Annotated in this window: 38 protein-coding genes and 2 tRNA genes; 18 read left to right on the forward strand and 22 right to left on the reverse strand. The window is 59.2% G+C overall.

Annotation, left to right across the window (positions count from 1 at the left end; genetic code table 11):
- Positions 1-1,656 (forward strand): AAA family ATPase (locus tag ACN0SD_RS16120; protein WP_417809251.1); only part of this gene is annotated, 1,656 nt, incomplete at its 5' end.
- A gap of 154 nt (positions 1,657-1,810) precedes the next feature.
- Here ACN0SD_RS16120 and ACN0SD_RS16125 read toward each other — a convergent pair.
- A tRNA-Ser gene (locus tag ACN0SD_RS16125) sits at positions 1,811-1,900 on the reverse strand.
- 202 nt (positions 1,901-2,102) lie between these two features.
- On the opposite strand from ACN0SD_RS16125, the gene ACN0SD_RS16130 reads away from it, so the two are divergent.
- The gene (locus ACN0SD_RS16130; RefSeq protein WP_417809252.1) at positions 2,103-3,203 is read left to right on the forward strand and encodes an AI-2E family transporter; all 1,101 of its coding nucleotides are present in this window, start codon (positions 2,103-2,105) and stop codon (positions 3,201-3,203) included.
- A 3-nt stretch (positions 3,204-3,206) separates the two neighbouring features.
- Here the strand turns inward: ACN0SD_RS16130 and ACN0SD_RS16135 are convergent, their stop codons facing one another.
- From ACN0SD_RS16135 to ACN0SD_RS16155, 5 genes are all read right to left on the reverse strand, one after another.
- On the reverse strand, positions 3,207-4,661 hold the full coding sequence (locus tag ACN0SD_RS16135; RefSeq protein ID WP_417809253.1) for an MFS transporter: 1,455 nt from the start codon (positions 4,659-4,661) through the stop codon (positions 3,207-3,209).
- 61 nt (positions 4,662-4,722) lie between these two features.
- Positions 4,723-4,893, reverse strand: coding sequence for a DUF3096 domain-containing protein (locus tag ACN0SD_RS16140; RefSeq protein WP_417809254.1), 171 nt, complete (start codon positions 4,891-4,893; stop codon positions 4,723-4,725).
- Between the two features lie 36 nt (positions 4,894-4,929).
- Complete coding sequence (locus ACN0SD_RS16145; protein ID WP_417809255.1) at positions 4,930-5,718, reverse strand: 3-hydroxybutyrate dehydrogenase; 789 nt, start codon at positions 5,716-5,718, stop codon at positions 4,930-4,932.
- 130 nt (positions 5,719-5,848) lie between these two features.
- Positions 5,849-7,078 carry a patatin-like phospholipase family protein gene (locus ACN0SD_RS16150; RefSeq protein ID WP_417809256.1) on the reverse strand — a complete coding sequence of 410 codons (1,230 nt, stop codon included), beginning with the start codon at positions 7,076-7,078 and terminating at the stop codon, positions 5,849-5,851.
- Positions 7,079-7,364: 286 nt separating this feature from the next.
- A complete protein-coding gene (locus ACN0SD_RS16155; RefSeq protein WP_417809257.1) occupies positions 7,365-8,654 on the reverse strand; it encodes an NAD(P)/FAD-dependent oxidoreductase in 1,290 nt (429 codons plus the stop codon).
- A gap of 228 nt (positions 8,655-8,882) precedes the next feature.
- Between ACN0SD_RS16155 and ACN0SD_RS16160 the strand changes: the two genes are divergently transcribed.
- Positions 8,883-9,305, forward strand: a complete 423-nt coding sequence (locus tag ACN0SD_RS16160) for a phasin family protein (RefSeq protein ID WP_417809258.1) — start codon at positions 8,883-8,885, stop codon at positions 9,303-9,305.
- A 54-nt stretch (positions 9,306-9,359) separates the two neighbouring features.
- On the opposite strand, the gene ACN0SD_RS16165 is transcribed toward ACN0SD_RS16160, so the two are convergent.
- Both ACN0SD_RS16165 and mnmA read right to left on the reverse strand, forming a co-directional pair.
- Entirely contained in the window at positions 9,360-9,908 is a 549-nt protein-coding gene (locus ACN0SD_RS16165) for a DUF2059 domain-containing protein (RefSeq protein WP_417809259.1), read from the reverse strand.
- A 113-nt stretch (positions 9,909-10,021) separates the two neighbouring features.
- Complete coding sequence (gene mnmA / locus ACN0SD_RS16170) at positions 10,022-11,158, reverse strand: tRNA 2-thiouridine(34) synthase MnmA (RefSeq protein ID WP_417809260.1); 1,137 nt, start codon at positions 11,156-11,158, stop codon at positions 10,022-10,024.
- A 128-nt stretch (positions 11,159-11,286) separates the two neighbouring features.
- Between mnmA and ACN0SD_RS16175 the strand changes: the two genes are divergently transcribed.
- The 5 genes from ACN0SD_RS16175 to ACN0SD_RS16195 all read left to right on the forward strand — a co-directional run bounded on the left by ACN0SD_RS16175 (position 11,287) and on the right by ACN0SD_RS16195 (position 16,900).
- Positions 11,287-11,565, forward strand: a complete 279-nt coding sequence (locus ACN0SD_RS16175) for a DUF1153 domain-containing protein (protein WP_417809287.1) — start codon at positions 11,287-11,289, stop codon at positions 11,563-11,565.
- Between the two features lie 95 nt (positions 11,566-11,660).
- Positions 11,661-12,374 carry a response regulator transcription factor CtrA gene (gene ctrA / locus ACN0SD_RS16180; RefSeq protein WP_417809261.1) on the forward strand — a complete coding sequence of 238 codons (714 nt, stop codon included), beginning with the start codon at positions 11,661-11,663 and terminating at the stop codon, positions 12,372-12,374.
- Between the two features lie 86 nt (positions 12,375-12,460).
- Positions 12,461-14,584 carry an NAD-dependent DNA ligase LigA gene (gene ligA, locus ACN0SD_RS16185; protein WP_417809262.1) on the forward strand — a complete coding sequence of 708 codons (2,124 nt, stop codon included), beginning with the start codon at positions 12,461-12,463 and terminating at the stop codon, positions 14,582-14,584.
- Positions 14,581-16,671: an ATP-dependent DNA helicase RecG gene (gene recG / locus ACN0SD_RS16190; RefSeq protein ID WP_417809263.1), complete on the forward strand. Its 2,091-nt coding sequence runs from the start codon at positions 14,581-14,583 to the stop codon at positions 16,669-16,671. Before ligA ends, recG begins: the two co-directional genes overlap by 4 nt.
- A 106-nt stretch (positions 16,672-16,777) precedes the next feature.
- Complete coding sequence (locus ACN0SD_RS16195) at positions 16,778-16,900, forward strand: hypothetical protein (protein ID WP_417809264.1); 123 nt, start codon at positions 16,778-16,780, stop codon at positions 16,898-16,900.
- A 170-nt stretch (positions 16,901-17,070) separates the two neighbouring features.
- Here the strand turns inward: ACN0SD_RS16195 and ACN0SD_RS16200 are convergent, their stop codons facing one another.
- Positions 17,071-17,508 (reverse strand): iron-sulfur cluster assembly scaffold protein, encoded by a 438-nt coding sequence (locus ACN0SD_RS16200; protein ID WP_417809265.1) that lies wholly within the window; start codon positions 17,506-17,508, stop codon positions 17,071-17,073.
- 61 nt (positions 17,509-17,569) lie between these two features.
- Here ACN0SD_RS16200 and hisI point away from each other — a divergent pair, with 61 nt between their 5' ends.
- Complete coding sequence (gene hisI, locus ACN0SD_RS16205) at positions 17,570-17,932, forward strand: phosphoribosyl-AMP cyclohydrolase (RefSeq protein WP_417809266.1); 363 nt, start codon at positions 17,570-17,572, stop codon at positions 17,930-17,932.
- 3 nt (positions 17,933-17,935) lie between these two features.
- On the opposite strand, the gene gluQRS is transcribed toward hisI, so the two are convergent.
- The 6 genes from gluQRS to ACN0SD_RS16235 form a co-directional block, all read right to left on the reverse strand.
- Positions 17,936-18,772: a tRNA glutamyl-Q(34) synthetase GluQRS gene (gene gluQRS / locus ACN0SD_RS16210; protein ID WP_417809267.1), complete on the reverse strand. Its 837-nt coding sequence runs from the start codon at positions 18,770-18,772 to the stop codon at positions 17,936-17,938.
- A gap of 1 nt (position 18,773) precedes the next feature.
- Entirely contained in the window at positions 18,774-20,114 is a 1,341-nt protein-coding gene (gene trmFO / locus ACN0SD_RS16215; protein ID WP_417809268.1) for a methylenetetrahydrofolate--tRNA-(uracil(54)-C(5))-methyltransferase (FADH(2)-oxidizing) TrmFO, read from the reverse strand.
- A gap of 80 nt (positions 20,115-20,194) precedes the next feature.
- Positions 20,195-20,905 carry a hypothetical protein gene (locus tag ACN0SD_RS16220; protein WP_417809269.1) on the reverse strand — a complete coding sequence of 237 codons (711 nt, stop codon included), beginning with the start codon at positions 20,903-20,905 and terminating at the stop codon, positions 20,195-20,197.
- 49 nt (positions 20,906-20,954) lie between these two features.
- Positions 20,955-23,729, reverse strand: coding sequence for a DNA gyrase subunit A (gyrA, locus tag ACN0SD_RS16225; protein ID WP_417809270.1), 2,775 nt, complete (start codon positions 23,727-23,729; stop codon positions 20,955-20,957).
- Positions 23,730-23,925: 196 nt separating this feature from the next.
- Positions 23,926-24,411: a disulfide bond formation protein B gene (locus ACN0SD_RS16230; protein ID WP_417809271.1), complete on the reverse strand. Its 486-nt coding sequence runs from the start codon at positions 24,409-24,411 to the stop codon at positions 23,926-23,928.
- Positions 24,411-24,989 (reverse strand): YqaA family protein, encoded by a 579-nt coding sequence (locus tag ACN0SD_RS16235; RefSeq protein WP_295533695.1) that lies wholly within the window; start codon positions 24,987-24,989, stop codon positions 24,411-24,413. Before ACN0SD_RS16235 ends, ACN0SD_RS16230 begins: the two co-directional genes overlap by 1 nt.
- Before the next feature lie 133 nt (positions 24,990-25,122).
- On the opposite strand from ACN0SD_RS16235, the gene ACN0SD_RS16240 reads away from it, so the two are divergent.
- From ACN0SD_RS16240 to ACN0SD_RS16255, 4 genes are all read left to right on the forward strand, one after another.
- Complete coding sequence (locus ACN0SD_RS16240) at positions 25,123-25,986, forward strand: neutral zinc metallopeptidase (protein ID WP_417809272.1); 864 nt, start codon at positions 25,123-25,125, stop codon at positions 25,984-25,986.
- Positions 25,987-26,035: 49 nt separating this feature from the next.
- A tRNA-Leu gene (locus ACN0SD_RS16245) sits at positions 26,036-26,119 on the forward strand.
- Positions 26,120-26,928: 809 nt separating this feature from the next.
- Positions 26,929-30,450 carry a Hint domain-containing protein gene (locus tag ACN0SD_RS16250; RefSeq protein ID WP_417809273.1) on the forward strand — a complete coding sequence of 1,174 codons (3,522 nt, stop codon included), beginning with the start codon at positions 26,929-26,931 and terminating at the stop codon, positions 30,448-30,450.
- A gap of 308 nt (positions 30,451-30,758) precedes the next feature.
- A complete protein-coding gene (locus tag ACN0SD_RS16255; protein WP_417809274.1) occupies positions 30,759-31,433 on the forward strand; it encodes a Hint domain-containing protein in 675 nt (224 codons plus the stop codon).
- 142 nt (positions 31,434-31,575) lie between these two features.
- On the opposite strand, the gene ACN0SD_RS16260 is transcribed toward ACN0SD_RS16255, so the two are convergent.
- Complete coding sequence (locus ACN0SD_RS16260; protein ID WP_417809275.1) at positions 31,576-31,764, reverse strand: DUF1127 domain-containing protein; 189 nt, start codon at positions 31,762-31,764, stop codon at positions 31,576-31,578.
- Between the two features lie 88 nt (positions 31,765-31,852).
- Here ACN0SD_RS16260 and ACN0SD_RS16265 point away from each other — a divergent pair, with 88 nt between their 5' ends.
- Complete coding sequence (locus ACN0SD_RS16265; protein WP_417809276.1) at positions 31,853-33,265, forward strand: PLP-dependent aminotransferase family protein; 1,413 nt, start codon at positions 31,853-31,855, stop codon at positions 33,263-33,265.
- Positions 33,266-33,317: 52 nt separating this feature from the next.
- On the opposite strand, the gene ACN0SD_RS16270 is transcribed toward ACN0SD_RS16265, so the two are convergent.
- Both ACN0SD_RS16270 and ACN0SD_RS16275 read right to left on the reverse strand, forming a co-directional pair.
- Positions 33,318-33,986 (reverse strand): acyl-homoserine-lactone synthase, encoded by a 669-nt coding sequence (locus ACN0SD_RS16270; protein ID WP_417809277.1) that lies wholly within the window; start codon positions 33,984-33,986, stop codon positions 33,318-33,320.
- Positions 33,987-34,058: 72 nt separating this feature from the next.
- Positions 34,059-34,571: an autoinducer binding domain-containing protein gene (locus ACN0SD_RS16275; protein WP_417809278.1), complete on the reverse strand. Its 513-nt coding sequence runs from the start codon at positions 34,569-34,571 to the stop codon at positions 34,059-34,061.
- A 197-nt stretch (positions 34,572-34,768) separates the two neighbouring features.
- Here ACN0SD_RS16275 and ACN0SD_RS16280 point away from each other — a divergent pair, with 197 nt between their 5' ends.
- Entirely contained in the window at positions 34,769-35,194 is a 426-nt protein-coding gene (locus tag ACN0SD_RS16280; RefSeq protein ID WP_417809279.1) for an autoinducer binding domain-containing protein, read from the forward strand.
- 67 nt (positions 35,195-35,261) lie between these two features.
- Here the strand turns inward: ACN0SD_RS16280 and ACN0SD_RS16285 are convergent, their stop codons facing one another.
- The 3 genes from ACN0SD_RS16285 to ACN0SD_RS16295 are packed head-to-tail and all read right to left on the reverse strand — an operon-like array spanning position 35,262 to position 37,693.
- The gene (locus tag ACN0SD_RS16285; RefSeq protein ID WP_417809280.1) at positions 35,262-36,305 is read right to left on the reverse strand and encodes a succinylglutamate desuccinylase/aspartoacylase family protein; all 1,044 of its coding nucleotides are present in this window, start codon (positions 36,303-36,305) and stop codon (positions 35,262-35,264) included.
- Positions 36,305-37,210, reverse strand: a complete 906-nt coding sequence (rimK, locus tag ACN0SD_RS16290) for a 30S ribosomal protein S6--L-glutamate ligase (protein ID WP_417809281.1) — start codon at positions 37,208-37,210, stop codon at positions 36,305-36,307. The genes ACN0SD_RS16285 and rimK overlap by 1 nt, the downstream gene beginning before the upstream one ends.
- A 27-nt stretch (positions 37,211-37,237) precedes the next feature.
- Positions 37,238-37,693, reverse strand: a complete 456-nt coding sequence (locus ACN0SD_RS16295; protein WP_417809282.1) for an ATP-dependent zinc protease — start codon at positions 37,691-37,693, stop codon at positions 37,238-37,240.
- A 148-nt stretch (positions 37,694-37,841) separates the two neighbouring features.
- Here ACN0SD_RS16295 and ACN0SD_RS16300 point away from each other — a divergent pair, with 148 nt between their 5' ends.
- The 3 genes from ACN0SD_RS16300 to ACN0SD_RS16310 all read left to right on the forward strand — a co-directional run bounded on the left by ACN0SD_RS16300 (position 37,842) and on the right by ACN0SD_RS16310 (position 40,930).
- Positions 37,842-38,129: a hypothetical protein gene (locus tag ACN0SD_RS16300; protein WP_417809283.1), complete on the forward strand. Its 288-nt coding sequence runs from the start codon at positions 37,842-37,844 to the stop codon at positions 38,127-38,129.
- Positions 38,130-38,437: 308 nt separating this feature from the next.
- Positions 38,438-39,181: an OB-fold-containig protein gene (locus ACN0SD_RS16305; RefSeq protein WP_417809284.1), complete on the forward strand. Its 744-nt coding sequence runs from the start codon at positions 38,438-38,440 to the stop codon at positions 39,179-39,181.
- A 60-nt stretch (positions 39,182-39,241) separates the two neighbouring features.
- Positions 39,242-40,930, forward strand: coding sequence for a flotillin family protein (locus ACN0SD_RS16310; protein WP_417809285.1), 1,689 nt, complete (start codon positions 39,242-39,244; stop codon positions 40,928-40,930).
- A gap of 122 nt (positions 40,931-41,052) precedes the next feature.
- Here the strand turns inward: ACN0SD_RS16310 and ACN0SD_RS16315 are convergent.
- The coding region (locus tag ACN0SD_RS16315) for a cation diffusion facilitator family transporter (RefSeq protein ID WP_417809286.1) at positions 41,053-41,676 on the reverse strand (624 nt) is incomplete at its 5' end.

Here is a 41,676-nt window from a genome sequence, read left to right on the forward strand (position 1 = left end):
AGTGCTTCGGAGCAAGCGCGCTCTCATGAGCGCTTTTGCCAAGAGCAGGACGAGACGATCAGCTATGGCGGCCCGCTTCTCGCGGTCGCGTCAGATCCGGGGGCTTTCACGCCTGCCGCCCGCGCGCTTTGTCCCGAGCCGCGCATGCTGCCTCAGCTCACGCGCGCGCTGATGCTGCGGCTGCTCTGCGTCACGCATTCCGCCAGAGGCGAGATCGACACGCCCGCGCTTCTGGCGGCGCTGCCCACCGACGAAGATCTGCGCCGTCTCGAAGGGCCGCTACTTAGCCCGGCGTTTCAAGAGCAAACGGCGCTAGGAGCCGCCATCCGGCTCAAAGAGCTGGTAGATGCGTCACGGGTTCCGGTCCAAGACGGCCTCAATCGCGTGCATGGGCTCACACCGATCCGACCCCAAATCGAGCGTCTCTTGGCCGGACTAATTGCCTGGCAGGCTGGCAAGGCCGATTGGTGCGATCTGCTCACCAGCGCGCTGATCTCGGGGCCGACGGGCTGTGGCAAGACGATGCTGGCCCGCGCCTTCGCGGCCCAAGTCTGCGTGCCCCTCGTAACCACGAGCTACGCGGAGTGCCAAAAGGCGGGCCATCTCGGGCAAATGCTCGCAGCGCTCGACACCGTGGTTAGTGAGGCCATCGCAAAAGCGCCCTGCGTGTTCTTTATCGATGAGATCGACAGCTTCGCCGATCGCACGATCCAGCATCGCAACAGCGAATATCAGCGCCACGTCGTCAACGCGATGCTGGTGCATCTCACACGGTTGGCGCAGGTGCCGGGGGTGATTGTGCTGGCGGCGACGAACCATCCAGAGCATGTCGATCCAGCGCTGCGACGGGCGGGGCGCCTCGATCTGCACCTGCGGATGCGTTATCCGGATCGGGCCGGGATCTCGGCAATCCTGCGCGATGCGCTCGGTCCGTCCGCGCCGGATCTTGGCACCGCAGCGGATTTACTGATCGGGGCCAGCGGCGCGACAGTTGACGGGGTGGCGCGCGCAGCCCTCGCAATCGCCCGGCAGCACGCTCGCCCGGCGACACCGGACGATCTCGTCGCAGCAGCGCAGGAGGTCGTTCCGGCGATGGCTCCCGGGCAGATCAAGCGCATGGCGGTTCACGAGGCCGGACACCTGCTCGCAGCCTTTCAGCTGCTTCCCACCCCGCCCACGAGCGCCTCAATCGGCCCCTCGGGCGGCACGATGGAGCTGCCGATCCAACCCGCCATTACCGAGACCGACTTTCGCGCGGCGATGATCATCAGGCTGGCCGGTCGGGCCGCTGAACTGGCGACATTCGGTGACGCTTCGATTGGAGCCGGCGGCACGGAGCAATCCGACCTCGCCCTCGCGACGCGCATCGCGATCGATGCTGTGACCCGACACGCGATGTTTAGCAGCGATCTGCTCTGGACGCCCGTCGCCCCCGAGCATCACCTGACAATGCCCAAGCACCTGCGCCTGCGCGTCACTGACCTCCTCGACACAGCAAACGCCGCCGCCCGTCAAATCGTTGCCGACTATCCCCAAGCCATTGAGACGATTGCTCAGGCACTGATCGAACACCGTGAGCTGGATGCGGGGCAAATCGCAGACTTGCGGGCGCGGATCCTGGATTCTGCCCGAGGTGTAAAAAATTCGATTCTGTGAGAGAATATTCTGATACGATGCTCTCGCGAGACAGCTCAAAGCACGCCAAGTTTTGATGAAGTTATCCCAGACAGGCAAAATGTAACTCAAAACGTAACTTAGAGCCAGTTTGGCCAAAAAAGGACAGATAAATGAAGGCTTTACAGAAATGGAGTGGCGGACAGTGAGGGATTCGAACCCTCGAGACGGTTCCCCGCCTACACACTTTCCAGGCGTGCGCCTTCGACCACTCGGCCAACTGTCCGTGACGCGCGGTTTAGCCGCAAAACCGGGCGTGATGCAAGAGGGGTTTGAGCAGAAGCTGCCCAGAGGGTGCGAAAGTTCTCGCGGCGCGCGAAATGATTTTATTTCGCGTGCGGGGGCGGTTGCGCGTGGGGGCTGTGCGGCCTAGCATGAGGTTTAGCCCTCTTTCACGCCCGCGCGGGTGGATCAAGGACGCGATGAAGATGAAAGACAGCCCCGGTCAAGGCCTTTCGGCTTTGCACGACGATCAGCGCCGTGAGCCGCGCCAGCTTACGAATGTGCTGTTGGGCATCATCGCTTTTGCACTGGTGCTGTTTTTGTTGGTGCAGGCGCGCTTTATCCTGATCTCGCTGGCGATTGCGATCATCCTGTTTTCGCTGACATCTGAGGCGATCAACGGGGTCGGGCGGTTGCGCATCGGGCCGCTACGCATTCCGCCGCGGGTGGCCTCGCTGATTGCGCTGGCGTTGATTGCTGGGGGGTTGCTGACGCTGACGGCGGTGCTGATCAGTCAGGTTAACACGGTCATCACGATTATCCTGAACTATGCAGGCCCCGCGCAGCGCGCGATTGCCGAGCTATTTGGCTGGATGGGCCCCGATGTTGAGCAATCGGTGCTGGAATCGATGCAGCGCATTCAAGTGGCAGGCTATTTGACGACGATGGCGGGGCAGGCATCGAACCTGCTTTCGGCGACGATTTTGGTCATTTTGTTCGTAGGCTTCCTATTTGCCGAGCGGATCTGGTTTGACGCCAAGCTCATGAGCCTGATGGGTGATGAGGAACGCGCTCGGCGCATCGCCAAGACCGTGGGCACGATCATGCGTCGGGTGAACCACTACCTGCTGGTCAAGGCGGCGGTCAGCGGCGTCACGGCCATCGCGGTTTATGGGGTGTTTACCTTTGGCGGGCTGGAATTGGCGGCACCGGTGGCCATCATCACGTTCGCGCTGAACTTCATTCCCTCGATTGGCTCGATTATCGCCACGATCATCGCGGCACTGGCGGCCTATGTGCTTACGCAAAACCCCTATCAGGCGGCCAGCGTGTTTGCGATCATCGGCGTGTTGCAATTCATCATCGGCAACGTGATTGACCCGATGCTGATGGGGCACGCGCTGCGGCTGTCAAGCTTTGGTATCATCATTTCGCTGGCCTTTTGGGGCGCGGTCTGGGGCTTGCCGGGGATGTTTTTAGCGGTGCCGATCATGGTGGCGCTGATGATCATCTGCGCGCAAAGCCCGACACTGCGCCCCTTGGCCGTATTGCTGTCGCGCGAAGGGCTGCCCGAATCCGAGCATTGAGATCTAGCGATCTGTCAGCGGTGGGCGTTGCGGTTCCCGCGATGAGGATAGCGGCTTGGGATTGCGTCGGCGTAGCCCATCTGCATCGCCGCGCTTGAGGCGCATGAAATAAAGCGCCGAGAGCGGCCCCATCATCCCGGTAGCCAGATAGGCAATGGTGAAAGCGTGCAGGGGCAGGGCGATCGACCCATCCGTTGCGCCCGCAGCGCCAGCCGTGAATTCTAGCACCACCCCGGCAAATGCGATGCCCAGCGCCAGCGAGATCTGCCGCGTCATTGCCGAAAACGCGGTGCCCGTGCTGATCTCGGATGCATCAAGATCGGCATAGGATATCGCATTTACCGCCGTGAACACCACCGCCTGCGCCGCGCCCCCGATCAGCAGCAGCGGGATTAGTTGCCAATCTGAGATACTGGTCACGCTGGCAAAGCCGGTAATCGTGACGCCCCGGATCAGCGCGGCCAGCACCATCACCGGCTTGAACCCAAAGCGATCCAGCAATCGGGGCGCAACTGCGCGCATCGACACCGCCCCGACCGCGTTCAGCCCACTCAGCGCGCCCGATACCATGATTGTCGTGCCAAGGCCAAGCTGGAAGAACAGCGGCAGCAGCAGCGAGATCGCCCCGTTTGAGAGGCGAAAGATCAGCCCGCCAATCGTGCCGATATCAAAGGTGCGGTGGCGAAACAGGCGCAGATCAAGCAGCGCATCGGTTCTTCCCGAGGCGCGCAATCCATAGACGATCAGCAAGATCCCCCCGACCACCGCCAAGCCCGTTGCCGCTTGCCAGGGCAAAATATGCTCGCCCAGTGCTGACAGCCCCGTCATGGCTGCGACAAGCCCCGTGGCCGACAGGACAAACCCTGTCAGATCAAAGGGTTTCGCCGTGGCTGGGCCATCCTTGGGCATCGCTTTCAAGGTCAACGCAATCGCGGCGGCGGCCAGTGGCAGGTTAATCAGAAAGATCGAACGCCAACCGAGGTACGTCGTGACCGAGGCCCCGACGAACGGCCCAATCGCAGGGCCGATCAGCGCGGGCAGGGTGACGTAAACCATCGCGCGGGTGATCTCTGATCGTTCGGTATGGCGCAGCACGATAATGCGCCCCACGGGCGACATCAGCGCCGCGCCAAGGCCTTGGACCGCGCGCGCTGCGACCAGACCGAGCAGGTTTGTTTGCAGCGCACAGACCAGCGAGGCGGCGGCAAAAACTCCCAGCGCGGCCAGAAATACCCGTTTCGCGCCATAGCGATCCGCGATCCAGCCCGAAACCGGCACAAAGGCCGCCAGAGCGATCAGATAGGTCGCCATTGCCATTTTCAACGACAACACCGGCACACCCAGATCGCGCGCGATCACTGGGATAGCGGTGGCTAAAACGGTGGCGTCCACCATCTCCATCAAAAGCGAGAGCGCCACCGTCAATGGCAGAATATGTTCGCGAAGGTTCTTTAGCATTTTGGGGGGCACTTAAATTTTAAAACATGCGCTAGGGCAGTTAGCGCATGTTTGCCTCAAGTCATCCCATTGGCCCGACAATCATCATCATCGGAAACAGCCCCGCCAGACCAATCGCGATCAGATAGATCGCCACGATGTAGCTCAGGAGGCGCGGAAATATCAGAATAAGCACCCCTGCAAACAACGCCATGAGGGGAGCAAGCATGACCATCGAACCAGAGTAAACCATTTAAACCTCCATCACTTCATCGGGCGGATCGCACGCTTAGTTCATGTACCAGCCATGGCTGACCACGAGGCTTTGCCCCGTTAAGGCGTTGGTGGGGAAGGCGGCGAACAGGTAGGCCACTTCGGCGACGTCTTCGACGGTGGTGAATTCTGTATCGACGGTGCCGCCCAGCATGATGTCACTGACGACCTTTTCTTCGGAAATACCCAAATCTTTCGCCTGTTCGGGGATCTGTTTTTCCACCAGCGGGGTTTTCACGAATCCGGGGCAGATCACATTCGCGCGCACGCCGTATTTGCCGCCCTCTTTCGAGATTACGCGCGCCAGTCCCAGCAGCCCGTGCTTGGCCGTGACATAGGCGGATTTGAGCGGTGAGGCCTCTTTGGAGTGAACCGAGCCCATGAAGATGATCGAGCCGGACCCTTGTTTCTTCATGTAGGGGATCACGGCTTTAGAGGTCAAAAAACCGCCATCAAGGTGGATCGCGAGCAGTTTTTTCCAATCCTTGAAGGGGAAATCCTCAATCGGGTGGACGATTTGGATGCCGGCGTTTGACACAAGCACATCGACGCTGCCCCATTTTTCAACCACCTCTTTGACGCCCGAATTAACGGCATTTTCATCGGTCACATCCATCTTGATGCCCATCGCGCTGCCGGGGCCTTGTTTGGTCAACGCATCAGCGGTCTCTTGGGCTTTGCTTAAATCAAGATCGGCAATCACAACCTTGGCCCCGTCCGCCACATAGCGCGTCGCAATTGCCTTACCGATACCCGAGGCAGAGCCGGTGATGATGCAGATTTTGTCTTTCAGATCGAGGGACATGGTTTAACTCCTTTCAATGGTGTGGAGACTTCCACTAATTGCCCGGTCGGGCCGGGCAATGCGCAGGTAATCCTCTGCCGTTGCGGCAGTGGTTCGCGTTGTTTTCCAGCAAGGTAGGATGATTTATGGCTTATAACTCGTTGAGATCAAAGGTTTTCATGCCCTCCCCTCGTTGCAGGAGCGCGTCCCAGTCGGCATTGGCATGGCTGCGCTGGACGTCTCGGACTCCGGCTTGCCAATGTTCCAGCATCGTGGGGCGCGAAAACTCATAATCCATTGCGCCGCTTTCATGGCTCCCATGGCGGTAGATTAAGTGAATTAGCGTGACATCGCTATAATCCGCCGCCCCTTGCAGCAGCGCTAGATCGGGATCGTCGTGCAGTTCGGGGGGCAGTTTTTCGCCCAACCGGCGTGCGATTTCCGCTACCCGCGCAAGGATTTGCATCCGCCGCGTGGCTGCACGATTGCGCGAGGAAAACCGTATCTCTTTTTGGCGCATATCAGCGTCGTAAAGCGTGTGGGGCGCCTCGCCAACGGCGGAGAACAGGTCGACTTGGTAGATCAGGAGGGGCGGGTCTTCCTCGCCTGCGTCGTTAATCTGTGAAGCGTCTTCAAGTACGTATTGCAACGGCGCATTGGACACCAAACCGCCATCCCAAAACAGCGCACCCTCAATCTGCACCGGCGCGAAAGCTGGCGGCAGTGCGCCCGACGCAATCACATGATCGGGTGTGATCGTGGTTTCGGTACTGTCGAAATAGGTCATGTTGCCGGTCTCGACATTCACCGTTCCAAGGCTGACCCGCATCTTTCCGTCATTGAGGCGATCAAAATCGGCCAGCTCCAATAGCGTCTCGCGCAGCGGGGTGGCGTCAAAGTAGCTGGCCTGCGTTGGATCATTAAAGCGGGTGAGCCAAGCGTTGGGAAAGCGTGGACGGTAAAAACCGGGCACGCCAAACATCAACTCTCTTATGGCGGCGCTCATGCTCCAGCTTTCGCGCGCGACTCCGAAAGGAATGAAGGGAAAGATGGCCGTTGCCCCGCTGACCCGTTCCCAGAAATTGCGCAGCGCTGCGATGCGCTTTTCGGGGGGATTGCCCGCGATCAGGGCGCAGTTGATCGCGCCGATTGAGGTGCCCGAAACCCAATCGGGGCTAAGCCCGCACTCCGCGAGTGCCTCGAAGGCCCCGGCCTGATAGGCTCCGCGCGCGCCACCGCCCTGCAAGACAAGCACCTTTTGACGATCTTTCGCAGCCTCTGGCGGCGGGGCTGCGGCGTGATGCAAAGGGCTGGCCTTGCGCGTTGCGCAGGCGCGCAGGCCAGATTTTCGGGATTTACTGTGATGAGTTTTTTGCGCCATGGGAGGGGCCTCGCAAGATCTTGTGTTAAGCTAACGAACCGCGTTGCATCGAGGTTCCGTCACGACAATGGCATATATGGTAACATCTGCGCGTCAAGAAAAAGGCCCGTTTTCAACGAGACGGACCGTTTGGGAAAGAGCGAACCCGCCCCCGCCACATCCGGAGAGACAGATCGCGGGGGCGGCTCGGGGACGGGGCGTCACGCTGGGGACGGGAGAGTGCATCCGATGCGTGGCGCGCCCGGTCCTCTGCGTGCATGAGGGAACAAGCGCGCAGAGATGGCGATCAGGTTTTGCCCGGCATAAGGGATTCAAGGCTCCATTCGGAAATCGGCACGCCCCAACTTGGCACGCGGCCCTTGTTGCGAAAGAAAATCTCTTTGTAGGCAATCTTTTGCATATAGGGCATTTTACCCATGCGCAGTTCCTGAATGTCGCCGCCAAACCAAGAGGTCGCGTGGATGTAAAATCCCTCGCCGCCGCCCATATCGCCAATGCAGATGACCGCAGGGTGCCAATCGACATTGGCCTCGGCCTCGCTCATCCGGCCCAGATCAGCTGCGATCTGACGCCCGACAACATCGCATTCCTGATGCCCGATGGCGCCCAGTTTTGGCACCGTCAGCGCGGCGGCATCGCCGCAGGAAAACACCTCGGGGTGATCGGGGTTGCGCATGCGCATATCGGTGACGATGAAGCCCACCTCATCGCTGACCGACAGCCCCTTGAGGAACGCGTGCGGCTTCCAATTGGGCAGCAGCACCTTAAGCTCGGCAGGCAGGCTGCGTCCGTCCCGAAATTCAATGGTGTCGGCGGTGATGCGTTTGATCCCCTCGACTTTGTTGACATAGTTGAACCCCATCGACCCCGCCGCGTCCAGCAGCGCGCCGACCACCTTTTCGCCCGCATCCTCGGCGATCAACTCGGCGGGGGTGAAGATGGTGATGTCCTTGGGGCCACCTTTGTTATTCTCGCCCAGCCAATGGGCCAGCGAGAGAGAGACCTCAACCGGCGGACCTTCGCACGCGGCCAGCGCGGTCGGCAGCCAGTCGGGGCGACCCTTATGACCCTGTTCGAAACGGTCTGAGCCTACGACAATCGGCCCGCCCTTGTAGTCGTTCTTGAGGTAGTCCATCAGCCGATTGGCCTGAAACGCGTCTGAGATCGCGTGGCCATATTCGGCAAAGCCCTCGATATCGTCATAGGCCAGACGCGCGCCCAGCGCGATCACCACATAATCGTAGCTCATCGTGTATTGCGGCGCGCCGGGGCGTTCGTTGGGAATGATCGAAACGGTTTTGGCGTCGATATTCAGCTCAGTGATCTCGGCTTGCATGAAACGGACGTCATCCTTGGCCAAGGCATCGACCAGATCCATATGCATCGTCACCGCCGGATCGCGCCCTTCAAAGGCCTCAAGCGGGATATTGGGAATGAAATCGAGATAGGCCTTGCGGTCGATCAATGTGATATCACACGCATCCCCGGCATAATCGCGGATCTTTTGCGCCGCGCCCAGACCTGCGAAATTGCCACCTAAAACAACAACTAGCGGTTTATTTTGAGGGGTGCTCATGCGACGATTCTCCTTCATTCAACGTATGTCTTTTCACGGGTCCAACTGATGCGCGGATGCTGCGGTTCCGATGTTTCAGCGCCCTCCTGTCAACGTGACAAAGCCGCGAGCTTGCGTGATCGGGGGGCAATACCGGTTAAGCGCGGAAAAGCGCTGATAGTTGTCACATGTCAAATGCGCGTTTTGCAAACTGTGCTAAAGTAATGCGTTCAACCTTAGGAGGATGATATGGCGACACCTAAATCTCCAACCAGTAAGAAAATGGCTGGATCTATGCAGATGCCAGATGCAGCTAGCGTCTCGCAGATGATGGCTCCGCATCTGCACATGGCTGAAAAGCTGATTGCGCAGAATATCGAGATGCTTGATTTCCTGAAGGCCCGCTTCGAGCGCGATCGCCAGATGCTGGGCAAGCTTACCGAGCAGCGGGACCCGATGAAGGCGATGAACCTATGGGGCGAGTTCTGGCAATGCACGATGACAGATTACAGCACGCAGATGACAAAGTTGGCGACATCAGCCAGCGGGCTGGCCGAGCAGGCGGTGCGCGCGGCGACTGAAGAAAGCGAGGCGATCACGCAAGCGGCCTCGGGCAAAGCGAGTTCTACAACTGGCAAGTCCGGTGTCAGCCTGACCGACGTGCCGGTCTGAGGCTACGCACCAAACGACGCGGCAGCGGGGGAATAGCCCGCCGCCCTGTCGTATCTATTTTTCCTTCGGGTCGATGATCGCCTTGATCTTGGGTATCAAGGTGGGCATTGTTTTTTTGACCATCGCGCTGATCTCGGGCTGTATGGCGGCCATCACTTGGGGCATTTTCGTCAATATAGACCGCCCGACCGGACTGCTGTAAAATGCGGTCATCGACTGAATTTCCTGCATTGTGAATAGTTTGGCGATCATATGGTTCTGATTTCCCATCAAATCACGCATCGGGCCGTCAAAGGTTTTCTGATAGAGCGCATCCAGCTTGGCCTTCTGCGCATCGTCCAGCGGATGGCCCTTTTTCGCCGCGAGATCAGCGAACGGCAGCCACATCGTTGAAACCATTTTGGGGATGTTTATTTCCTGCGTCGAGAGCGCCGCATAGGGTTCGGCCGCGACAACACGTTGCTCATAGGTGCTGGTGTCGGGCGTGACGGTTTGCAGATCGGGCATCGTTATGTTTGGCGTTGACGTCGTGTCTGTGGTCTGCGCCAGCGCGGGCGTCGCCAGCGCGATCATCAGCGCCGCGGTCATCAGGGAACGTGACATGGTAAGAACCTCTTTGAGTTGAATGACCTATGCGATAAGAGGCCCCGCAAGGGCACGCAACTCAACTTCTCTCACCTGTTCGTGCCAGCCTGTGACGCTGCGTAAGTCGCGCCTCAGCCCTTCCAGATCCAGCCACCGCCAAAGATGCGGCTGTTATCAGGCGCGTAGAACACGCAGGCCTGACCGGGGCTGACGCCTTCTTCGGGCACGATCAATTCGACCGTTGCCTCGGTAGCCGAGATCGGCCGAATGATCGCCTCGCGCGGGGGGCGGGTGGAGCGCACGCGGACCTTGAGGTGCCATTCCTCGCGTGAGGTAAACGGTTCATCGCCCAGCCAGTTGATTTCTCGCACCGGGATGACGCGCGTGGACAGCGCCTCTTTCGGCCCGACCACCACATGACGGGTGTCAGGGTCCAGCTTGACCACATAAAGCGGGTCTTCCAGACCGCCGATGCCAAGCCCGCGCCGCTGCCCGATCGTATAATGAATCACACCGCGATGCTGGCCCAGAATGTTGCCTTCCATATCCACGATATCGCCAGGATCGGCCGCACCGGGGCGCAACTTTTCGATCACGCTGGCATAATCGCCATTGGGCACGAAACAGATATCCTGACTGTCGGGTTTACCCGCCACGGCCAGCCCGTATTTCGCCGCAAGCGCGCGGGTCGCGTCTTTTGAGGGCAGATGGCCCAGCGGAAAACGCAGATAGGCAAGTTGGTCGGGCGTGGTCGAGAACAGGAAATAGCTTTGATCGCGGTTTGGGTCGGCGGCGCTGTGCAGCTCGGGACCCTGCGCGCCGATCTTGCGCTGAATGTAATGGCCCGTTGCCATGCAATCGGCATCGAGATCTTTAGCGGTCTCCAGCAAGTCCTTGAACTTCACGCGCTCGTTGCAGCGAATGCAAGGCACTGGGGTTGCCCCACCCAAATACGCATCGGCGAACTCGTCGATCACCGCCTCGCGGAAGGTGTTTTCGTAATCGAGTACGTAATGGGGAAAGCCCATTTCCTCGGCGACGCGACGCGCATCGTGAATATCTTGACCGGCACAGCACGCGCCCTTTTTCGCCAAAGCCGCGCCGTGATCGTAAAGCTGCAACGTCACGCCGACCACATCATAGCCTTCCTCGGCCAGTTGCGCGGCCACGACCGAGCTATCGACGCCACCTGACATGGCAACGACGACGCGCGTTTGCGCGGGGGGCTTGGCAAATCCCAGCGAGTTGAGTGGCAAATCTTTAGGCATGTTGAACGAACCCTTAACCAGACCCGCAGAAATATAGGAAAATGCGAGGCACTCACAACCCTCCGTTTCACTCAGTATTAAGGCTGATGACGCAAACTGCCTGCGTGAAGAGAGAAAAGGGGTGTCAAATGTATCTCAAAAAAGTCGATGGTCCGCGCGCTGTGACCTTGCCTGATGGCTCGATCCTGACGCGCGCTGATCTGCCGCCAGCACAGACCCGTCGCTGGGTCGCTAGCCGCAAAGCACTGATTGTTCAGGCGCTCTCCCATGGGTTGATTGATCGTGGTGAGGTGATTGAACGCTATGACCTGTCCGATGAAGAGCTGGATATCTGGATCAATGCCATAAAAAAACACGGACTAAAGTGCCTAAAAGTGACCGCGATCCAAAAATTTAGACAACTTTAAGTTGCATAGTCACGAAACCGTGCGAAGGTAACCGGGTATTAACCAATTGGTGTCAGGGTTCTTCCTGACCGAGGGATTAACGCGGAGAACCCAAGATGCGGATTTTGTTGGTGGAAGACGACCCAACCACGTCGCGCAGCATTGAATTGATGCTCACCCATGCGAATTTGAATGTCTATTGTACTGATCTCGACGAGGAGGGGATCGATCTTGCGAAGTTGTATGATTACGATCTGATCCTGCTGGATCTGAACCTGCCCGACATGAACGGGCACGAGGTGTTGCGCCAGTTACGCCTGTCCAAAGTGGACACGCCGATCCTGATTCTGACCGGATCGGACGATACCGAGAACAAGATCAAAGGCTTTGGCTCTGGCGCCGATGATTATATGACCAAACCGTTCCATCGTGAGGAACTGGTGGCGCGTATTCATGCGATCATCCGCCGCTCCAAGGGGCACGCGCAATCCATTATTCGCACCGGCAAGGTCTCGGTCAATCTAGATGCCAAAACGGTCGATGTCGCGGGCAAACCCGTGCATCTGACGGGCAAGGAATACCAAATGCTCGAACTGTTGAGCCTGCGTAAGGGCACGACGCTGACCAAGGAAATGTTCCTCAACCATCTGTATGGCGGGATGGATGAGCCAGAGTTGAAGATCATCGACGTCTTTATCTGTAAATTGCGCAAGAAAATGGCGGATGCCACGGATGGCGACAATTATATCGAGACCGTGTGGGGCCGGGGCTATGTTCTGCGCGACCCCGATCCCGAAGAATTTGAACGCCCGATTGCGATGGGTGCCTGAGCCCGCTGAACCGATGATCTCCGTCACGGCTCTTTACGCCTCCTTGGTGCGGCCCTAAACCTTGGGTCGAACCGAGGGGGTTTTTCATGGCCGATCAGACTAATATCTCGACCGATGAATTGACGCGTGCAAACGCCAAGGCAGAACTGCCTAATCTGATCGCACAGATCGAGGCGGCCAACGCAGCCTACCACACGCAGGACGCGCCCGAAATTTCGGATGCGGAGTATGACGGGTTAAAGCGCCGCCTTGCCGCAATCGAGGCGCGCTTTCCTGATCTGAAATCCGCCAATAGCCCCACTGAAAAAGTCGGCGCAGCGTTGGCCGAGGGCTTCGGAAAGATCACCCATGCGCAGCGCATGATGAGTCTGTCCAACGCGTTCTCGGATGAGGATGTGGGCGAATTCGACGACTCGATTCGTAGTTTTCTGGGGCTCGGGCCGGATGCCGCGCTGGCCTACACGGCTGAACCGAAAATCGATGGGCTGTCGCTGTCGATCCGCTATGAACAAGGCGAACTGGTCTATGCCGCGACGCGCGGCGATGGGACCGTGGGTGAAAACGTCACAGAAAATGCGCGCACGATTGCGGATATCCCGCACCACCTGAACGGCGCGCCTGACATTCTTGAGGTGCGCGGCGAGGTTTACATGGCGCATGCCGATTTCGAGGCGCTCAATACCCGCGCTTTGGAAAAAGGCGATAAGGCTTTCGCCAACCCGCGCAACGCGGCCGCCGGATCATTGCGCCAGTTGGATGCGCGCATCACCGCCGCGCGCCCGCTGAAATTTTTTGCCTATGCGTGGGGTGAGGTTTCGGAGGCGCTGGCCGACACGCAAAAGGGGGCGATTGACCACCTCGCCGCGCTGGGGTTTCAGACCAACCCGCTGACAACGCTTTGTAACGGCCCGTCCGAGATGCTGGATCACTATCACCAGATTGAGGCGATGCGCGCCGACCTCGGCTATGATATCGACGGCGTGGTCTACAAGGTGAACGATCTTGCACTGCAGCGTCGCCTAGGGTTTCGCTCGACCACGCCGCGGTGGGCAATCGCGCATAAATTCCCCGCCGAACTGGCTTGGACCCGGCTTGAGGCGATAGAAATTCAAGTCGGGCGCACCGGCGCGCTGAGCCCCGTGGCGCGTCTTGCGCCGGTCACGGTCGGCGGTGTGGTGGTGTCCAACGCGACCCTGCATAACGAGGATTACATCGCCGGGCGCGACAGTCACGGCGCGCCGATCCGCGAAGGGCGCGATATTCGCGTCGGCGATTTGGTGCAGGTTTACCGCGCCGGGGATGTGATTCCGAAAATCGCCGATGTCGATCTGAGCCAACGCCCAGAGGACTCGCAGCCATTTGAATTTCCGACGAAATGCCCGCGCTGTGGGTCGGATGCCATCCGCGAGGAGGGCGATTCCGTGCGCCGCTGCACCGGCGGTCTGATCTGCCCTGCGCAGGCGGTCGAAAAGCTGAAACATTTCGTTTCTCGCGCGGCTTTTGACATCGATGGCATGGGCGCCAAGCAGGTTGAGGCGTTTTACGAAGACGGCTGGATCCGCGAACCCGCCGACATTTTCACCCTCGAGGAACGCTACGGCCAAGGCCTGCAACAGCTTAAAAACCGCGAGGGTTGGGGCGAAAAATCCGCGCTCAAACTGTTTGACGCCATCGCGCAAAAGCGCAGAATCCCCCTCGCGCGGCTTATTTACGCACTTGGCATTCGCCATGTGGGCGACACCAGCGCGGGCCTTTTGGCGACCCATTACGGCACATGGCAGGCGTTCGAATCCGCGATGACGCAGGCCGAGATCGGGCAGGGCGCTGAGTGGGAGGATTTGCTCTCGATTGACGGGGTGGGGGCGACGCTGGCGACCTCGGTGATAGCGACCTTCCACCAAGAAGCTGAACGTGCGTCCATCGACCGCCTCGTTGCCCATCTTGACGTGCAAGAGGCCGAAAAGCCAAAATCTGACAGCGAAATTTCGGGCCTTACCGTTGTTTTCACCGGCTCTTTGGAGCGCATGACACGGGCCGAGGCCAAGGCGCGCGCCGAAAGTTTAGGTGCCAAGGTGGCAGGGTCCGTCAGTGCGAAAACCGACATCTTGGTCGCGGGCCCCGGCGCAGGATCGAAGGCCAAAAAGGCGGCTGATCTGGGTATCCGCGTGATTGACGAAAACGCCTGGATCGCGCTTGCGGAGGGCACATGAGCGGGCGCCCCGAGGCGCTGTTTCCGCTGTTTGCGGGGCTCGAAACGCTGGCCGGGATCGGGGAAAAGACGGCGAAATCTTTTGCGCCGATGGGCATAACCGTGCCGCGCGATCTGCTGTTCACGCTACCCCATTCGGTGATCGATCGCCGCCCCGTCAAGACTGTGCAAGGCGTGCCAGCCGGTAGCGTGGTGACGGTCGAACTGACCATTGATAGCCACAGCCCGGCGCGCCGTCGGGGGCTGCCCGACCGGGTGCTGTGCCATGACGCTGAAATCGACGTGACGCTGATCTTTTTTCATGCGCGCGGCGACTGGTTGGCGCGGCATTTGCCGGTGGGCGCGCGCCGCGTTGTGTCGGGCAAGCTTGAGATTTACGATGGCATGGCGCAGATCGTGCATCCCGATCACATGCTGCCCCCCGATCAAGCCGATGAAATCGCACGTTTTGAGCCAGTTTATCCGCTGACTGCAGGGATTAGTCAAAAGCTGATGACCAAGGCGGCGCAATCCGCGTGCGCCCTTGCGCCGCAGATGACGGAATGGGTCGACCCAGCGCTGAAGGCGCGCGAGGGCTGGCCCGATTGGAACGCGGCGCTGCGTGACGCGCATGCGCCCGAGGGGGTGGCCGACGTAATGTCAACCGCGCCCGCGCGCGCGCGTCTGGCCTATGATGAGTTGTTTGCGCATCAATTGACGCTCGCCCTTGCGCGCAGACAGGCGCGCCGCAAACCGGGGCGGGTCACGCAGGGTACCGGCGTTCTGACGCGCAAGGTATTGGAATCGCTGCCATATAACCCGACCAATGCGCAGACCCGCGCGATTGCTGAGATTGTTGGTGATTTGGCCTCAACGCGTCGGATGAACCGGCTTTTGCAGGGCGATGTCGGCTCGGGCAAGACGTTGGTAGCGTTCATGGCGCTGCTGACGGCGGTCGAGGCAGGCGGGCAGGGCGTAATGATGGCACCCACAGAAATCCTTGCGCGCCAGCATCTTGAGGGGCTCGCCCTCTTGGCACAGGCGGCGGGCATTCGCCTTGATTTATTAACTGGGCGTGACAAAGGGGCTGAGCGCGCACGCAAGCTTGCCGATCTCGCGCGGGGCAAAATCGCGATACTGGTGGGCACGCATGCGGTGTTCCAAAAAGACGTTGTTTTCCATGATCTTCGCCTTGCCGTCACCGATGAACAACACCGTTTCGGCGTGGCGCAGCGGATGGAACTGGCCAGCAAGGGGCAGGCGGTTGATAGTTTGGTGATGACCGCGACGCCGATCCCGCGCTCGCTGGCGCTGGCGCAATATGGCGATATGGATGTGAGCTTGCTGGATGAAAAGCCACCCGGCCGCCAGCCAATCACGACCGCGCTGATTGCCTCGGAACGGCTTGACGAGGTGGTGGCGCATCTGCGCCGTGCCGTGGCCGAGGGCCGTCAAGCCTACTGGGTTTGCCCGTTGGTCGAGGAAAGCGAGCGCGTCGATCTGACCTCGGCAGAGGATCGGTTTCGCCATCTGCGCGCCGAGTTGGGCGAGGGCGTGGTCGGGCTTGTGCATGGCCAGATGCCACCGGCAGAAAAAGACGCCGCGATGGCGGATTTCGTGGCCGGGCGCACCGCCGTTCTGGTCGCAACCACGGTGATTGAGGTGGGCGTCAACGTGCCTAACGCCTCAATCATGGTGATCGAGCGCGCCGAAAGCTTTGGCCTGGCGCAGCTTCACCAGCTTCGCGGACGCGTCGGGCGCGGCTCTGCGGCCTCGACCTGTCTGATGATCTATCAATCCCCGCTCAGCGAGACGGGCGAACGCCGCTTGCGCATTCTGCGCGAGACCGAAGATGGGTTTCGCATCGCCGAAGAGGATCTCGCGATGCGCGGCGCAGGCGATATGATTGGCACGGCGCAATCCGGGTTGCCGCGCTTTCGTATCGCCGATCTGGAGCGTCAGGCCGGTCTACTTGCGATTGCACAAACTGACGCGCGCAAGCTGTTGCACGACGATCCCGATCTAAGCGGACCGCGCGGTCAAGCGGCGCGCCTGCTTTTGTGGCTGATGGGGCAAGATCAAGCGATCCGTCTGATCAATGTTGGCTGAACAATCCCTTCAAATCTGACGTATGTTCTCCAATGTTCTCAAAAAGTTCTTTACACATCGTAAAGAATATGAGAACAAAGTAGCAACAGAGATGAAGGAGACCCAAATGGCCCAACAAATCAAAGCTGCTTTCGCAAGAAACCAGAACACGCTGCTGCAAGACGCCATTGGCGGTGTCGCGCTTTGTGTAAGCTTTCTCATCGCGCTTTATTTGCCCGGGCTGTTGTGATCCTTCGCCTCTTTTGCCTCTGACGTTACTGCCTCGCGCTTTCTGCTTTGCCGCACCTGTCCCAAGCAAACGCGGCCCGCCTGTCCCAAGGTTTTGCCTGTCCGAAAGCGCAAACTCGCCGCCATCCCTTAACCGGGATGGCGGTTTTTTTATGGTTAAAGGGGAAGGGGTTAGGCCACGATGGCGCTGTCAAATGCCGCGAGCGTTGCCTCGGGGGCGAGCAGGATTGAGCCGTGGCGATTGGGGTAGTCGCGCGCGGCTGTCAGCACCTCATACTCGCCAAAGGGCGCATCTGGAACGGACCCACCTTTGAGCATCGCCGCCAACTGATCGCGCAGCCGCGCCACTTGATCGCGCGAACACCCGATCACATGCGCGCCAAAGATCGCCGCCGAGGCTTGACCGAGCGCGCAGGCGTGCACCGTCTGACTATAACCGCTGATCCGCCCATCTTGCAGCGTGATCGCGACCTCTACTGTCGAGCCGCATAACGGCGCGCGCTTGCGCATCACCGCATCGGGAGCGACCAGCGGATCGGTGAATGGCATATCGGCGGCCAGCGCCAAAATGCGCTGGGAATAGAGTTTGATCAGATCGGCGTCGCTCATGGCTTTTCCCTTTGCTCCGTCCGGGGTAGATAGGGGGAGTGCAACCCAAAGGAAAGTGCCGATGCCATTTGATCCTGCCAACCTGCGCTATGACGCCAACGGTCTGATCCCCGCGATTGCGCAGGATTACCAGAGTGGTGAGGTGCTAATGATGGCTTGGATGAATGCGAAAAGCATCGCGATCACACTTGAAAAAGGCCATGTAACCTATTGGTCAAGATCGAGGAATGCACTTTGGGCTAAGGGAGAAAGCTCGGGGCATGTGCAAACCCTGCGCGAGATGCGGATCGATTGTGACCGCGATTGTCTGTTGTTGTTGGTCGATCAGGTGGGGCCAGCCTGTCACACCAATCGACGCTCGTGTTTTTATACTGCGATCCGCGATGGCGATGAGGTTGAGATTCTCAAGCCGATTGAGGACTAGCATCTAAAGACCGACCATGCGGCGGATATCGGCGGGACTTGCGCCGTCTTCCCGGTATTTCGCGATGGCGCGAGCATCGTCGCGTTTCGCCAAGCGTTTTCCGTTCTCGTCACGAATAAGCTTATGATGGCAATAACTTGGCGTTGGAAGCTCAAGTAGGTTTTGCAACGTTACATGGATTTTTGTGGCTTCAAACAGATCCTCGCCACGGATGACATGCGTGACCCCTTGCGCTGCATCATCCAGCACCACAGAGAGGTGGTAGGAGGTTCCCATATCGCGCCGCGCCAGCACGATATCACCAGCGTCCCGCTGCATTTGTTCGGGGGTGATTTGCTGCGTGCCTTCCGGGGCTTTGCAAAGTTCGGTAAAGGAACAATGGCGCGCAGCGCGAAGCGTGTTCAGCCGCAAGGGCTTATCCGGCAAAGACTGACCAGACTGCGGGGCGCCGCTTGTTCTGCAGGTACCGGGATAGATCAGCCCGTCGGGTCCAAACGCGGCCCCTTCTTGGGGGGCATTTACGGCCTCTTCAATATCGCGCCTAGTGCAGCTGCAGCTATACAGGAACCCAGATTGCCAAAGTTTATCAAGGGTTTCTCGATAGATGCTAAGGTGCTCTGACTGGCGCATCACAGGCCCGTCCCAAGTGATCCCAAGCCAGCGTAGATCGTCGTAAATCTGCGCTTCCCAATGCGGGCGCGCGCGGCTTTGGTCGATATCCTCGATACGCAGCAGAAACTTGCCACTCGCTTTGCGCGCCATGTCATGCGCCAAAAACGCGCTATAGGCATGACCTAAATGAAGTGGCCCGGTGGGCGATGGCGCGAACCGGGAAATCACTTTAGGTTTGGCCTTCAAGCCATTGAGTAAACGTTTCTTTTGCGCGATCTGTATAGGCTTTGTAGCGGTCTTTGCGCCCACGCCGACCGCCTTTGGCATCAATCGGCGGGAACAGCCCGAAATTGACGTTCATTGGCTGAAATGTCTTCGCCTCGGCACCGCCGGTGATATGGGTGATCAGCGCGCCCATCGCGGTGTCAGGGCCGGGCGGCGGCACTTCACGCCCCTGCAGTTCCGCCGCAGCCATCCGACCCGCCAGCAGCCCCATCGCGGTGCTTTCGACATAACCCTCGACACCAGTGATCTGCCCGGCAAAGCGCAGATGCGGGTGCGATTTGAGACGCATCTGGGCATCGAGAAGCGTCGGAGAGTTGATGAACGTGTTGCGGTGAATGCCACCAAGACGCGCAAACTTTGCATCTTGTAGGCCCGGAATCATCCGAAAAACAGAGGCTTGCGCACCATGCTTCATCTTCGTTTGAAAGCCGACGATATTGTAAAGCGTGCCAAGCGCGTTGTCGCGACGCAGTTGCACCACGGCGTAGGGTTTGTTCTGCGGGTCGTGATCATTGGTCAGCCCAACGGGCTTCATCGGGCCAAAACGCAGCGTCTCGCGGCCACGTTCGGCCATGACCTCGATGGGCAGGCAGCCATCGAAATAGCCCGCCGTTTCGCCCTCGTGGAACTCGGTCTTTTCGGCCGCCAGAAGCGCGTCGATGAAGGCCTCATACTGATCATGAGTCATCGGGCAGTTGATATAGGCGGTGCGCTCTTCCTCGCTCTCGCCCTTGTCATAGCGCGACTGTCGCCACGCCACGGACATGTCGATGCTTTCGGCATAGACGATCGGGGCGATGGCATCGAAAAACGCCAAACGGTCGGCCCCGGAGGCCGCAGCAATCGCGCCGCCAAGCGTGGCGGAGGTCAGCGGACCGGTAGCAAAGACCCAGTTGCCACTTGAGGGAAGCGTTGTAACTTCTTCTTCAACAAAGGAAATATTACCATGCGCGCGCAGCTGTTCGGTGACAGATTGCGAGAATGCCTCGCGATCTACCGCCAATGCACCACCCGCCGGAAGGCGATATTTGCGCGCCATTTCCATGATCAGTCCACCCGCCGCGCTCATCTCCCAATGCAATTGGCCAACGGCATTGCGCTCATCATCATCGGAACGAAACGAATTCGAGCAGACCATTTCCGCAAAATTGCCCGTCTGATGAGCAAAGGTTTCGACCTTGGGGCGCATTTCGTGCAGTACGACGTGCACGCCAGCATTGGCCGCCTGCCAGGCCGCTTCTGATCCGGCCATTCCGCCGCCGACGATGTGGAGTTCTTGGGTCATAATCTGCCTGATACAATTGAAAAGCTGCGCGTGCAATCCGCGCAGCTTTTCAGATTTTTCTTGTCTCGCCTGCCTAGCCCTTAGAGGCCGGGCAGCAAATCCTGTAGTCCGCGTTGCGAGAAGCTGGTGCCTTGTCCGGCCCCGAACGTCGCGCGTACACCAAGACCGATATAACCCTCGGCATCGGCACCTTGCGCATCAACGCGCCCGACTTCGCCGTAAACGCTGTAGCTTGAGGCCAGCTTGTAATCCGCCGTCACGCCGATCCGGTTGTAATCATCGCCGCGCCCGTTAAACGCATCCAGACGCCCGCCAAGTGAGAAGCGATCATTGAGAGCATAACTGCCACTCAGCCCCAGCGCGGTGCCGTCCGACCCGGTTTCGGTGTGCCAAAGATAGCCTTCCAGATCGATCATATTTAGCGTCTGGCTGGCCTCGAGACCGTAGAAATCGACATTCTGGCTGTCGACCCGATCGCGCCCAGCGAAAACACCGACCGCCGTGCCTTGCATCGGGCGATAAACCCCGTGCAGCGCGAACATACCGCCGTTTACACTGGTCCCGCCAAAGCGGTTCAGCGCCATATCGCCTTGCACGCTAAACGCGGGCGAGAAGGCGACCTCCAGCGAGCCGAAGGCCGAAAGCTTATCAGCGTCGCTTGCCGAACCGGTCAGGCTTGAATAGCTCACCCCGACCTGCGCGCCGCTCACTTCGGCGGCTTGTGCCATTGGCGCGTTTAGCGCCGTGCTTGCGGCCAACGCAGCGACCGCACCATATATCCACTGTTTCATGTTCTGCCTCATGGTAAATGCCCGGGCGTGTTCTCCGCCCGGTGCGGGTTTAGGTTTCTGCTGTTTCATCGCCAGCTTGTTCGGCGAGTCCTTCGACGTCGTCCTCATCGCCCTGATCGGCAATGCGCGCGACCGAGACGACCTCTTCGTTCTTGGCGGTGTTAAAGACGCGCACCCCGCCAGCCGAACGCGAGCGGAATGAGATGTCTTGCACCGGGCACCGGATCGATTGACCTGTTGAGGTGGCCAGCATGATTTGATCGCTCATCTCGACCGGGAAGGAGGCCACGAGCCTGCCGCCGGGCATCCGCTTGTCAAAGGCAGTGACGCCCTGACCACCACGTCCGCGCAGCGGATAATCGTGGCTCGACGAGATCTTGCCCACGCCTTTGGCAGCGATGGTTAGCATCAGGTTCTGCGCCTCGCGCATTTCGGCGTAACGCGCCTCCGATAGGGTACCATTTTCAACGGGCTCTTCTTCACCATCAACCTCGGTCTCGGCGGCCTCTTCGCTGCCCATCTCTGCGCGGAACCGCTTGATGAAGGCAACGCGTTCCCACGGTTCGGCCTCAAAGTGGCGGATCACCGACATCGAGACGACCTCATCGTCAGGGCGCAGACGAATGCCGCGCACACCAACCGAGTTGCGCGAGTTGAACACCCGCACGTCAGGCACCGCAAAACGGATCGCGCGGCCCCCGGCGGTGAACAGCATCACGTCGTCATCCTCGGAACAGATGCGCGCATTGATTAGGCGCACACCCTCATCCTCGAACTTCATTGCGATCTTGCCGTTGCGCATAACATTTGTGAAGTCTGACAAGCGGTTACGGCGCACAGTTCCAGCAGATGTCGCAAAGACGATTTGCAAATCGTCCCAGTCTTCCTCGGCGCGATCCACCGGCATAATCGCGGCAATCGAAACGCCCGTCGGGATCGGCAGAATGTTCACAATCGCCTTGCCTTTGGACTGACGCGAGCCCAGCGGCAACTGCCAGCATTTCATCTTGTAAACCATGCCTTCGGTCGTGAAGAACAGCAGCGGCGTGTGAGTGTTGGCGACAAACAGCGTCGTGACGGCGTCGTCCTCTTTCAACGAGCCGCCCGACAGCCCCTTGCCACCGCGTTTCTGCGTGCGGAAATCGGCCAAGGTGGTGCGTTTGATATAGCCGCCTTGCGTGATCGTGACGACCATGTCCTCACGCTCGATCAGGTCTTCGTCATCGAGATCGCCCGCCCAATCGATGATCTCGGTGCGCCGCGGCACGGCGAATTGCTCTTTCACTTCGCGTAGCTCGTCGGCAATGATCGCCATGATGCGTTCACGCGAGGCGAGGATGGCGAGGAAATCGCGGATTTTACCGGCCAGTTCGGCCAGCTCGTCAGTGACTTCCTTGACGCCGATCTGGGTCAGGCGTTGCAGGCGCAATTCAAGGATCGCGCGGGCCTGCGCCTCGGAGAGGTTATAGGTGCCATCATCGTTCACCGGATGCAGCGGATCGTCGATCAGCTTGAGATATTCAAGGATCTCATGGGCCGGCCAGCGCCGCGTCATCAGCTTTTCGCGCGCCTCGGCCGCATCGGTAGAGGCGCGGATCGTGGCCACCACCTCATCGACATTGCTGACGGCAGCGGCAAGACCGCAAAGAATATGGCTACGCTCGCGCGCTTTGCGCAGTTCGAACGCGGTGCGGCGTGCAACAACTTCTTCGCGGAAAGTAATGAAATAGCTCAGGAATTGGCGCAGCGTCAGCTGTTCTGGTTTGCCGCCATTCAGCGCCAGCATGTTGCAGCCAAACGAGGTTTGCATCTGCGTAAAGCGATGCAACTGGTTGAGCACAACATCAGGCGTCGCATCGCGTTTCAGCTCAATCACAACGCGCACACCGACGCGGTCAGATTCATCAGCGATGTTGGAAATGCCCTCAAGGCGCTTGTCGCGCACCAGTTCGGCCATTTTCTCGATCATCGAGGCTTTGTTAACCTGATAGGGAACTTCGTCGATGACGATCGCAAAGCGGTCTTTGCGGATTTCCTCGATATGCGACTTGGCGCGAATAATGACCGAGCCGCGCCCCTCAAGATAGGCTTTGCGCGCGCCGCCCCGACCCATGATAAGCGCACCCGTCGGAAAATCGGGGGCGGGCACGATCGCCATGATTGCCTCATCCGACATGTCGGGATTGTCGATCAGCGCCAGCGTAGCGTCGCAAATCTCGCCCAGGTTATGAGGGGGGATATTGGTCGCCATACCGACTGCAATACCGCCCGCACCATTGACGAGCATATTGGGATAGCGCGCGGGCAGAACCGAGGGTTCGCGGTCCTTGCCATCGTAGTTGTCCTGAAAATCGACCGTATCTTTTTCGATATCGGCCAGCAGAGCGGCCGCAGGCTTGTCCATGCGCACTTCGGTGTAGCGCATCGCAGCGGCGTTATCGCCATCCATCGAGCCGAAGTTGCCCTGACCGTCCAGCAGCGGCAGCGACATCGAAAATGGCTGCGCCATCCGCACCAGCGCGTCATAAATAGCCGCGTCGCCGTGGGGGTGATATTTACCCATCACATCGCCCACCGGACGCGCCGATTTGCGATAGGATTTGTCATGCGTGTTGCCGGTCTCGTGCATTGCGTAAAGAATGCGCCGGTGAACCGGTTTCAGACCGTCCCGCAGATCGGGAATCGCGCGGCTCACGATCACGCTCATCGCGTAATCGAGATAGGCGGTCTTCATTTCTTGTGCGATGGAAACGGTCGGGCCGAGATAGGTCGGCCGCTCGGGGCCGTCTTCTTCGATGTCCGGCGGTTCAGGAGTGTCAGTCACGCGCGCCTCGATGCTCTAGATATTGTTGTGCCAAGTTATACGCGCCCCAAGCGGCGGGTGCAATCGCCAAGGGCAGAAGCGGTGCGCCTGTGGGCGGTTTTGGGACGCTCCGCGGGGAGTATTTATGGCCAGATGAAAAACGGGCGTGCTTTCATCTGGCTCTAAATACTCCCGCCGGAGGCATCTGGTCTTGCTTTCAGGCGCTGCGGCGCGCTTTGAGAAACGCCCACAGCCAAATGCCCGCCAGTACAAGCGAGCCGATCGCGTTGAGGTTTGCCATCGTGACGCCAAATATCTCCCACGGGATTTCATCGCAGCGCACCAAGGGCGCGGCGTTGATTTGCGCCATCAGATCTGCCGCCGACAGCGTGCTATTTACCGCGCCCGAGGTGCAGTCAGAAGGGCCTGCGAAAATATGACGCTCGACGCCGGAATGATAAAAGCCAAGCCCTGAGGTCGTCAGCGCCGCCAGCATCCCCAACAAGGCCGTCCAAGCGGGCAGGCGGAATGCAAGGATCGCGAGCCCGATCACAACAGCAACCAGATGCGGCCAGCGCTGCCAGATGCACAGGTGACACGGCGCATAGCCCATCGCCTGAAACATCAGCGCGCCGGCCAGAACAAAGGCCGAGCCAGCGGCGGCGTACCCGATCAGCATTCGGGGCGGGAAGGGATCTCTCATCAGATATACTTCAACAGGTAAAAGCCGCCGATCAACAACACGACGAACAGGGTGAACAGAAGGCCGAGCCAGCGCTCGATGAAGGTCTTAATTGGTGCGCCAAATTTCCACAGCAAGCCTGCAAGGATGAAAAAGCGCAGCGAGCGTGCGAGCACCGACACGCCCAAGAATAGTGGCGGAGACAGGTGGGTTGCCCCAGAAAAGATCGTGATAACCTTGTAGGGGAACGGCGTCACGCCCGCGATCAGCACCGCCCAGCCGCCCATTTCGTTAAATCGCAGGGCCAGCTCGTCGAAACTTTGCGCCTTGCCGTAAAACTGCAAGATCGGTTGGCCGATCACATCCATGAACCCATAGCCGATCAGATAGCCCAGACAGCCCCCCGCCACCGAGCCCGCCGTCGCGACCAGCGCAATTTTCCAAGCCCGCCATGGCGTTGCAAGGATCATCGGAATCATCAGCACATCGGGGGGAATCGGAAAGACCGAAGCCTCAACAAAGGCGGTGATGGCGAGAAACCACATTGCTTTGGGATGGCTCGCCTTGGCCATCGTCCAGTCATAGATACGCCGGATCATTTATTTTGGCCTCGATTGCCTTTGCTGATCCGCTTCGTGCCTGCGCGCGCGCGCAAGGTCAAGCGCGCCAGTGCTGTTCACTCGCGTGTGATCACGCTAATCTACACCCAAAGTTTGACGGGAGATCAGGGCAATGCAATGGCGAGGGCGGCGCGGCAGCCGCAATATCGAGGACCGGCGCGGGCAATCGCGGATGTCGGGCAGCAAGACAGTGCGTCTTGGCGGGGGCGGGCTGGGCGTATTGGCGATTGTGGTTGTGGGCTATTTCCTTGGCGTAGATCTGACGCCTTTGTTGGATGGCACGCAGCAAGGCCCAGTCACGCAGCAAAGCGGGCCGCTGAGCGAGCGTGAAAAATCGATGGGCGATTTCGTGTCCGTTACCTTGGCCGATACCGAAGAAGTCTGGCAGGGGATATTTACGCAGCAACTTCGCCAGACCTATCACCCGGTGACGCTGGTTCTTTATAGTGGGGTCACGCGGTCCGCTTGTGGCAATGCCAGTGGCGCGACGGGGCCGTTTTACTGTCCTGCTGATACGCGCGTTTATCTCGACACCGCGTTCTTTGATACGCTTAGCCAGCAGCTTGGCGCCAAGGGCGATTTTGCCGCCGCCTATGTCGTGGCCCATGAGGTTGCCCACCATGTGCAGGACGAACTGGGCATTTTGGGCAAGGTCAACGATCTGCGCGCGCAAAGCTCTGCGGCGCAATCCAACGCCCTTTCCGTTCGCATCGAATTGCAGGCCGATTGTTTCGCCGGAATATGGGCGCGCGCCGCGCAAGACGAGATCGGCACGATTGAACCGGCTGACATTGCCGAGGCGATGAATGCGGCTGCACGGATCGGGGACGACACCTTACAACGCGAGGCGGGCAGGGCGGTTATGCCCGACAGTTTCACCCATGGTTCTTCGGTGCAGCGCCAGCGCTGGTTCCAGCAGGGCTACCAGAGTGGTGACCTACGTCAGTGCGACACATTTTCTGTGCGAAATCTGTGATCGAAGCGCTTGTCATAGTCGTACGGTTTCGCTAGAGGAAGCGCACTGGGCCCGAGTGGCGGAATGGTAGACGCAGCGGATTCAAAATCCGCCGACGCAAGTCGTGCGAGTTCGAGTCTCGCCTCGGGCACCAGCCCAGCCCCTTTTCTTTATGTCTTTCTCCTCGCGCGCCCAAGCGCGTGACTGCGGCCCGCTTTGCGCGGCTCGTACCCCGTTGAGGCGACGTTCCCCGTGAGTGATTCGGAAATTGGAGCCGCATTTGATGAAACAAACGATGATTTTCGCGGGTGTTGGACACAATCCGAGAACAATGTATGCGTGACTGTGTCACGATTATGGCCACAAATTGGGCGCGATCTGGAAACGATAGCGGGGGCATTTCGTTTCCAAATTGTAAACAATCCGACAGAGCTTCCCTCTTTAGAATCAGTGTTTGCGGCCTCTTAACGTGAACTTTTAGACAGGTTTACGATAAATCGTGACGATTTTTTTGACGGTTTGTGAAACAATTACTGCGCTGCAGAAAGTTCCGATGGGTGCAGGTGCAGCATATTTTTGCATCAATCAGGGTAAATGCGGCAAGACTGCGGCAATTTCCCCTTTCTTTGTGACGCAACTGTGTCCATTTTTAGCCCATGCCCAGTGGGGGCATCATGGCCATGGGGGTGGCCAGTGTGGGGACGGCATCTAGGGATGCATGCTCGACAGCTGCCAGCGAGACGCGCCTGAGGGCTCAGCGATACTCGCGCCAAGGACAGGCGAACCGATGACATCGGCGCGCCCGGTCGGAGGGAAGTTGTCTGTATGCAAGCGCGGAACATCCTGACCTTCACTTCAATTCATCGGGGCAATAGCCCTATCGAGACATCGGCGCTGCCAATGCGCCATCAGAAATGACGGCGCACAGGCCGATTGCCCGGTTGTGTGTAAGGGGACGCAGAGATGAGCAAACATCACGATAACGATTGTAATGTAAAACCTGTCGCGAATAACGACACGGCCGACACGGCCTTCAACACTGCTGTCACGATCAACGTGCTGGCCAACGATACCGATGCCGATGGCGACACGCTCAGCATCTATGGCACGCCCACGGCTGACAATGGCTCGGTCGTGGTCAATTCTGATGGTACGCTCACCTTTACACCGGACACGGATTTCACGGGCACGGCTGACATTTGCTACACTGTTTCAGATGGCAATGGCGGCTATGACAGCGCGACCGTGCACATCAATGTTGAGGAAGAACAGCTTGACGGTATCGTCGAGGGCACCTCGGGCGATGATCTGATCGATTATAGCTACTCCGGCGATCCTCAAGGCGACATGGTGGATCATGATGACGCGATCTTGCCCCATGATACGGCCAATGATGACATCATCGAAGCGGGCGCGGGCAATGACACCGTTTATGCAGGCGCAGGCAATGACTTGGTCGATGGCGGCGCTGGTGACGATCTGATCTACGGTCAGGGCGGCGACGATATGCTGAACGGCGATTCCGGCAATGACACTATTTATGGTGACAATGGCGGTGCTCCCAGCACCCCGGCTGCCGATCCGGTTGATCAAACCGTTGATTGGGGCGATTTCAAAACCGATTGCGGCAAAGTCGAGGATCAGACCGTTGATCTGGGCGACACTAAGGTGGCGTTTGATTTCACCGTGCTCGATAAAGGTGCAACGGCCAGCTACACCAACACCACTGAATATACTGGCGGTGCCAGCGTTGACGAACATTCGGGCCTGAAGCTCTACGGTGCCGGTGGCGAAGGCGGGGTCGATCAGACCTCAATGACGACGCTGAGCTTTAGCTCGGACAATGACGACTATACCGGCGAAGTGCAGAACATGTCCTTCCGCATCAATGATGTGGATAAGGGCAATTCCTCGGACAACCACGTTGATATCGTAACGCTGCTGGCCGTCGACGATGAGGGCAACCCGGTCGACATCAAGATCACGCCCTCGGGCCACCAGACCGTCAGCTACGATGCCAGCTCTGGCACCTACACGATCACCGGCACCGATTCCGACACCGGCAATATCGGCTCGGATGATGCCGTGGGGTCGGTTCTGGTCGAGATCGCGGATCCGACTGCGAAACTCTCGATCGGCTATGCCAACGGTGCCAACACCGATCAGGCGATCACGATCACCGATATCCACTGTGAAACTGTCCCCGTGATCACCGATACCGGCGAGCCGGGCAATGATGTGATTAACGGCGGCACTGGCGATGATGTGCTTTACGGCGAGCAAGGCAATGACACGCTGTCGGGCGATGCGGGCAATGACACGTTGTCGGGCGGGCAGGGCGACGACAGCCTTTCTGGCGATGATGGCGCAGACAGCCTGATGGGCGATGCGGGCGATGATACTGTCACCGGTGGCGCTGGCAATGACACGATCGAGGGCGGCTCGGGCGCAGACAGCCTTGTTGGCGGCGATGATCAGGACATGTTCGTGGTCGGTTCGGCGACCGACGGCTCAGGCGACAGCATTGACGGGTCAGAGGGTGGCGATGACTATGACACGCTTGATCTGACGGGCGCAGGCCCGGTGCGTGTGGACTCCACTGTGACCGCGACCGATCCGGTGACTGGCGTCTCGACCTACACCGGCACCGTTTCTTTCCTAGATGACGACGGCAACACTGTTGGCACGTTGGAATTCCAGAACATCGAGAATATTGTCACCGATGGCGATGGGATTGTTGAAGGAACCGACGGCAACGACCTGATCGACTATGAGTACACGGGCGATCCCCAAGGCGACATGATCGACCATGGCGATGCGATTCTGCCCCACGACACGCCCAATGACGATATCGTCGAAGCCGGCGCGGGCAATGATACGGTCGATGCGGGGCAGGGCGATGACCTTGTCTATGGCGGCACCGGCAATGACCTGCTTAACGGCGAGAGCGGCGATGACACTCTGCTGGGTGAGGCGGGCAATGACACGCTCAATGGCGGCACCGGCAATGACAGCCTGGTCGGCGGTTCGGGCAATGATTTGGCCGAGGGCGGTGACGGCAACGACTTTATCGACACTTCGGGCAGCGACCCCAAACCCGATCTGGCCTTCCCGGGCGGATGGAGCGCTGACACCAATCCCAACAATGACCTCGACACCGTTTATGGTGGTGCAGGCAATGACACGATCTTCACCGGCGACGATGCTGATTATGTCGATGGCGGCACTGGTAATGATGTGATCGATTCGGGCATCGACGCCGATACGGTCTTTGGCGGCGATGGCAACGACAAAATCACCTCAGGTGAGGGATCGGATAGCGTCGATGGCGGCGATGGCAATGATACGATCTATGGCGGTCTTGGCCCAAGCTATCCTGATATCATCAACGTTCCCAATGACAGCCCGATCTACCCTGATCCGGTGACCGATAACGGCATGGATACGCTTTCGGGCGGTGCTGGAAACGACGTCATCTACGGTGAGGATGACGACGACTTGATCTATGGCGGCACCGGCAATGACATGCTGGATGGCGGGATCGACAACGATACGCTGTTTGGCGATGCCGGGAACGACACGCTAAAAGGCGGGCAGGGCGACGATACGCTGGACGGTGGCGAGGGTAGCGACTCGGTCTCGGGTGGCGATGATCGCGATCTGTTCGTGGTCGGCTCGGCAGAGGATGGCATTGGCGACACGCTGGATGGCGGCGAGGGTGGCGATGATTTCGACACGCTCGATCTGACTGGCTCGGGGCCGCTGCGGGTGGATAGCCATGTGACCGATTACGATCCGGTTTCGGGTGTCAGCACCTATGCGGGCACGGTCACCTTCTTGGATGGCGACGGCAACCCGGATGGCACGCTTGAATTCTCCAATATGGAGCAAGTGATCCCCTGCTTCACGCCGGGCACGATGATTGCCACGCCCAAAGGCGAAGTGCCCGCCGAGACGCTCAAAGAAGGTGACAAGGTGTTGACGCGCGACAACGGTATCCAAGAGATCCGTTGGGCCGGGCGTTGCGATCTGACCCGCGAGATGCTGCAGGATGCGCCGCATCTGGCTCCGGTGCTGATCAAGGCTGGCTCGCTTGGCAATGATCTGCCCGAGCGCGACATGCTGGTCTCGCCTAACCACCGGATGCTGGTGGCCAATGACAAAACCGCGCTTTATTTCGAAGAGCACGAGGTTCTCGTCGCTGCCAAGCACCTCGTTGGGAATGCCGGCATCGCATCGGCGCAGACGCTGGGCACCAGCTACCTGCACTTCATGTTCGACCGCCATGAGGTGGTTCTGGGCAACGGTGCCTGGACCGAAAGCTTCCAGCCGGGCGACATGACCTTGGGTGGCATGGGCAATGCGCAGCGTCAGGAGATTTTTGAGCTGTTCCCCGAGCTGCAAACCTCGGCGGGTCGCAAAGATTACCAAGCGGCACGCAAAACGTTGAAAAAACACGAGGCTGCGGTTCTTCTCAAGGGCTGATTGCTAGACCTATCGCGCCCGGGGCCACGGTTCCGGGCGCAAACATGTCGTGAACAGATTGTGGCTGTTTCATGTCAGGAAACGCTTAATTTCGTCTAAAGTGGCGAAATTTGGGCATTTTTACGTTTCTTTAAATCCTGTTCTGCCATACCATTTTTTATGGGGGCCCTAGTAACTTGGCATAATGTCACGGAAACGGGGCAAAGAAGACTGCGGCAGATATACGAATGAATGCAAATGCGAACATCCCGGGGCCAACCCCTTTCCTGACCTCTGTCTTTGCAGAGCAGGGGCCGGATTGCGCGCAGATGCTCCGGCTTGAATTTAGCGATCATGACGAACGCAATGGCGTGTTGCGCGGCTATGATGCGCAGGGTCAGGCATTGTTCAGCGGCGAAATTGCGACCGTCGTCGCGGCGCTGCCGTGTTTTACGCAAGACGCGCGCATCGTGACCGAGGCGGGCGAAATGGCCGTCTCTGATCTGCGCGCGGGCCAACGTGTCGTGACGCGCGACAACGGCCTGCAAGAGTTGCGCTGGATCGGCGCCCGTCGTTTTGGTTGGCGGATGCTGGGTTTGAACCCGCTGCTGCGCCCGGTGCGACTGGCGGCCAGTGCGCTGGGCAGCAATCTGCCGGAAACCGAAATCACCGTCTCGCCCAATCACCGCCTGTTATCGACCACGCCAGCGCTGGGCGCATCGGGCGAGCAAATGGTGATGGCGCGCGATCTGATCGGGCTTGAGGGCGTGACACAATGCGCCTGTCCCGAGGTGACCTATTTCCAATTGCTGTTTGATCACCACGAGCTGGTGCTGGCTAACGGCATCTGGTCCGAAAGTTTTCGCCCGACCGCTGACAATATCGCTTCGCTTTCGACGCAATCACGCGCCGATTTGATGGCCGCTCTTCCCAGCGCTGTTGAGGCACTTGACTATGCCGCTGTGCGCCCCGATGCGCCGCTGGTGGATCAAAAAGTTTCCTAGGCCAACCGACCTCTGACACGGTTTGCACGATGGGCCGGATGCAATCGCATCCGGCCTTCATCTTTTGCGGGTCATAAAAAAAGGCCGGGCGCGCGGCCCGGCCGAAGTGCCGACTCTCCGGGGAACAGAGAGCCTGCGTGCGTCACAGGAAGCGGCGCATTTCGATCTGCACGCTGGCGCGGCTTAGTCCGATATCATTCAACAGGCGATCATCCAGTTTCCCTAGCGCCTTGCGCGAGCGATACACAGACAGCGCGCGCGCAACGCGCGCAGTCAGACCATTGGTGGTGTGACGGGCGAGGGCGGGGCGGGTCCGCGTAAGGGTCAACATGGGGATACCTTTCTTGTGTTGATACAATATGTGTTGTTCTGGTATGGAATGAATACAAAGAGCAAATTGAGTCGGCCAGAGAAACATTGTGACTGATACAAGCTGGACAGCAGACCTCGCCCGCCAAAGCGGCCCCAAATACCTCGCCCTCGTGCGGGCATTGCGCGAAGGGATCCGCAAGGGAGACCTTGCACCGGGCGCAAAACTCCCAACGGTCAGGGACTTGGCGTGGCGTCTTGGCGTGACGCCGGGCACCGTTGCACGGGGTTATCAAATAGCCACGCAAGAGGGGCTTTTGCAGGCCGTTGTGGGGCGCGGTACATTTGTATCGACACAATCTCGCCGCATGGGGCCAACCGAGACATTGTACACGATGGCGTCGCGCGATCCTGCACTTGATGAAAATGTGGTCGATCTGCGCTCGCCGCAATTGCCCGATATCGGGCAGTCCGAGGCGCTCAAGCGCGCGATGATCGCCGCGGCGGACGATATTGGCTGGCACTATCTGGAATATCCCGGCCTCAAGCGCGACGAATACTGCCGGCAAGCCGCGCTAAGCTGGTTCTCGGAATATACCGATTTCGATGCCATCACGGCCGATGATCTGGTGTTGACCCATGGAGGGCAGAACGGGATCAACGTCGTGATGCAATGCTGCCTGCGCGGTGAGCGCCCCGTCATCCATGCCGAGGCGCTGGCCTATCCGGGCTTTCGCCATGCCGCGCGGCTCAACCGGGCCGAGATGCGCGCCGTGGCGATTGACGACGAAGGCATGATCCCCGAGGCGCTGGATGCGGCGTGTCGTCGCCATGGCGGGCAGTTGGTGTGTGTGACGCCCGATGCGCAAAACCCCACCGCCGGGCGGATGCAAATGGCGCGCCGTCATGCCTTGGTCGAGGTCGCGCGCCGCCATGATTTGCAGATCATTGAGGACGATTGCTACACCGCCCCCGTCACTGGTTTGGCGAGCCTGCGCACGCTTGCGCCGGAACGCTGCTGGCATATCACCTCGCTGTCGAAATCCATTTCGGCGGGGATGCGCTTTGGCATTGTGGTGGCCCCTGAGGGCATGGGCGAGGCGGGCCGTCTGACCGCGCAGCACAGCTATTTTGGGCTGTCGCGCCCGGTCACCGACATCATGGCGCGGCTGTTTGAAAGCGGCGAAGCGCTGGATCTCAAACACCGTGCGCAGGCTGAAATGGGGCGGCGGTTGCAGATGTTGCTACAGGCACTTGGCGATCAGGAATTGGGCTGGCAATCGGGGCTGAGCTTTGTGTGGCTGACCTTGCCGCTGGGCTGGCGCGCATCGGCGTTTGTGCGCATGGCCGAGGCCGAGGGCGTGCTGCTGCGTGCGGCGGATGAATATGTGCTGCAAGACGGGCAGGCCCCAAATGCTGTGCGCATCGCGCTGTCGGGCGGGGTCAGCGAAGAGCGGTTCCGTCAAGCGGTCGAGACGCTCAAACGGTTGCTGGAACGTATGCCCGACCACCTGTTGGTCTAAGCCCCCCGTTGGCGCGCCATCAGGGGGCTGCGGTTTCATCAGTAGTGCAGCATCACGCCGCAGGGCGGATTTCGCGCGCGCCGCTTTGCGCAGGTAGCGGGTGATTGAGGAGGCCCATCTCCGCCCGCCGCACGTTTGAAAAGGCGACCGGCATGCGTAGCGCCGCATAGCTGCGACCGTCTTCGTCGTTGCGATAGATCGGCCCCATCCGGCTGACATCATAGCCCACCTGACGCAGCGCGCGCATCAACGCCAGCGACGACAGACAGATCATTTCATCCGCGCCCCGCTCCATCGCGCGCTCAACCAAGCCATCGACGACCAGACGCAGACAGGTCGTGCGATCAACCTGCGTGCCTAACGTGTCGGAAATCACCAGCCGCGTGCATTCCCACACCGAATCCGAGGCGATATCATCGGGTAGTACTTCGGCCGGGATGTGATCAAGTTTACCCAGATGTGCATCGCGCAACATATAGGTATTTGGCCCCCAGATTGCCGTGGTGGACATCGCGCGTGCACCCCCAACCACCTCTCCGTCTTTGATCACGATCGAATAATGCGCGAGCGGCGTGTCATATTGGTCCATCTCGACGTCATTATTATGGGGCACGTCCCAACCAAGCTGGTCCACGAAAACCTTTTTGCGCAAACGCAAGAAATCGTAAAACGCGGTTCCATGTTGATGAAGCTGGGAAAATTCGAATGTTTGATTGTGCATGTTAACCTCCTTTAGGATGGTTAATCACAAACACGAATTCGTAAAATTTTCACCACTTTGGGTTGCGAAGTGCTAAATGAGTCGCCTTGCGGATGCGATTGCCAGCAATTCTATTGCATTCTTAGCGCCGAATTTTCGACAGGCCGAGGCGATGCGTGCTTTGACCGCGCTTTCGCTAATCGAAAGCTCTGCCGCGATTTGTTTCAGCAATAGCCCGTCTGCGCGCATTCGGATGGCTTCGGCCTCGGCATCTGTCAGGCTTGGCCCGCTTTGCGCACGCGAATGCAGACGTTTGAGCGTTTGGAGCGCTTGCTCAAGCTCACCGTCCTTGAACTCGCGATCACTGCGAAACATCACCCCATAGCTGCGTCGCCCGCAATCTGCGCCACCGCTGACCGAGATCGTCGCACCATAGTTCAGGTTCAGACTGCGTGCCAAATCCAGAACGCCGGCAGGATCGGGCAGCGTGATTTCGCTCCAGCGAATCGCGCCCTGATTGCCATAAATCCAACGCATTGAGGGATCGTGAACGAACAGGCCGCGCTGTGTGTATTCCTCGATCCAGTCCTGATTAAGGCAGTTCATTTCTTCTTCAGGAAAGGAATATCCCACGCGCAATGCCACATAATAACCAGCAGGCGCTAGTGTTTGGAGTAGGGGCTGGCAGTGCTTCAAGCTCATTCGCAGGTCAAACCGCTTGCGTTTCAAAAGGGCGATACCTAATCTCGCGGTAAGGGGCGATGAGTAGGTGTTGGGACTTAACCTATGATTGTATGCGGCATATGAAAACCGAAATTCGACATTCGGTGGAGCAATTGCTGAGCGAGACCGGTGCGCTTTGCGATACGGGTTATGCCTATGCCCTTCATATCCGCTTTACACGCCCGAGTTTCATGTATCGCACCTATCCCCAAAGCTGGATCTCGCGCTACGATGAAAAGGGCATGATCATCGAGGATCCGGTGGTGAAGTGGGGCCTTAGCGAGACAGGGCTCAGGCGCTGGAGCGATCTTGAGGATCCCGACGGCATTCTGGCCGATGCTGCGGCGCATGGCTTGACCAATGGGCTGACCTGCGCGGTGGGGCCATCTAGTTCGCGCTCGATCGCGGGGTTCACGCGATCTGATCGTGCGTTTTCGGACGACGAGGCGGAGATACTTTTGGGCATCACCGAAAAGCTGCATCAGCTAACGCAACAAGCGCTTTGATGGGACGTTCCGCGGGTGATGGCCTTGGTGCCACGATCGCGCCATTGGTCTGTGCGCGCAGCTAATCTTAGATGATTTCATCCTCGTCAAACAGCGGATCATCGGTCAACTGGTCATTCAGATCGCCTACCGCATCTTCGGCAACCTTCATCGAGTGCACACGCGCGAGGTGAATAATCGCATCCCCTTCGTTCACCACGGGCAACACCGCACGCCCGACAACGATGCCATCAAAGGGGGCGGTGATTTCCTGTTCATTTTCGCCAAACGGATCGCACACCACCGCCATCAGATCGCCGCTTGCCACCACATCGCCGCGCCCGCGAAACGTGCGCAGCAAGCCACCTGCAGGCGCGCGCAGCCATTTGCTGGAACTGCAATATTGCGGCGCCGCCTTGGGCTTGGCGATCCCTTTGGCGGGCAGTTGCCCGATATGGCGCATCACGCGCAAGATCCCGGCCACGCCCGCGCGCACCGACATCTCGTCAAAGCGCAGCCCTTCGCCCGCCTCAAATAGCAAAATATCCTTGCCGATCTCTTTCGCTGCACCGCGCAGTGATCCTTCGCGCAGCGGCGATTGCAAGATCACGGGCGCGCCGAACACCTCGGCCAGTTCAGCTGTATAGGCGTTATCGGGTGAGATGCGCACTTGGGGCAGGTTGGTGCGATGGATCGCAGCCGAGTGTAGATCAATCCCAAGATCGCAGCGCGCCACGATTTCATTGAGAAACATAAAGGCCAGCCGCGAGGCGAGCGAGCCCCCCGGCGTACCCGGAAACATCCGGTTCAGATCACGTCGGTCGGGCAGGTAGCGCGAATGGTTGATAAAGCCGAACGCATTCACGATTGGGATCACGATCAAGGTGCCGCGCAGCGATTTGAGATTGGGCGCGCGCAACAAACGGCGCACAATTTCAACGCCGATCACCTCATCGCCGTGAATCCCTGCGCTGACGAACATGGTCGGGCCGTCGGCCTTGCCATGAATGACATGCGCCGACATCGAAACCGGCGTGTGATCGGAGAGAACGCTGACGGGTAGGTCAACGGTCTGGCGCGTGCCGGGCGCGATGACATGGTCGCCAATTTCAAACCCTGCGCGCTTTGCCATTAGCCTTTGCCCTTGGTTTTGGTGCTTCCGGTAGTTGCATTTTTCTCAATATATTCAATGATCTTACTCGCCACATCAAGGCCCGTTGCCTTTTCAACGCCTTCCAGACCGGGCGAGGAGTTCACCTCCATCACGACGGGGCCGTGATTGGCGCGCAGCATATCGACACCGCACACATTCAGCCCCATGGATTTCGCCGCACGCACGGCTGTGGCACGTTCTTCGGGCGAAAGTTTGATCAGTTGCGCCGATCCGCCCCGATGCAAGTTTGAGCGAAAATCACCTTCGGCCCCGGTGCGTTTCATCGCTGCGATCACCTTGCCACCCACGACGATTGCGCGAATGTCAGTGCCGCCCGCTTCCTTGATGAACTCTTGCAACAGGATGTTCACGCCCGCGCCGCGAAACGCCTCGACGACGGATTTCGCAGAACGCTTGGTATCGGCCAGAACCACGCCGATGCCCTGCGTCCCCTCAAGCAGTTTGATCACGACGGGCGCGCCACCTGCGAGCTCCAGCACCTCATCGGTTTGCTTGGGATCATGAGCGAAGGTCGTGACCGGCAGGCCCACCCCGTCGCGCGCCAATAGCTGCATTGAGCGCAGTTTGTCCCGGCTGCGCCCGATCGCGACGCTTTCATTGAGCGGATAGACCCCCATCATTTCGAACTGGCGCAGCACGGCCAGACCGTAAAACGTGACCGACGCCCCGATCCGCGGGATCACCGCGTCAAACCCCTCCAGCTTTTCGCCGTTGTAATACATCTCTGGGCGGCGCGAGGCGATGTTCATATAGCAGCGCAGCGTGTTGATGATATGCAGCTCGTGGCCACGCGCCTCGGCCGCCTCCTTGAGGCGTTTATGCGAATAGAGTTCCGGATTGCGCGCCATCATTGCGATTTTCATTAGAAAACTCCTTCTGCCACAGGGGCGTTACTGACCTAAGCCGCTCGTCAAATTGGCGCGGCGCGTGTGCACTGCGATATTGTGTCTCTTCAGCGCGGTGCGCCCGACAATCATCGGAAAGCGCATATTGCTGCGATCGGTCAGCGACACCGCGATGGTCCAGGCCCGGTCGATCAGCTTTAACTTGGTGCGGATCACGATACGCTCTTCGGGGATGCCGCTGGTGTTCTTGATGTGGCGCCACTCGTAAATCGGGGATTCCACCGCGACCTCGGGCATCTCATCATCGGGTTGAACCATAAAGCGCACCCAGTCTTTGCCCTCACGCGTGAAGGTTTCGATCTGCGTGGCATGCAGCGCCGAGGTGCGCGCGCCAGTGTCGATCTTGGCCTTGATCTGATGCAAGCCCAGCTCGGGCAGGTCGAGATGTTCCATCCAGCCAATGACAAGCAGCTCTGGCTTGGGTTTCTTGGCTTTTTTCATCCGCGCACCCTCCATGGCATCTAGCTCCTTTAGCGTCGGTTGTGGCGGGGTGGCCCTGAGCGCGGGACGATCCTTGATCCTGTCTTGGGCTTTACAATGACAATAAAATTCTGTCTATAGATAAAAAATAATTGCTATCGGAAAAAGAATGTCAGATTTCCAGGCCGCAGCGCGTCACTTGGCCAACCTTTACACCAAAAGCTTTGGTGGCAAACCTAATGGCCGGTTTCGTCTATCCTCCAAGCAGGTCAAAGAGCTGCTAGGGCGCAAACGGATCTATCCCGATGACGTCGTGCAGCTGACCCGCGCCGCCTTTGAGATCGGCTTTGTTGTGATCGATATGGACAGCTTTTTCGTTGTGCTTAGCGCCAATGCGTTCGTGAATTATCGGCGCGTAAGTGGCGAGGCGCTGACAACGGCGATGGCTGCGCCCTGAGCCTTCGAAAGGACTGCGACAACAACGGGGGCGTTGCACCGGGATCATCCCAAGACGTAAGCCTTCAAGAGAGCGACGGTCGTTCCTTTGATCGACCACAAGACTGCGGCCTCGATATGTCTAGCACCATGATGCCACCGCTTTTGATGCAGCCGCGCGACATTTATTTTGCAAAGCACGTCCTCGTGGCGGTCATATGTCTTTCAATTTCACGCCATTTATTCGCCTTTTTTCACGCCTAGGTTGCTTAAAACAAAACGCGCGGCATAGGCCGCGTGATCTGAGCAGTGATTTTGAGCGGCCCCATAATGTCCTTTATTTCTAATCCCGACCTGTTTCCGTTTTTGCTTGCGGCGGGTCTTGTTGTGTTTCTGCTGGTGCTGGAAATCGCGCTGATGATGGGCGGGTTTTCAAGCGTGGGCGATGCGCCAGACCTTGTCGATGCGCCTGATCTGGATTTTGATGTCACGGCGATGAGCGCGCCAGAACTCGCTGCCGAGTTTGATTTGCCAAGCGATATCGCCGCGCAGGTTGAGCTGGATCTTGGCGGCTATGACAGCCCGACCGCGATCACGCATGACGTATCTGGCACCTCGGCGGGGGGCATTTTGGATGTCTTGGGGATGCGCAAAGTGCCGATGACGGTGTGGCTTGCGATCTTTCTGGCGCTGTTTGCGGGCGCGGGGCTTGTGATGCAGACGCTCCTGTCGGCGACGTTTGGCTGGACGCTGCCGCGCCTCATCGCGGTGCCCATTGCGCTGGTGCCTGCGCTAGCGCTGACCCGCGCCATCGCAAGCGGCATTGCGCGGTTGATCCCGCGCACGCAGACCTCTGCCATCTCTGAACGCAGTCTGGGACGTTGCCGTGGCGTTGTCACAATCGGCACCGCGCGGCGGGGCAACCCGGCGCAGGTGCGCATCACCGATGGATATGGCAACACCCACTACACCATGCTCGAACCGCTCTCAGACAGCGATGAGATCACCCAAGGGAGCGAGGTGCTGGTGCTGCGTCTGCCACGCGGCCTGCTGCGTCTCGTTCCACTGGGATGATCTTCCCGTAACCTTTTCCCAATCAATCCCCGGTATAAGTTCAAAACAGGACCTTTCCCCATGACACTTCTCATTGGCCTGGCAATGCCTCTCTTGCTGATCATCTTCGCCTTCCTTGTGGCGGCTTTGGCTTTTTCACGTATGTATGTGCGCTCAACGCGCGAAGTCAGCCTTGTCAAAACCGGGACGGGCGGGCGTCAGGTGATCATCGACGGGGGCGCTTTGGTGATCCCGGTGCTGCATGAAATCACCCGTATCAACATGCGCACCACCCGTCTTGAAGTGCGTCGTGACGGCAATTCCGCGTTGATCACAAAGGATCGGATGCGCGTCGATGTGGGCGTTGAATTCTACGTCACCGTTCAGGCTAACGAAGAGGGCATCGCGCGTGCTGCCCTGACCTTGGGTGATCGCTCTTTTGATGAACGCGCGCTGCGCGAAATGGTCGAGGGCAAGCTGGTCGATGGCCTGCGTGCCGTGGCCGCCAAAATGGATCTTGATGATCTGCACGAGAACCGCGCGAATTTCGTCCAACAAGTCCAGCAAGCCGTGGCCGAAGATCTGCGCAAGAACGGTCTCGAACTGGAATCGGTGTCGCTGACAGCCCTTGATCAGACGCCGCTTGACGGGCTCGATGAGAACAACGTGTTCAACGCCGAAGGCCTGAAACATCAGGTGGAGCGGATCGCCGAAAGCCGCAAGAAACGCGCCGCGATTGAGGCGGAGGCCGAAGTGGCTGTTGCGCGCTCCAAGCAAGAGGCCGAGGTGCAACGCTATGAGGTGGAGCGCGAGCAGGAAGAGGCCCGCGTTGCCCAGCGTGTGAAAATGGAAGAGCTGGCCGGTCGCGAAACCGCCCAAAAGGCGCGCCAAAAAGAAGAGGCCCAGACCGCCTCGGAACAGGCCCGTATTGCACGCGAACGCGCCATCGAGATTGCCGAACAGGAACGCCAGCGCGCAATCCAGATCGCCGAGCAGGACCGCCAGATTGCGGTCTCGGAAAAATCCGAAGCCGAAAGTCAGGCCCGTGCGCGCGCTGATCTGGCCAAAGCCGAGGCGATCAAGGCCACCGAAGCGATTGAGACCGAACGCCGTGTGGCCGAGGGCGAACGTCAGAAACGCCTGACAATCCTGTCCGCCGAGGAAGAGGCCGAAAAGAACGCCACCCGCATTCGCGTGTCGGCCAAGGCTGATCGCGAGGCCACCGAAGACCGCGCCGCTGCGATGCGTGAACTGGCACAGGCCGAGGCCGATCAGGTCACGATCCGCGCTGAAGCCGCCAAAAGCGAGGCTCTGGCCGAGGCCGACGGATTGCGTGCCCAGAAGCTGGCCGAAGCCGAAGGGACGCGCGCCTTGGCCGAGGCTGAAAACGGCTTGTCGGCCTCGATTATCGACTTCCGGCTCGCCAAAGCGCGCCTTGAAGCGATGCCGAAAATCGTGGCTGAAATGGTCAAACCGGCCGAGAAAATCGGTGGCATCACGATCCACAAGGTCGATGGGCTGACCGGTGCCACTGGCGGCGGTGCAGGTGCTGCGCAATCGGGTGGTGGTGACGGGTTGGTCAACCAAGCCTTTGACGAGATGCGCAAAATGGCGTTCCAACTGCCCGCACTGGATGCAATCGGCAAACAGGTAGGGCTGAACATGGACAAGGGCATGACCGGCATGGTCGCGGACTTGTTCGTGAAAGAAGGGCAGGGCGGGGTAAATACGTCCGAGCCCCCCGAGAAGATTGCAGATCTCGCCGACTGACACGCGCAAACCAAACGCGCTCCCATCGTGTTAAATCCACTTTGGGAGCGCAGTTTTATTTGGTGACCCCGTCGCGGTCTGAACGCCCACGACGGGGCAGCATCCCTCGCCGATCCAGCCCTTTACGCAAAACAGGCCGCCGCCCCTTCACAGGGTACGGTTTCAATCTGTATCGTGGCATGGGCGATGGCGAAGTCCTCGGCTAGTTCGTGCGCAAGATGCTGGATCAGCGCATCGCCGTCCGCGCCGCTCCAGACCAGATGCACCGACAGGGCGGTGCGCGTCGTTGAAAGCGGCCAGATGTGCAGGTCGTGCACATTGCTGACACCGGGCTGCGCCCCCAGCCAATCGGCAATCGCCTGACGGTCGATGGTTTCGGGCACGCCGTCCAGTTCCAGCCGCAGCGAGTCGCGCAGCAGGCCCCATGCCGTGAACGCGATCACAATGCTGACGCCAATCGCGACCACCGGATCAAGCCAATCCCATCCGGTCAGCATGATTCCGGCCGCCGCTACCACCACCGCACCCGACACCACCGCATCTGCGGCCATGTGCAAAAACGCGCCCTTGGCATTCAGATCGCCCTTTTGCGAGCGCATGAACAATAGTGCCGATCCGGTGTTGACCGCGATCCCGATCAGCGCAACCCACAGGATCGTGGCACCGGGCAGATTGACGGGCGTGCCAAAGCGATGCGCGGCCTCCCAGATCACCAGCACGACGCCGATCAGAATGGCGGTGGCGTT

The sequence above is a fragment of the Thioclava sp. genome (assembly GCF_048263065.1).
Taxonomy (GTDB): Bacteria; Pseudomonadota; Alphaproteobacteria; order Rhodobacterales; family Rhodobacteraceae; genus Thioclava.

What these genes read in the sequence shown, in the direction of transcription:
- rimK (WP_417809281.1), bottom strand. Translation starts at nt 37,210, where the DNA reads ATGAAAATCGCAATGATGGCGCGCAATCCGGAACTCTATTCGCATAAA.
- ACN0SD_RS16235 (WP_295533695.1), bottom strand. Translation starts at nt 24,989, where the DNA reads ATGATCCGGCGTATCTATGACTGGACGATGGCCAAGGCGAGCCATCCC.
- ctrA (WP_417809261.1), top strand. Translation starts at nt 11,661, where the DNA reads ATGCGGATTTTGTTGGTGGAAGACGACCCAACCACGTCGCGCAGCATT.
- ACN0SD_RS16155 (WP_417809257.1), bottom strand. Translation starts at nt 8,654, where the DNA reads ATGAGCACCCCTCAAAATAAACCGCTAGTTGTTGTTTTAGGTGGCAAT.
- mnmA (WP_417809260.1), bottom strand. Translation starts at nt 11,158, where the DNA reads ATGCCTAAAGATTTGCCACTCAACTCGCTGGGATTTGCCAAGCCCCCC.
- ACN0SD_RS16240 (WP_417809272.1), top strand. Translation starts at nt 25,123, where the DNA reads ATGCAATGGCGAGGGCGGCGCGGCAGCCGCAATATCGAGGACCGGCGC.
- ACN0SD_RS16310 (WP_417809285.1), top strand. Translation starts at nt 39,242, where the DNA reads ATGACACTTCTCATTGGCCTGGCAATGCCTCTCTTGCTGATCATCTTC.
- ACN0SD_RS16250 (WP_417809273.1), top strand. Translation starts at nt 26,929, where the DNA reads ATGAGCAAACATCACGATAACGATTGTAATGTAAAACCTGTCGCGAAT.
- ACN0SD_RS16140 (WP_417809254.1), bottom strand. Translation starts at nt 4,893, where the DNA reads ATGGTTTACTCTGGTTCGATGGTCATGCTTGCTCCCCTCATGGCGTTG.
- recG (WP_417809263.1), top strand. Translation starts at nt 14,581, where the DNA reads ATGAGCGGGCGCCCCGAGGCGCTGTTTCCGCTGTTTGCGGGGCTCGAA.
- ACN0SD_RS16280 (WP_417809279.1), top strand. Translation starts at nt 34,769, where the DNA reads ATGAAAACCGAAATTCGACATTCGGTGGAGCAATTGCTGAGCGAGACC.
- ACN0SD_RS16145 (WP_417809255.1), bottom strand. Translation starts at nt 5,718, where the DNA reads ATGTCCCTCGATCTGAAAGACAAAATCTGCATCATCACCGGCTCTGCC.
- ACN0SD_RS16305 (WP_417809284.1), top strand. Translation starts at nt 38,438, where the DNA reads ATGTCCTTTATTTCTAATCCCGACCTGTTTCCGTTTTTGCTTGCGGCG.
- ACN0SD_RS16285 (WP_417809280.1), bottom strand. Translation starts at nt 36,305, where the DNA reads ATGGCAAAGCGCGCAGGGTTTGAAATTGGCGACCATGTCATCGCGCCC.
- ACN0SD_RS16130 (WP_417809252.1), top strand. Translation starts at nt 2,103, where the DNA reads ATGAAAGACAGCCCCGGTCAAGGCCTTTCGGCTTTGCACGACGATCAG.
- ACN0SD_RS16150 (WP_417809256.1), bottom strand. Translation starts at nt 7,078, where the DNA reads ATGGCGCAAAAAACTCATCACAGTAAATCCCGAAAATCTGGCCTGCGC.
- ACN0SD_RS16295 (WP_417809282.1), bottom strand. Translation starts at nt 37,693, where the DNA reads ATGAAAAAAGCCAAGAAACCCAAGCCAGAGCTGCTTGTCATTGGCTGG.
- ACN0SD_RS16160 (WP_417809258.1), top strand. Translation starts at nt 8,883, where the DNA reads ATGGCGACACCTAAATCTCCAACCAGTAAGAAAATGGCTGGATCTATG.
- hisI (WP_417809266.1), top strand. Translation starts at nt 17,570, where the DNA reads ATGCCATTTGATCCTGCCAACCTGCGCTATGACGCCAACGGTCTGATC.
- ACN0SD_RS16220 (WP_417809269.1), bottom strand. Translation starts at nt 20,905, where the DNA reads ATGAAACAGTGGATATATGGTGCGGTCGCTGCGTTGGCCGCAAGCACG.
- ACN0SD_RS16135 (WP_417809253.1), bottom strand. Translation starts at nt 4,661, where the DNA reads ATGCTAAAGAACCTTCGCGAACATATTCTGCCATTGACGGTGGCGCTC.
- ACN0SD_RS16175 (WP_417809287.1), top strand. Translation starts at nt 11,287, where the DNA reads ATGTATCTCAAAAAAGTCGATGGTCCGCGCGCTGTGACCTTGCCTGAT.
- trmFO (WP_417809268.1), bottom strand. Translation starts at nt 20,114, where the DNA reads ATGACCCAAGAACTCCACATCGTCGGCGGCGGAATGGCCGGATCAGAA.
- ACN0SD_RS16195 (WP_417809264.1), top strand. Translation starts at nt 16,778, where the DNA reads ATGGCCCAACAAATCAAAGCTGCTTTCGCAAGAAACCAGAACACGCTG.
- ACN0SD_RS16230 (WP_417809271.1), bottom strand. Translation starts at nt 24,411, where the DNA reads ATGAGAGATCCCTTCCCGCCCCGAATGCTGATCGGGTACGCCGCCGCT.
- ACN0SD_RS16300 (WP_417809283.1), top strand. Translation starts at nt 37,842, where the DNA reads ATGTCAGATTTCCAGGCCGCAGCGCGTCACTTGGCCAACCTTTACACC.
- ACN0SD_RS16260 (WP_417809275.1), bottom strand. Translation starts at nt 31,764, where the DNA reads ATGTTGACCCTTACGCGGACCCGCCCCGCCCTCGCCCGTCACACCACC.
- ACN0SD_RS16270 (WP_417809277.1), bottom strand. Translation starts at nt 33,986, where the DNA reads ATGCACAATCAAACATTCGAATTTTCCCAGCTTCATCAACATGGAACC.
- ACN0SD_RS16275 (WP_417809278.1), bottom strand. Translation starts at nt 34,571, where the DNA reads ATGAACTGCCTTAATCAGGACTGGATCGAGGAATACACACAGCGCGGC.
- ACN0SD_RS16165 (WP_417809259.1), bottom strand. Translation starts at nt 9,908, where the DNA reads ATGTCACGTTCCCTGATGACCGCGGCGCTGATGATCGCGCTGGCGACG.
- ACN0SD_RS16200 (WP_417809265.1), bottom strand. Translation starts at nt 17,508, where the DNA reads ATGAGCGACGCCGATCTGATCAAACTCTATTCCCAGCGCATTTTGGCG.
- ligA (WP_417809262.1), top strand. Translation starts at nt 12,461, where the DNA reads ATGGCCGATCAGACTAATATCTCGACCGATGAATTGACGCGTGCAAAC.
- ACN0SD_RS16255 (WP_417809274.1), top strand. Translation starts at nt 30,759, where the DNA reads ATGCTCCGGCTTGAATTTAGCGATCATGACGAACGCAATGGCGTGTTG.